Below are 57671 nucleotides of genomic sequence, written 5' to 3'. Positions count from 1 at the left end.
CGCCCGGCGGCGGGCGCCGAGTGGGGTTTCACCACGGTGCTGGACGTCCTGCCGGAAGGGCGGGAGAGCGTCTCGCTCGTGACGTCCCCGGACGGTTCGGCCACCGTCACGTGGGTGAACAGTCTGGGGAGCGGTTCCGCACTGCGCACGGCGACCCTCGGCAAGGGGGCCACATCATGGACCGCGCCGACGGACATCGCGACCGACACCTTGATCGGCGAGGTCGCCTTCGCGGGCAGCCCTTCCGGCAAGAGCGTGGCCGTGTGGCGCAAGAGCGACGGCCGTAACAGCCTGCTCCACGTCTCCGAGCGCTCCGGCCCCGACGGGGGATGGTCGGCGCCGGCTGTACTGGTCGCCGCCGACGCCTTCTGGCCGCAGGCCGTTGTCTCCGCCGACGGCGCTGTCACCGTCGCCTGGGCGCACAGCGTCGAGGCGGGCACCACGGTGAAGACCGTCAGCAAGGCCGCCGATGCCACCGGATGGAGCACCCCTGCGGAGCTCTCCGCGCCTGCCGAAGGCGGTGCACCGTTCCTCTCCCGAGGGGCGGACGGGACCACGGCCGTGGCCTGGGTCCTGCACAAGGAGGGTGCCGAGGGGACCGGTATCGCCTCGGCGGTCAGACCGGCGGGCAACAGTGAGTGGGGTGCGCTCCACACGTCCGCGGTGGGGGACTCGGCCCAGCTCACGGACACGCTCGTCGGACCGAACGGTGACGTCACCCTCGTATGGGTCGACTACACCGACGTATACGGGGTCCGCACCGCCACCAGCACCGCCGCGACCGGTATCTGGTCCGATGTCCGGACGCTGTCCAGCGCGTATGTGCCCGAGCAGTTCGACGCGAACATCGGCGCCGACGGCACCGTCCAGGTGGGCTGGGTGCAGGACGACACGACAGCGGAGAACAGCGGCCGGGTCTTCTTCGCCGCCGCCCGCACCGACGGCGTCTGGACACCGGCCACGGAGCTCAGCAAGGCCCCGTCCGACTACGCGGAAGGAGCGGTCGCCGTCGGTCCCGACGGCGACGCGACGGCCGTCTGGGCACAGGACGACCAGCTGTGGACGGCGGGCACCGGGCTGAAGGCCGCCGCGCCTTTGGCCACACGCAGGGACTACGCCGGCGCGGACGGCTTCCCCGACCTCTACGCCCGGACCTCCGCAGGCGGACTGATCGTCTACAAGGGGAACGCGTCCCACGTCGTCTCCGCCAAGGCCGACGGCGGTACGTGGCCCACCACCTCCACCCTCATCCCGTTCGGTGACCTCGACGCCGACGGATGCAACGACACGCTCGTACGCGACAGTGCAGGGGCGCTGCACCGCTACACACCGGACTGCGCAGACGTCGTCACCCCGGTGTCGCCGTCCGTCCAGGTGGGACGGGCTGGAACGGCTTCGACGGCTTCTCCTACTCCGGAGACCTCGCGGTGACGGGCGCCCCGACCTGATCGCGCGCCAGATCTCGACCGGGGACCTGTACATGTACGCCGGAACCGAGGCGGGGAAGCTCACGCGGGTGGGAAGGATCGGAACCGGCTGGAAGTCCCTGACGATCGTGGGGGCCGGTGATCTCAACAAGGACGGGATCGGTGACCTCCTCGCCCGCACCACCACCGGCGACCTCTACCGCTACGACGGGAACGGCACCGGTGGTGTCCGGTCCGGCGTCAAGATCGGTACCGGATGGAACGGCATGGCCGACATTGTCGGCATCGGAGACCTCACCGCAGACGCTACGGACGACATCGTCGCCCGTACCACGGGCGGCGACCTGTACCGCTACGACGGGAACGGCACCGGTGGTGTCCGGTCCGGCGTCAAGATCGGTACCGGATGGAAGTCCTTCAGCACGGTGAGCTGACCTGGTGGTGGTTCCCGGGGCGGAGCAGGTCCGCCCCGGGAACACCCCGGGTGTGGTCAGCGGGCCGGGCCGGCGGCTCGCAGGCCGTCCCAGAACGAGACGAGGGCTGCCGCCGTCTCCAGCGGCCGGGCCGTGTTGGGGGAGTGCTCGGCTCCCTCGATCACGGTGCGCCGGGCACCAAGCCGCTGCGCCATGCCGTCCAGCAGCGGTACGGGCCAGACGTCGTCGCTCTCGCCCGACACCACGTGCACGGGCAGGGAGAGGGCGGCGAGCTCGGCCACCCGGTCCGGCTCGGCCGAGAGCTGGGCGCCCGTGGCGATCAGCTGCGCGGGATGGTGGCGCATCCAGCGGCGGCGCAGGTCCTCGCTGTCCCCGGTGTTCGCGTCCTCGGGCGGATCGAGGGCGCGCATGGCCTGCCAGACGTCGGCCATGCTCCAGCGGACCAGGGCGTCGCTGAGCAGCTGCGCCTTCTTCTGCTGGGCAGGAACGATCTCGGCCGGCCCGGACGACATCAGGGTCAGTGAACGGAACGGCGAGGCGTCGAGGAGCACCGCGGCACGGGCGATCTGGCCGCCCAGGGAGTGCCCGAGCAGATGGATGCCGCCGGTTGCCGGGGTGCCGTCGGGGCCGTCGAGCGCGGCGGCCTGGGCCAGCACATCGCGGGCCAACTCGGCCTGGGCATAAGACTCCTGACGGTCCGTCCCCTCGGTCTCGAACTGGCCGCGGCCATCGATGGAGACCACCCGGAACCCGGCATCGGCAAGGGGTTCGAGCAGGGCGATGAAGTCCTCCTTGCTGCCGGTGTACCCGGGCAGCAGAAGGGCGGTGGAGTGCGCCCCGTCCGGCGGTGCGGCATCCAGCACGGCGAAGTCCCCGCGCGCGGTACGCAGCATGCGGGCACGGGCACAGGGGGGCGGGGTGAAGGTGGGCGGCCTGCTCATGGGGTGAGGTTATCGCCGGGGGCGGTACGGCGCCCGGGAAAGGCGTACGGCCCCGGTTCCCGCAGTGCGGGAACCGGGGCCGTACGGACGGGCCGAAGTGATCAGCCTTCGGTCGTCGCTGCCTCGGCGACGGCCGTTGTCGCGCGTGCACGACGACGGCGCGGCTTCGCGGGTGCCTCGTCCTCGGACGCGGTACCGCTCACCACGGTCTCGGCGACGGTGGCCTCCGCCTTCACCGCGGCGCGCGGCCGGCGACGGCGCGGCTTCGTCTCCGCGGCGTCCTCGGTGGCGGCCGCAGTCGCGGCCACCGCCTCGGTCTTCGGCTTGGCGGCGGCACGGGGCCGACGACGGGACTTGGTGTCGGACACGGGCTCGGAGACCGGAGCGATCTGGAAGTCGACCTCGTCGACGACCGGCCTGACGACACGGGCGCGGCGGCGCGGCTTGGTCGCCACGGGCTCCGCCACCGGTGCGGCCACGGCCACGGTCTGGAAGTCGACCACGGTCTCGGCGACCGGGGTCACCGACACCGTCTCGGCGACCGGCTTCGCGGCGGTGGCCCGGGTACGGCGGCGGCGCGGCTGCGTGTCGGCCGCCGGCTCCGCCTCGGCCACGGGTGCGGCCTCGACGACAACAGGCGCGGCCGGAGCCTCGGCCACGGCCACCGCGGACTCCCCGACGCCCTCCGGGGCGCCGACGCGGGCACGGCGGCGGCGGCGCGGGGTGCGCGGCTCCGTCTGCTCGTCACCGGCCTCCGTGGACGGCGCGGGCACGGTGACCGTGACGGCGCCTTCCTCGGCGGTGCCGGCCCGGGTGCGACGACGCTGACGCGGAGTGCGCGGGGCACGCTCCTCACGGGGGGCGGGGGCGGAGACGGCCGCGGAGGACTTGCGACCGCGGCCGCCCGTCTCGCCGAGGTCCTCGACCTCTTCGGCCCGCAGACCCGCACGGGTCCGCTCGGTCCGCGGCAGGACACCCTTGGTGCCCGCGGGGATGTCGAGCTCCTCGTACAGGTGCGGCGAGGTGGAGTACGTCTCGGCCGGGTCCGGGAACTTCAGGTCCAGAGCCTTGTTGATCAGCTGCCAGCGCGGGATGTCGTCCCAGTCGACCAGCGTGATCGCGATGCCCTTGGCGCCCGCGCGGCCGGTACGGCCGATGCGGTGGAGGTACGTCTTCTCGTCCTCCGGCGACTGGTAGTTGATGACATGGGTCACACCCTCGACATCGATACCGCGAGCTGCGACGTCGGTGCAGACAAGGACGTCCACCTTGCCGTTGCGGAACGCTCGCAGCGCCTGCTCACGGGCGCCCTGGCCGAGGTCGCCGTGGACCGCGCCGGACGCGAAACCGCGCTTCTCCAGCTGGTCCGCGATGTCGGCGGCGGTGCGCTTCGTACGGCAGAAGACCATGGCCAGTCCGCGCCCGTTGGCCTGGAGGATGCGGGAGAGCATCTCCGGCTTGTCCATGTTGTGCGCACGGTAGACATGCTGCGCCGTGTTCTTGACCGTGGTGCCCTCGTCGTCGGGCGACGTGGCGTTGATGTGCGTCGGCTGCGACATGTAGCGGCGCGCGAGAGAGATGACAGCGCCCGGCATGGTGGCCGAGAACAGCATGGTCTGGCGCTTCGGCGGCAGCATGGTGATGATGCGCTCGACATCGGGCAGGAAGCCCAGGTCGAGCATCTCGTCGGCCTCGTCGAGGACGAGGACGCGGATGTGCGAGAGGTCGAGCTTGCGCTGGCCCGCCAGGTCGAGCAGTCGGCCCGGGGTGCCGACGATCACATCGACGCCCTTCTTGAGGGCCTCGACCTGGGGCTCGTACGCCCGGCCGCCGTAGATCGCGAGAACGCGGACGTTACGGACCTTGCCGGCGGTGAGCAGGTCGTTGGTGACCTGCTGGCACAGCTCGCGGGTGGGGACGACGATGAGAGCCTGCGGCGCGTCGGTGAGCTTCTCGGGCGCCGCCCGGCCCGCCTCGACGTCGGCGGGGACGGTCACGCGCTCCAGGAGCGGCAGACCGAAACCGAGCGTCTTGCCGGTGCCGGTCTTGGCCTGGCCGATGACGTCCGAGCCGGAGAGCGCTACAGGGAGCGTCATCTCCTGGATGGGGAACGGGGACATGATGCCGACAGCCTCAAGGGCTTCGGCCGTCTCGGTAAGGATTCCGAGGTCGCGGAACGTAGTCAGGGTGCTGCCTCTTCTGTGAGACGCGGTCCGAGGCGAACGCTGGGGGTCGTACCGTGCCGGGGTTGGTCATCCGGCCGTGGATGGGCCGGGTGGCGCGGGACCACTGCCGTCGCTCGAGCGCTCGTGCCGCTGAGGGGGCCCCTCATCTGCGGTCGTACGTGTCGCACATACCGCGTGGAGGGCTGTCGGGTCGGAGCCGATCGGGCCACCGACCGGGCATCCTCATTCAAGGGCGCGCTCCTGGCACAGCAAATGCTCAGTAAGCGCAATACCACTGTACCCCGGATTCGCGCATGTGTGTTGGGCGAATTCATCGGAACGGTGTGATGTCTCCGGCTGACCAGGCCCTTCCGTCCTCCCGCGGGCGGGCTATTCTGCGCTCCATGGAGACGCCTGACAACGCCACTGAAGCATCCGAGGAATCCCCCGCACCCACCGGGATCGCCGCCCAGGACTGGGCCACCGCGTCCGCCGACCCGCAGTACCGTGCCGCAGTCGTGGATCTGCTGGGCGCACTCGCCTATGGCGAACTGGCGGCCTTCGAGCGGCTCGCCGAGGATGCCAAACTCGCGCCGACACTCGGCGACAAGGCGGCACTGGCAAAGATGGCGTCCGCCGAATTCCATCATTTCGAGCAGCTGACGGACCGGCTCACCGCGATCGACGAGGAGCCGACGGCGGCCATGGAGCCGTTCGCCAAGGCATTGGACGACTTCCACCGGCAGACCGCACCGTCGGACTGGCTCGAGGGTCTCGTCAAGGCGTACGTCGGAGACTCGATCGCCAGCGACTTCTACCGTGAGATCGCGGCCCGCCTCGACACGGACACCCGCTCCCTCGTGCTCTCCGTGCTCGACGACACGGGACACGGCAATTTTGCGGTCGAGAAGGTGCGCGCCGCCATCGAGGCGGAACCCCGCGTGGGCGGCAGGCTCGCACTCTGGGCCCGGCGGCTGATGGGTGAGGCGCTGTCCCAGGCCCAGCGGGTCGTCGCCGACCGCGATGCCCTGTCGACGATGCTCGTGGGCGGAGTGGCGGGCGGCTTCGACCTGGCCGAGGTCGGCCGGATGTTCTCCAGGATCACCGAGGCCCACACCAAGCGGATGGCCGCACTCGGCCTGGCCGCCTGACGAACGCCCCCTACTGGACCGCCGCGGACCGGACCGGCCGGCTGCCGTGCGGGCGGATGAGCAGCGACAGGGTCACCGCCCCGACCAGCACCGCGCCGACCGGTGTCGCCAGAACATGGCCGGAGCCCAGCGCCGAGTGCGTCAGATACGTCCCGAACAGGGCACCGAGCGCCCCCGTGACGAACACGACACGGTGGGACGGGAGCCGGCCGGGCAGCCGGCGGAGCGCGACCCAGGACAGCGCGAGTCCGAGTACGACGGAGCTGATGGATTCCCAGAGCACAGAGGGTCACCTCGCTTGATTGCGCGGCGGGCAGATCGGTCGTAGGCGGTATTACCCGGGGCCGCGGAATGCAACCCTCCTCCTCCACCCGGGAAACCCCTCCGGGGGGAAACCGGCGGTAAAACCGTCCGGACGGAGGAACACGGGACAGCGGAAGAGGCCCGGCGGACAACATCCGCCGGGCCTCTTCCGCTGTCTTTCGGGTCGCGCGACCTACAGCGCGCCGAACCCCACCCGTCGGGTGCTGGGCTCGCCGATCTCCACGTACGCGATCCGGTCGGCCGGCACCAGAACCTTGCGGCCCTTGTCGTCCGTGAGGCTGAGCAGCTGCGCCTTGCCGCTGAGCGCCTCGCCGACCGCGCTCTCGACCTCTTCGGCGGAAAGCCCGCTCTCCAGAACGATCTCCCGGGGCGTGTGCTGCACCCCGATCTTGACCTCCACGGCTATGTCCCTCCGACGGTCCGTCTCTGCGCGGTGAACCGCGCCGTACGCAGCACACATTAGCCCGGTGAAGGGAGCGACCACGGGTCGACCGGCAACGCCCGCAGCGAACACCGGCGCCTGCCGCGTAGAGGATTCAGTGCTGATCGGTGCCGTGCAGCGGGAATCCCGCGATGCCCCGCCAGGCGAGCGAGGTCAACAGCTGTACCGCGGTGTCACGCGGAATGCCGGAGCGGCTGGAGAGCCAGTAGCGCGCCACCACCTGGGAGACACCGCCCAGGCCGACCGCGAGCAGCATCGACTCGTCCTTGGACAGGCCCGTGTCACCGGCGATCACGTCGGAGATCGCCTCGGCGCACTGCAGCGAGACCCGGTCGACCCGTTCGCGAACCGCCGGCTCATTGGTCAGGTCGGACTCGAAGACCAGACGGAAGGCGCCGCCCTCGTCCTCCACGTACGCGAAGTAGGCGTCCATGGTCGCCGCCACGCGCAGCTTGTTGTCCGTCGTGGAGGCGAGAGCCGTGCGGACCGCCTGGAGCAGCGACTCGCAGTGCTGGTCGAGCAGGGCCAGGTAGAGCTCCAGCTTGCCGGGGAAGTGCTGATAGAGCACCGGCTTGCTGACACCGGCCCGCTCGGCGATGTCGTCCATCGCGGCGGAGTGGTAGCCCTGCGCGACAAAGACCTCCTGCGCAGCGCCCAGCAGCTGATTGCGTCGGGCACGGCGGGGCAGGCGAGTGCCCCGCGGGCGCGCTGCCTCTGTCTGCTCGATGGCTGTCACGCCGCCTCCCAAATTTGTGATCAAGCACAGCCGTTCAGTACACGCTGCGCCGTGCAGCCATCGTACTTTTGAGTAACCCGGGTGCGCGCGGCGCGGACGCAGAATTTCACGGACCGGACTGCTGCGGTAGCCACAGATGTGCCGGGTAATGCCGCAATATGGGGCGTACTAGCGGTAATCGTCCTCATCTTGTGTGACAACGCGGGCCTGCTCGGCCGTATCCGCCTCGTTTGCCGTGTCCCGGTCGATGTCGGTGAGCGGTTCGTCGCGGTCCTGCCGGATGTCGGCGTGCTGTTCGGCGGCGTCGGCTTCGGGGGTTTCCTGGTCCGGTTCGTCGGGCTGGGGGTCCTCGAAGGTCTCCGGGTCGCTCGGGTCGACCGTCATAGTGGCTCCCTTCCTTCCCTTGAAGCCTAGGAGCAACCCTTCGGGGGCGCTATGCGGCCTGTGACGGCGAACACATGAACCAGCGCGTGATCGTCTCGTAACATTGCCGCATGTCTTCGACCGAGCTGCCCGGTATCCGCGCCGCCGCTGCCGCAGTGGCTCCCAAGGTCAGTGCTGTGAGGGTTGCGGAGGGCGAGAAACTCCGCTCCGTCCCGCTGCCCGGCCTCACGCTGACTGTCCGTGCCCGTCCGGGCGCGACGGAGGGGCTCGCTCCCGCTCTCTATGTGCACGGGCTGGGCGGCTCGTCCCAGAACTGGTCGGCCATGATGCCGATGCTGGCCGACGTGGTCGACGGGGAGGCGGTCGATCTGCCCGGCTTCGGGGACTCCCCGCCGCCGGACGACGGCAACTACTCCGTCACCGGACACGCGCGGGCCGTGATCCGGCTGCTGGACGCGGGACGGCGTGGCCCCGTTCACCTTTTCGGTAATTCTCTGGGTGGCGCCGTTGCCACCCGGGTCGCGGCCGTCCGCCCCGATCTGGTGCGCACCCTGACGCTGATTTCGCCCGCCCTGCCCGAGATCCGGGTGCAGCGGCCCGCCGTGCCTACCGGGCTGCTCGCACTCCCGGGCGTCGCTTCCCTGTTCTCCCGTCTCACCCGGAAGTGGACAGCGGAGCAGCGCACCCGCGGTGTCATGGCACTCTGTTACGGCGATCCGGCGCGCATCTCCGAGGAAGCCTTCCGCCATGCGGTGGCCGAGATGGAGAGACGGCTGGAGCTGCCGTACTTCTGGGACGTCATGACGCGTTCGGCGCGGGGCATCGTCGATGCCTACACACTGGGCGGACAGCACGGGCTGTGGCGCCAGGCCGAGCGGGTGCTCGCACCGACCCTGCTCGTGTACGGCGGACGGGACCAGCTCGTCTCGTACCGGATGGCACGCAGAGCGTCCGCGGCCTTCCGCGACTCGCGGCTGCTGACACTGCCCGACGCCGGGCACGTGGCGATGATGGAGTACCCGGAGGCGGTCGCCCAGGCGTTCCGGGAACTGCTCGACGAATGCGGCGGGAGCTGATCCGGGGCGTGGGACGACACAGTCGAAAGGGCCCCGAGGTCAAAGGGCGCGATACCGGGGCCGCTGCCGCGGCCGGCAGTGGCACGGCCCGCTCCGGGTCCGGCGACGGGCGGCGCAGGCGAGACTCGGCCACGCCTTCCGCAGGGGAGGGCCACACGCCGTTCCGTGACGTTCCGCAGGCGCGCAGCGGCCATCCCGAGCAGCGCGAGCCGGGTGGCGGCTGGGGGGCCGGTACGCAGCAGCGGTACGGCGACTGGCAGGGGTCCGGTACCGGTCCGCAGGCCTACGCCCGGCAGGCCGTGGCGCGCCAGGTATCGGCCCAGCAGGCGGCGCAGCGCGCGGCCGAACGGCGCCTGACCACAGGGCCGCAGACCGGTAGTTCTCCGCTGATACCGGGACCGCGCAGGGAGTTCGTCGACGCGTTCGACAGCGCGGACGCGCCCACCGCACCGCCCGCGCAGCCTCTTGGGCTGCCCGATGCGGCCGACGGACCCGACGGATCCGGGGACGCCCCGGGCGGCGGGGGCAAGGGAGGCAAGGGACGCGCCTTCACCGGGATCGCGGCCGCCGCGGTGACCACGGTGCTCGCGGTCGTGGTGGCCGGGCAGGTGGCACAGGACTCCGGGAGCGGCTCCCCGGGCACGTCGAGGGCCGCAGGCGTCGACCGGGAGGGCTCCGAGGACGCCTCCCGCTCCGTGGAGCGCCCGACCCCCCAGACGCAGCCGCAGCGGGTGGGGGCCAAGCCCCTGTCGTACGCGGAGAAGATGGCCAAGCCCTATCCGCTCACCCCGACTCTCAAGGCGTCCGGGAAGTTCGAAGCCGTCCCGGGGCTGGCGAAAGCACCCGGCAAGGGGCACAAGTACCGCTATCGGATTGACGTCGAAAAGGGTCTCGGTCTCGATGCGGCCCTCTTCGCCGAGGCCGTGCAGGAGACGCTCAACGACGACCGCAGTTGGGCGCACGACGGCGCCATGACCTTCGAACGGATCTCCTCCGGGGAGCCCGATTTCGTGATCACCCTCGCCAGTCCGGGCACCACCGCGGTCTGGTGCAGGAAATCAGGTCTGGACACCACGGAGGACAACGTCTCCTGCGATTCCGCTGCGACGGACCGCGTCATGATCAATGCGTACCGGTGGGCCCAAGGTGCCTCGACCTTCGGTCCGGACAGGCTTCTGGCCTACCGTCAGATGCTGATCAATCACGAGGTGGGTCATCGGCTGGGGCACAACCATGTGAGCTGCCGCACGCCCGGCGCCCTGGCTCCCGTGATGCAGCAGCAGACCAAGACGCTGGAGCTGGAAGGCATCAAGTGCCGGCCCAATCCGTGGGTGCATCCCGGCAGCTGAGCCATTGCCGGACCACCAGATCCACATTCTGAGGCGGGCGGCTCGTCCACGGTGACATCCGGGAGGCGCTCGGCGGCTGCCGACGCCGACCTGTGTGCCGTTCGCCGAGGACCCCGAACCGTGGGCCTGGGAACTGCCGCCGCCCCGCGTGTCCCTGGCGCTCACCGAGTCAGCCGGCCGGCTTGTTCGGCCTTCGGGCCCCGCAGCTCCCGCCGCAGGCCGACGGCGCGTCCGCCGCGACACCCGCACCGGTTGTTCCGGCGCCTGCAACAGTGCGCCGCGCCGCGCAAGGAGCTGGCCGCAGCCTGACCCTGCGTAACCGTACGGCACCTTATCGCGACAGAACGCGACCGGGGCGAGAAAGTTACGGTGGTTCACCCCTTTCGGTGGTGCGACGGACAACCGTCCGTCGTACCACCGGCGTATCCGCTTACGGTCGTCCCGCTGCGAGTCGCCGATCAACGGCGGCCGCCCACAAGGGAGATCGGGGGTGTGCTCGTGCGGATCGGACTCCTCACGGACGGTGGTTATCCGTATGCGACCGGTGAGTCCAGACTCTGGTGCGACCGCTTGGTACGCGGTCTTCCCCAGCACGAGTTCGACCTCTTCGCGCTCAGCCGCTCCGCCCATCAGGAGCAACAGGGCTGGGTGAGGCTCCCGGACCGGATCGCGCGGGTGCGGACGGCGTCGCTGTGGACGCACGAGGACGAGACCCGGCGCGGAGTCCGGCCGAGAGGGCTGCCCGGCCGGCTCGCCACCGGTCTGGGGCGCTCGTACGGGCGGAGCGACCGGCGGCGCTTCACGGCGCACGTGACGGCGCTCGTCGACGCGGTCTGTGCGGGGGGCGACGCCGCCGTGGAGCCGGGGGAGGACACCGGGCGAGCGGGTGCGTACGCCGCGCCGGCGGACCGCTTCACCGATGGTCTCTACGGTCTGGCCGAACTGGCCCGGGAGCGCGGTGGCCTGCACGCCGCACTGCGCTCCGAGGCGACCGTACGGATCGTGGAATCGGCGTGCCGTGCCCCGGGTGCCGGACGGACCGTGCACGGCGCGACCGTCCCCGACTACCTCGCTTTCGCCGCCGAGCTGGAGCGCGCCCTGCGCCCCCTCTCCCTCGACTGGTACGACGAGGAGAGCCTCGGCGCGGTCGACCTCTGTCACGCGGCCTCCGGCGGTGCCGCGGCGCTGCCGGGGCTGCTGGCCAAACGCTTCTTCGGAGTGCCGCTGCTCGTCACGGAACACGGCGTACCGCTGCGGACGCACTATCTGGCCGCGCCCGAGGCGCCGTTCGGTGCGCCGGTGCGCGCCCTGCTGGCCAACTTCCACGGGCAGCTGGCCTCCGAGGTGTACCGGCAGGCCACGGTCATCACGCCCGGCAACACCCATGTCCGCCGCTGGCAGGAGCGGTGCGGGGCCGACCGTGCCAAGCTGCGCACGGTCTACCCGGGCATGGAGGCGGAGCGCTTCGGGGCCGTGGGAGAGGGCGACGACGACGGCGGTCCGCACACACTGGTCTGGATCGGACGGATCGAGCCCGCCAAGGATCTGATCGCCCTGCTGCACGCCTTCGCCGAGGTGCGCCGGGCCGAACCGGACGCCCGGCTGCGCATCTTCGGCGCCCCGGCCCAGGGGGACGAGGGGAACACCTACCTCGCGCACTGCAGGGCGCTCGCCGCCCAGCTCTTCCCCGACGAGGCGACGGACGCGCACGCCGTGGGCGACAACCCGGTCACCTTCGAGGAGATCGGCGGCCCCGAGGCACCCGACCTCGCGGAGGCCTATGCCGCGGGCGGTGTCGTCGTCCTGTCCAGCGTTGTCGAGGGCTTCCCCATCAGCCTGGTCGAGGCGATGTTCTGCGGCCGGGCCACCGTCTCGACGGATGTGGGCGCCGTCGTCGAAGTCATCGGCGGTACGGGGCTCGTGGTGCCCCCGCGCAACCCCCGGGCGCTTGCCGACGCCTGCGTCGCGCTGCTGCGCGACCCCGAGCGCCGCGCACGCCTCGGCGCCGCGGCGCGCGCCCGGGCACTCGAACTCTTCACCGTCGAACAGAACCTTGCGGCATTTCGCGGCATTTACCTGGACCTGGTGGCGCACTCCCCGGCCCCATGGGGGGCGGCAACGGGGGCGGAGGACCCCGACGGTCCACCACGCCCCTTCGCCACACCCCCGGAGGCCCATGTGCTGGGCCGCCGGCCATCCGCCCCGGTGACGTCCGGTGGCTCCCGACTGCCGAGCTGGGCCGTCGGGGCCGAGGGTGTGTGCGCGGGCGCACACGGAGCGGGGGACCGCGATGCGTGACGACCTGACCGGCCATGACCACGAAGGACGCCCGATGGGCCGACCGGCCGACGTCCGGGCCGGAGCTGCCGCGATGCCGGAGCGTGCTCCGGAGGCCGCCACGACCGACCCGCTGCCCTCCACGGTCATCGCCGACGCGGAGGCAGGAACATCCGCCGCGGCGGCCGGCGACGCCCCGGAGCCCGGCGGCCCCGGCGCCCGCGCCCCCGAGATCGCCTACCATCCCGCCCGCCGGCCCGCCGGGCGGCGCGGCTCCGCCGACCCCGTGAAGCTGCTCATGCACCGGCACCGCGAACTCTGCGAGCGGGCCGTCGATCCCCTGGAGATCGCCGCCGGTCTGGAGGCGCACGGGCTCACCGACCGTACCGCCGCCCGCTACCGGCACCGTGACGTCTTCTCGCTCGCGGAGGAGCTCTATGCCCGCGTACCGGGCGCTGCGCGGCCCACGCCCTTCGGCCCCCCGCAACCGGGGCCCGACACCGAGGCGCGGGCCGGCTGGACGCTGCTCGCACTGCTGCCCGGTGCCGCGTGCCTCGCGACCGTCGGGGTGCTCAGGGGCACCGAAGGGGTACTCGACGGGGGAGCGCGGTTCGCGTTGACGTCCGTCGGGGCGCTGCTCGTCTTCCTCGGGCTCCGGCTCTGCCTGCGGTCCGGCCCCCTGCGCGCCCCGGACAGCGCCGGTGGCACCACGCTGTACGTCTGCTGGCTCCTCGGATACGTGGTCTACGGCGACGACCTGCTCAGGCAGGTCATCAGCGGTGGCCCCGACGGGCACTGGACGGCCGTGCCCGCACCTCTGCTCGGTCTGGCGCTGGCCGTGGCCCCCGCCGCCTGGTGCACGCACCTGTTCGCCGTGCACGCCCGTCACCGACTCGTCGGCAGCCACGGACTGGCGGAGTTCGGCGACGGTGTACGCCCCCTGCTCCTCGGTCTCGTCGCCCTCTTCCTGTGCGCGCTGGCCGTTCTGCTGGTCCTGGCCGATCTCGGCTACGGAGGCGGCGGCGCCCTCGTCGCCCCTGCCGCCCTCGGCGTCCTGCTCTTCCTGGCCCGCCTGCTGATCGCCCACGGCTTTCCCGAACCCGCCGCCACCGGACTTGCCTTCGCCTGCGCCGTCGAAGTGGCCGCTCCCTTCCTGATCCTGGCCGGGCGACTGCCCGGTCTCGACCTCCTCGCCCGGCCCGTCGAGGCCCTCGTCATGGCGGCCGGCACCGGAGGCGTACCCACCCTGGCCTGCGGCTTCGCCGCACTCGGCCTGCTGATCCATGCCTCGGTCGCGCTCTCCCGGGCCTCCGCCCACGCCACGGCGTAACCAGAGACCGCCCACCCGCGGAGCCGACGCCGCGGAACTCCCCTACCGCACACCCCTTCCTCAAGGAGACACCGGACATGACCCCCCAATCCCTCGCACCGGCAGCCCGCCGTCGGCACTCAGGGGGCGCGCGATGAGGGTTCTGCTGCTCGGAGCCAACGGATTCCTCGGCCGCTTCGTCGCCGACCGCCTGCTCGCCGACCCCGCCGTGCACCTCACGGCGCTCGGCCGCGGCGACGACGCCGACGTACGGTTCGATCTCGCCGGCGGCAGCCCCGGAGCGCTCACCCGCTTCCTGGACGCAGTTCACCCCGGAGTCGTCGTCAACTGCGCGGGCGCCACCCGTGGCGGCGCACGCGACCTCACCCGTCACAACACCGTCGCCGTCGCCACCGTCTGCGAGGCCATGCGCCGCAGCGGCTGCAGTGCCCGGCTCGTCCAGGTCGGCTGCGCCTCCGAGTACGGGCCCTCGCAGCCCGGTTCGTCCACCCCCGAGGACGCCGTGCCCCGCCCCGGAGGCCCGTACGGTGTCAGCAAACTCGCCGCCACCGAACTCGTCCTCGGCTCCGGCCTGGACGCGGTGGTCCTGCGGGTCTTCTCACCGGTCGGGCCCGGAACCCCGGCGGGCTCCCCGCTCGGGAGGCTCGCCGAGACGATGCGCCGCGCCATGCAGTCCGGCGACTCCGAGCTCAAGCTCAGCGGCCTCGGAGTGCAGCGCGACTTCGTCGACGTACGGGACGTGGCACGCGCCGTGCACGCCGCCTCGCTGTCCGCCGCCCAGGGCGTCGTCAACATCGGCACCGGCAGGGCCGTGCGGCTGCGTGACGCGGCTGCGGTTCTCGCCAGGGTCGCCGGATACGCGGGCGCCCTCCATGAGCTCGACACGCCTCCTGCCCGGCTCCCGATCGGCGCCCCCCGGGCCTCCGCGGAGTCCGTCGTCGAGCATCTCGCGGCGACCCCGTCGCCCTATCCGGACGGCTGCGGCGCATGGCAGCAGGCCGATGTGCGCACCGCCAGGGACCGGCTCGGCTGGCGCCCCCGGATCAACCTGGAGGAGTCCCTGGCCGACATCTGGATGGAGGCGGCATGCCGTATCTGACCAGCAACGGCGCGACCCTGCGGACCAGCGGCGCCGAACAGCTCGGTGTCGGTGTCCCCGGCTACGCCCACCCGCTGCTCGCACCCACCGAGTGGGCGGAGCTCAATCGCCCCGGCACGCCGCTGCACTGGGCGGTCCTCAACATCGACAACGGGCCGGGTGCGAGACCCGACCCGCACTGTCTGGAGGCGGCCGGACGCCTCCGTAACGCCCGGGAACGGGCCCTGCACGGCGAGGCTCCCGACGATGCCGTCCGGGCCTCGGGCGGGCGGCTGCTCGGCCACCTCGATCTGGCCTTCGGCAGCCGCCCCTTCGGGGAACTGGTCGCCGACGCCCAGTCCTTCCTCGACTGGTACCGGGTCGGCGGCTTCTACCTCGACCACTGCCCCGCCGAGCGAGCCGGCCTCCCGGCGGTCCGCCGGCTCACCAGCACCCTGGCCGCGCTCCTGGAGGACAGCGACAGTGCGGACGGGGGAGGCAGGCTAGTCCTGGGGCACGGCACCCACCCGTATCCGGGCTACGCCGAGGCCGCCGACCAGCTGGTCACCTTCCGCGGGCCGTGGACCGACTACCGCTGGTCGCAGGTGGCCGAGTGGACCGCGGTATACGAGCCGGGCCGCTTCGCCCACTTCGTGCACGGGGTTCCGCGTACCCACCTGGAAGAGGCCATGCGCGTCGCCCGCTGGCAGGGCGCGGGCACGGTCTTCTTCACGGACCGTGACGGCCGGAGGGGACAAACGGATCCATTTGCGGCACTGCCCAGCTACTGGGACGAATTCGTCTCGCGGATCGGACCCGGTATCTCGGAATGAGGAGCGGCGTGGCAGTGTTACGGGAGAACAACCGTACGTAGATGAAGTACGTAGAAACCGACCACCTGCATTGTTGAGGTTCCTGTGTCGCTGCCACCCTTGGTCGAGCCAGCTGCTGAGCTCACCGTCGACGAGGTCCGCAGGTACTCCCGCCACCTGATCATCCCGGATGTCGGGATGGACGGACAGAAGCGGCTGAAGAACGCGAAGGTGCTCTGTGTCGGCGCCGGCGGCCTCGGCTCGCCGGCCCTGATGTATCTGGCCGCGGCCGGTGTCGGCACGCTCGGCATCGTGGAGTTCGACGAGGTCGACGAGTCGAACCTGCAGCGCCAGATCATCCACAGCCAGGCCGACATCGGCCGGTCCAAGGCCCAGTCGGCCAGGGACTCGGTGCTGGGTATCAACCCGCTGGTGACCGTCGTCCTTCACGAGGAGCGGCTCGAAGCCGACAACGTGATGGACATCTTCGCCCAGTACGACCTGATCGTGGACGGCACGGACAACTTCGCCACCCGCTATCTCGTCAACGATGCCGCGGTCCTGCTGAACAAGCCGTACGTCTGGGGCTCGATCTACCGTTTCGACGGCCAGGCGTCCGTCTTCTGGTCCGAGCACGGTCCCTGCTACCGCTGCCTCTACCCGGAGCCGCCGCCCCCCGGCATGGTCCCGTCCTGCGCCGAGGGCGGTGTCCTGGGCGTGCTCTGCGCGTCCATCGGCTCCATCCAGGTCAACGAGGCCATCAAGCTGCTCGCCGGTATCGGTGACCCGCTGGTCGGCCGGCTGATGATCTACGACGCCCTGGAGATGCAGTACCGCCAGGTCAAGGTCCGCAAGGACCCGGACTGCGCGGTCTGCGGCGAGAACCCCACCGTCACCGAGCTCATCGACTACGAGGCCTTCTGCGGCGTCGTGTCCGAGGAGGCCCAGGAGGCGGCGGCCGGCTCCACGATCACTCCCAAGCAGCTCAAGGAGTGGATCGACGGGGACGAGAAGATCGAGATCATCGACGTCCGCGAGCCGAACGAGTACGAGATCGTCTCGATCCCGGGCGCCAAGCTGATCCCGAAGAACGAGTTCCTGATGGGCAACGCGCTGCAGGACCTGCCGCAGGACAGGCGCATCGTCCTGCACTGCAAGACGGGTGTCCGCAGCGCCGAGGTCCTCGCGGTCCTCAAGTCGGCGGGCTTCGCCGACGCGGTGCACGTCGGCGGCGGCGTGATCGGCTGGGTCCACCAGATCGAGCCCGAGAAGCCGGTCTACTAGGACCGCAGCAATACGCACGACGTACGAAGGGGTCGGCTCCGCACCGGAGCCGGCCCCTTCGCACGGTGCCGTCAGCTGCAGGTCCGGCCGTCCGCCGGGATCTTCCCGTCCAGGAAGTAGGCGTCGACGAGCGAGGTCACGCATCTGCTCTCGCCGTACGAGCCGTGCCCCTCACCTTTGTTGGTCAGCATCACGCCGACCCCCGCGCCCAGCTCGTCCGCCATCTTCCTTGCGCCCTCGTATGGTGTCGCCGGGTCGCCGGTCGTGCCGATGACGAGCATCGGCGCGGCGCCCGGAGCACTCGCCTCCGGTGTGTCGTGCTCTCCGTCGACCGGCCACCGGGCGCACCATCCCGCCGTGTCCCACGCCAGGAACGGGCCGAAGACCGGCGACAGCGCGCGGAATTCGGGCAGCAGTGCCCGCGTCTCGGACACCGTCGGCCTGGCCTTGGTGTCGGCGCAGGAGATCGCCCGCTGCGAGTGGGTCTGGGTGCCGTAGTGCCCGCTCTCGTCACGGCCGTTGTACGAATCGGCCAGCTGGAGCAGCCCGTCGCCCGTGCCGCTGTTCTCGGCCTCGTCGAGCGCGTCCGTCAGGGAGGGCCAGCTGCTCTTCGAATAGAGCGGGGTCACGATGCCTGTGATGGCCAGCGTCTCGTTGAGCTTGCGGCCCGAGGCGGTCGGCAGGGGGTCGGCGTCGATCCGCCGCAGCAGTGCCGCTATTCGCTGTGTGCCCGCCTCCGGGTCCTGGCCGCGGTCCTTGAGGTAGTTCTCCAGCGCCCGCTGGAAGCCCGTGGCCTGGTTGCGTGCGTGGCCCACCGTGTCCGCCGTCGGGTCCACTACTGCGTCGAGCACGACCCGTCCCACGCTCTGCGGGAAGAGATGGGCGTAGGTCCCGCCGAGCTCCGTACCGTACGAAATGCCGAAGTAGGAAAGCTTTCCGTCGCCGAGCGCCCTACGGATCACGTCCATGTCCCGGGCTGCGTTCGTCGTGCCGACATGGGGGAGCACCCTGCCGGAGCGGCGCTCGCAGCCTGCGCCGAAGTCCGCACCGTCCTTGACGAACGCGGTCTCCTCCGCAGCCGTGTCCGGTGTCATGTCGACCTCGCGGTACGCCCTTTCCTGCTCCTCGTCACTGCGGCAGTGGACCCCGGCGCTGCCCGCGACGCCTCGGGGGTCGAAGCCGACGAGGTCGTAACGGGTGTTGAGCTTTCCGTACGAACCGGCGGCGCGCGGCAGGATGTCGACCCCCGAGCCGCCGGGGCCGCCGAAGTTGAAGAGCATCGAGCCGATCCGCCGGCTCTTCTCCGTGGCCTTCTTGCGGATCAGCGCGATGGCGATCGTGTCGCCGTCCGGGCGGGCGTAGTCCAGCGGCACGTCGACGGTGGCGCACCGCCAGTCGGGACCGGGCGCTTGGCCGCCCTCCGGGGCTTCGCAGCGCTTCCAGGCCGACACCTGGGGTGCGGACGAGGTGGATTGCGGGGAGCCGGGCTGCTCGGACGCCGTTTTCGGGGATGTGGGCCGCGGGGACGGGGAGCTGTCGCATCCCGCGAGTACCCCTGCCGTCATCAGGGCCGATCCGGCCAGGGCAGCAGCCTTCCGGGCTCGTCCGCGTACACGCATGTGCGTTCCCTCCCCGTTGCCCGAAGGCCGAATACCGCGAAGGCGGTGGGGCGCACGCCGGGCGTTACAGATGCCCGGTCATGCTAAGGGCTGTCACTCGCAGACCGTGCCCGAGGCCGGCACTTTCCCGTTCAGCAGATAGCCGTCCACTGCTCTCTGCACACAGACGCTGCCGCCGTTGTACGCACCGTGTCCCTCGCCCTTGTAGGTGAGCTCGATCCCGACCCCCTTGCCGAGCTCGGCTGCCATCGCCTTGGCGCCCGCGTACGGCGTCGCCGGGTCGCCGGTGTTGCCGATGACCAGGATGGGTGCCGCACCCGGGGCGCTGACGTCGGGAGTCTCCCAGGCGCCTGCGACGGGCCAGCCGGTGCAGGACAGGAGTCCCCAGCCGAGGTAGTCGCCGAAGACCGGGGAGGCCTCGCGGAACGCGGGCAGCGCCGCCCTGGTCTGCTCCAGGGTGAACCGCTCCTTGGAGTCCGCGCAGTTGATGGCCGCGTTGGCGGCGTTCGAGTTGTCGTAGCGGCCGTCCTCGGCGCGGCCGTTCAGCGAGTCGGCGAGCGCGAGCAACAGCCCGCCGTTGTCACCGTCCGCCTCGTCGAGACCCTGTTCGAGCAGTGGCCAGGTCTCCTTGGAGTAGAGGGCCGACGCGATGCCGGTGGTGGCCTGGGTCTGCGTCAGTTCGCGTTCGCCCAGCCCCGGGACGGGCTCCTTCTCCAGTTGAGCGAGGAGTGCGGCGATCCAGTCCTGGACCTCCTGTGCGGTGGAACCGGGGAGCCTGCAGTCATCGCGTTCGGCGCAGTCGGCGGCGAAGTTGTCCAGGGCGAGCTGGAAGCCCCTGGCCTGGCCGAGCGAGGACTGCTTGGAGTTCTCCGTCGGGTCGACGACGGCATCCAGGACCATGCGGCCGACCTTCCCCGGGAACTGGTGGGCGTAGACACCGCCCAGTTCGGTTCCGTAGGAGATCCCGAAGTAGTACAGCTTGTCGTCGCCGAGCACTTCGCGGAGCAGGTCCATGTCCCGGGCCGCGTTCGTCGTACCGACGTAGGGCAGCACCTCGCCGGAGTTGTCCTTGCAGTCCGCGATGTAGGACTCCTGGTCCTCGACGAAGGCCTTCTCCTCGGCACTGTTGTCCGGAGTGCCGTCCATCTCGTAACGCGCGTCGAGGGCCTCGTCGTCCGAGCAGACGACGCCCTCGCTGCGGCCCACCCCACGCGGGTCGAAGCTCACCAGGTCGTAGCGGGTACGGAGCGCGTCGTACGCCGTTCCGAAGGACGGCAGGGTGGCGACACCGGAGGCGCCCGGTCCGCCGAAGTTGAAGACGAGGGAGCCGATCCTGCGGTCCTGGTTCCTGGCCCTGGCGCGGACGAGCGCCATTTCGATGGTCCTGCCGTCCGGCTCCGCGTAGCTGAGCGGTACGTCCATGAAGGAGCACTCCCAGACCGTCCCTCCCGGGAGGGGGGAGGGCGAGGCCCCACTGCCCTGGGCCTCGTTCGGGGCCGGACAGGGCTGCCAGTCGAGCTTCTGGGAAGACAGCTTCTCCGCTGTCGCCGTGGGTGAAGCGGTCGATGCCGCAGAGGGCTTCGCCCGGTCCGTACTCCCGCTGTCGTCGCCGTCGGAACATGCGGCCAGCGGCAGCAGGACGGCGGCGGTGGCAGCGAGGGCAGCGGCGCGCAGGGCGGGAGAGGTCCTCATGACCCCATCGTGCGGCGGGGTGCGGGGGAACGCGCGGGGCACGGTCCATGCGAGTGGTGCGGCGCCCGGTCCGTGCCCCTGGGCTAGAGCTCGCCCTTCCGGGTCAGCTGGTTGAAGCAGATCCAGCCGGGAAGCACCGGCAGCCACAGCGTCATCACGCGGTACAGCAGCACCGCCGGCGCCGCGACCTCCTTCGGCAGGCCCACCGCGATGAGCCCCAGGGTCAGCGCACCCTCGACCGCTCCCATACCGCCGGGGGTGGGTGCCGCGGACCCCAGGGCGTTGCCGGCGAGGAAGACCACCGCGATGCTGGCGTAGCTGAGCTGCGGGACGTCGGGACCGCTGAACGCTCGGATCGACGCGTCCAGGCAGAGCACGAACAGGCCGGTCAGCAGCAGCATGCCGCCGATGCCGGTGACCAGCTTCTGCGGGCGCTGCACGACGTCGAGCATGCGTGGTACGACTCCGGCGAACAGCGACCGCACCCGCGTCACGACGAACTTCCGCAGGAAGGGGATCGCGGTCACGACCAGCACGAGCACCGCGACGGTGAGCAGCCCCGCGATGACCGTTCTCGACGGGGTGAGCGAGTCCGGCGTCTTCTCCGTACCCGTCAGATATCCGAACAGGGCGAGCAGCAGGATGTGGCAGCCGAGGCCGAACAGCTGGGAGGCGCCGACACTCGCGACGGCGAGCCCCGGGCGTACTCCGGCACGCTGCAGGAAGCGTGTGTTCAGCGCCACGCCCCCGACCGCCGCCGGCGCGACGATCTTCACGAACGACCCGGCCACCTGCGCCAGCACGGTCTTGCCGAACGGCACCCGCTCCGGCACGAAGCCCAGCAGGCTCATGGCCGCGGCGATGTAGCTGAGGGCGGAGAAGCCCAGAGCCGCCGCCACCCAGCCCCACTCCGCCTGCTCGACGACCGTCCCGAAGTCGGCCTCGGTGACCTGTGAGATCAGGAAGTACGCGGCGATCGAACCTGCGATGAAACTGAACAGGGTGCGCGGCTTGATGCGTTCGAGCCGCACCGGTTCGACCGGCGCCTGCGGCCGGATCAGCAGCACCTGCCGACGGATCTGGGCGAGCAGATCCTCCTCGCGTGCCTCGTCCAGGGCATCGTCAATCGCCCGCTTCTCGGCCTGCTTCTCGGTGCGCAGCGACTTGCGGGCCGTCTTGCGGTCGCCGGCAGCCGCCTCGTCCTGCCCGTCCGTCCTGGCCTGCTTGGCCGTCTGCGAGGCCTCGAGCACGGCCTCACGCTCGCGCTGCGAGCGCTCGCGGGCGATCCTGCGCAGCGTCGCCCGGGTGGAGCGGCTGAGAGCGATCGGCTGGAGCAGCGGCAGACTGTCGGCGACGGCGTCGGGACCGAGTACGGCGAGCGCCCCGGCCACCGCCCGTTCGGCGCCCACCCGCAGCCCCGTGGTGGTGAGCAGCTGGGCGACGTCCATGCGCAGGATCAGGTCGCCGGCCGCGATCTCACCGCCGCGGAGATCGGTGACGAACACCGTGCCGGAAAGATCCACCAGAATCGCGTCACCGGTGAGCCTGCGGTGCGCGATCCGCCGCGACTGGAGCGCTTTCACCTGCCGCCAGGCGCCGCGCACCAGGTCGTCGGTGATCTCCTCGTCCTCCATCGAATCCAGCGAGCGCCCGCCGATGTGTTCGTACACCAGCATCACGGCATCGGGACCGAGCTCGGAGGTCGCGATCAGCTTGGGTGCGTTGGCCCCGGCGGCGATCGCCGCGTACGCGAGCAGTGCCTCCTGCTCCAGGGCCTGGCGCAGGGACTGGATGGAACGGCGCTGGGTGATGCTGCGCAGGGTGAGCCTGCGCCACACCCGGTAGAAGAAGCCCTGGGCCTGCTGTTCACGGTCGACGACCGTCACATCCAGCGGTGGCCCGTTCTCCAGGGTGACCAGATAGCGGCGGCCACGGTCGCTCTGGTCGATGTTTTCGGGGGCGTCCTCGGTGCGCATCGCGGCGACCGGGCGGAAACCGACATGGCGCAGACCGGCCATCAGGTGCTGGCCGGTCGGACGGACGTTCGGCGAGCCGACCGCGTACAGCGTGCCGTACGCCACGGTCCAGCCGATCAGCACGGTGAGGATGATGGAGAACGGTGTGGTGTACCCCCCGACCAGCATCGCGAAGGCGTCCAGGAGCAGCACCACCCACAGCACGACCCGCCAGCGCGGTCTGCGTGCCATGCCGACCGCCGTCATGTAGGCGATGACGGGGGCCAGGTAACCGTGCACGGGATCAGTGAGCGCGTCACCGGGCTGCGGCTGGGTCAGAGCGTCCCGGATGGTCCCCGATGCCGACCTCGCGACCCAGAGATCGGTGGCCAGCGTCACCCCGTGGGCCAGTACGGCGGCGAGCACGCCGTCCGCGATGCGCAGCCCGTCACGTTTGACCAGTCGCTCGATCGCGAAGGCGACCGGTACGAGCAGTACAGCGATGCTGGACACCAGTCCGGCGAGCTTGATCAGCAGGTCGGGCGCCTGGTCGGTGCCCTTGGAGATGTCGTCCTCGAGGCCGGTGGTGGTGCCCTGGGCGAAAGCGGCGATGGAGAAGAGAAGGACGATCGCGAGGACACCGATGAGGAGCCGCAGCAGATCGGAGGGGCGGTGCACACGGGCGGGCAGCAGCGGCTCGTCACCCGATACGCGGTCGGTCAGCCCGGCGTCGGCCGAGGCGAGGGTCGAGCCCGCGAGGTGCTCCCCGGAAGGTTCGGGGGCGTTCTGTGCGTCCGCGGCGGTGTTCCGGGCATCCGGGGTGTCGGGCGCGTCGGGGCGCGGCTCGGCATCAGAGGCGTCGGCCGCCTTCGGTGGCTGCACGCCCTGCTCCTTCGTCGCCTCTGATTGGTCTTCGTGTTCTCGTATCACCGGTCACCGCCCGCATGATGGTGGCACGGCCTGCAGACAGAGGGGGGCATCAGGGTGCATTGCACGGGCGCGCGATGCGCAACATACGCTCCTTTGCCCTTGCGCGCACGCTGTGTGATCAGGGCGACACCGAACCCGCACCACTGTCGGTGGCGTACGGCAGGATGTGGCGGATGAGCGAAGACCGGACGAGCGGCGGCGCTGCGGGTGGGGCGCCGTCGGCCCCCACGGGCGCCGAGCTGCCCGAGTACGCGGAGCGGGTCCTGGACGTCGCCGACCTGATCCCGGCAGGCCACGTCATGACGTACGGCGATGTGGCGGAGTGGCTCGGCGACGGCGGACCGAGACAGGTCGGCCGGGTGATGGCGCTGTACGGCTCCGCAGTGCCGTGGTGGCGTGTCGTGCGGGCCGACGGGGCACTGCTCCCGGGTCATGAGCTGCGGGCACTGGACCACTACCGTGACGAGGGCACGCCGCTGCGCGAAGCCTCGCGCAGTGCGGAGGGGCACCTCCCGCGCCTCGATATGAAACGCGCCAGGTGGGACGGCGCCACGGACGCGGCAGGCCGTCCCGGAAGCGGTCCGGACCACGGTCCGGACGGGGGCGAGGAAGCTCACATCTGACAGCTTCGGCCATCGTGCGCCCCGGAGACATGCGCCGGGCCGGTACGGGACTCGCGCCGGGCCCGCAGGGCGCACACGTGACGAGGGACGCAGCCCAGTCGCTGCGCCGCGGCCCGCCGCTGGCGTAGCGTCGTCCACGCGCGGCGCGCTCCGCTCCTTCGTCCTCAGCGCACCCAGGCCACCCGAGCAGACCGAGTACACCCACCAGGACCGGCGACCCACGTGAGCTCCTCCTTCACCACCCGGAACAGTCCGTACCGTCAGACACGGCGGCGGACCCCGGGCGCCTACCGGCTGGTGCGCACCCCGCCGGGTTCCGTTGCCCCACCTCTCCTGGACGCAGGGCAACGCGCGGTGGTTGATCACCGGACCGGCCCGCTGCTGGTCCTCGCCGGACCGGGTACGGGCAAGACCACCACGCTCGTCGAGGCCGTCGCCGCCCGAGTGGCCGCGGGGACCGACCCGGCCCGCATCCTCGTCCTCACCTTCAGCCGCAAGGCAGCAGTGGAGCTGCGCGACCGGATGGCGTCCAGGCTCGGTGGCACCCGCGGTCCGCAGGCCACCACCTTCCACTCGTACTGCTACGCCCTGGTCCGCGCACACCAGGACGCCGACCTGTTCGCCGATCCGCTGCGCCTGCTCTCCGGACCCGAGCAGGACGTCACTGTCCGTGAGCTCCTCGCGGGCCAGCTCGGCCTGGAACAGGCAGGACTCACCCATGTCCGCTGGCCCGACGAGCTGCGGGCCTGCCTGACCACGCGCGGCTTCGCCGACGAGGTACGCGCGGTGCTGGCACGCAGCCGCGAACTCGGCCTCGGCCCGGACGCCCTTGCCGCATTCGCGCGCCGCACCGGCCGTCCGGACTGGAGCGCCGCCGCGCAGTTCCTCGCCGAATACCTGGATGTCCTCGACGCACAGGGGGTCCTGGACTACGCGGAACTGGTCCACCGGGCCGTCCTTCTCGCCGAGCGGCCCGAGGTCGGCGCGCTGCTGGCCCGGAGTTACGACGCGGTCTTCGTCGACGAGTACCAGGACACGGACCCGGCCCAGGTGCGGCTGCTCCATGCGCTGGCGGGGAACCGGGGGAGCGCCCCGGGTACCGGGGGAGGCCGGACGCTGATCGCCTTCGGGGACCCGGACCAGTCGATCTACGCCTTCCGGGGCGCCGATGTGAACGGCATCCTCGACTTCCCGGACACCTTCCGCCGCGCCGACGGCGCGCCCGCCCCCGTCGGAGTCCTCACCACCTCGCGCCGCTCCGGTGCGCAGCTGCTCGCCGCCACCCGGCTGCTCACCCGCCGGATGCCACTCACCCGCCTGCCGTCGGACAAGGTCCGTGCCCACCGCGAGCTGTCCGCCGTGCGCGGGGGCGGCCGGGTCGAGACGTACACCTATCCGACCGCTTCCACCGAGCTGGAGAACATCGCCGACCTGCTGCGGCGCGCGCACCTGGAGGAGGGCGTGCCGTGGAAGGACATGGCGGTCCTCGTGCGTGCCGGAGGCCGTTCGATTCCTGCCGTGCGCAGGGCGCTCACGTCCGCCGGCGTGCCTCTGGAGGTGGACGGCGACGACCTCCCGCTGCGTCATGAGCCGGCGGTCGCGCCGCTGCTGACCGCGCTGCGGACGGTAGCCACGGCGGCGGTGGGCCGTGCCGTGCCCGAGCCGCACGAGGACACCGGCAGCGACAGCCACGCCGGCAGCGGCAGCGACGCCGGCAGCGACGCCGACGCCGGCAGCGACGCCGACGCCGGCAGCGACGCCGACGCCGGCAGCGACGCCGACGCCGACAGCGACGGCGCCGATACGGATACGGATGCCGATACGGATACGGACCGGCTCGACACCGAGGCGGAGGGCGATCCCAAGCGGCACGACACCGGGGCCGATCCCGAGCTGTCCGGTGCCCCGGCCGGCGCGGAGAGGCTCGACACCGAGACAGCCCTCACGCTCCTCACGTCCCCGCTCGGCTCCATGGACGCCGCCGATCTGCGGCGCCTGGGCCGTGCCCTGCGCGACGAGGAGCGGGCCGCCGGCAACCGTGTGCCGCCGCCGTCCGGCGAGCTGCTGGCCAGAGCCCTCGCCGAGCCCGAGCGTCTTGTGGCGCACGACCCGGCGTACGCCCGCGGTGCCCAGCGCCTCGGTGCGCTCCTGCGCAAGGCCCGCGAACTCCTGGAGGGCGGCGGCACGGCCGAAGAGGCCCTGTGGACCCTGTGGGACGGCACCCCCTGGCCGGGCAGGCTCGAGCGGGCCGCACTGCGCGGCGGCGCGGGCGGCCGGAACGCCGACCGGGACCTCGACGCCGTGTGCGCCCTCTTCGAAACAGCGGCCCGCGCGGAGGAGCGCACCGGAGGACGAGGTGCGCTCAACTTCCTGGAAGAGGTCGACGCCCAGGACATCGCCGCCGACACACTCTCCCGGCGTGCTGTTCGCCCCGATGCCGTACGGCTGATGACCGCGCACCGTTCCAAGGGCCTGGAGTGGCGTCTGGTCGTCGTCGCCGGGGTGCAGGAAGGGCTCTGGCCCGACCTGCGCCGCCGCGGTTCACTCCTCGAGGCGGACCGGATCGGCCGTGACGGCCTGGCCGAACCCCTCACCCCGGGGGCGCTCCTGGCCGAGGAACGCCGCCTCTTCTACGTCGCCGCCACCCGCGCCCGGGAACGTCTCGTCGTCACGGCGGTCAAGGCCCCTGCCGACGACGGTGACCAGCCGTCCCGCTTCCTCACCGAGCTCGGGGTCGAACCACGCGACATCACAGGCCGGCCCCGCCGCCCGCTCGCGGTCGCCTCGCTCGTCGCCGAACTCCGGGCGACGACCGTCGACCCCGCCGCGTCGGCCGCCCTGCGCGACGCCGCTGCCCACCGGCTCGCCCGGCTCGCCGCGCTGACCGATGACGAGGGCCAGCCGCTCGTGCCCGCGGCCCATCCGTACCGCTGGTGGGGGCTGAACGAGACGACCCGCTCCGAGGTCCCGCTGCGCGACCGGGACCATCCCGTCGCGCTGTCCGGAAGCGCGCTCGACCAGCTCGCCAACACCTGCGCCCTGCAGTGGTTCCTGGGCCGCGAGGTGAAGGCCGATGCCCCGGCAACGGCCGCACAGGGCTTCGGCAACGTGGTCCACGTCCTCGCCGACGAAGTGGCCTCGGGCCGTACCGCCGCTGACCTGGACGTCCTGATGGAGCGCCTGGACTCCGTCTGGAACGGCCTGGTCTTCGACGCACCGTGGAAGTCCCAGCAGGAGAAGGACCAGGCGCGTGCCGCCCTGGAGCGCTTCCTGCGCTGGCACGTCATGGACCGCACCGGTCGCACCCCCGCCGCCAGCGAACACGACTTCGACGTGACGCTCGAAGCGGGGGAGTACGCGGTGCGCATCCGGGGCTCCATGGACCGGGTCGAACAGGACACCGAGGGCCGGGCGTACGTCGTCGACTTCAAGACCGGAAAGGGGGCACCGACCAAGGACGAGGTGGCCGCTCACCCCCAGCTCGCCGTGTACCAGCTGGCGGTCAGGGAAGGCGCCGTCGATGACGTCTTCGAGGGCCGCCGCCCCGATCCCGGCGGCGCCGAACTCGTACAGCTGCGCCAGCCGGCCCCGAAGAAGGAGGGCGGCGACGCCCTTCCCAAGGTGCAGGCCCAGGAACCCCTCTCCGGGGAGTGGGTCTCCGACCTGCTGGCCACGGCGGCCGGCCGCGTCCTGGACGAACGCTTCACGCCCACGACCGGCCAGCACTGCACCCACTGCACCTTCCGGGCCTCGTGCAGCGCACAGCCCGAAGGCCGTCAGATCATCGAGTGACGTCCCGGGCGAGCCACCGTGTGTGGTCCCGGGCGATGTCAGGGCGGGACAGCTTTGTCGGTGCCTGCGGTTAGCCTCTCTGGAGTGTCCTCGCGTATCACCGACCCCGAGCAGCTCAAGGAGCTCCTCGGGATCCCCTTCACCCCGGAGCAGACGGCCTGCATCACTGCGCCGCCCGCCCCGCAGGTGATCGTGGCCGGAGCCGGCTCGGGGAAGACCACGGTGATGGCGGCCCGCGTGGTGTGGCTCGTCGGGACCGGGCAGGTCGCCCCGGAGCAGGTCCTCGGCCTGACCTTCACGAACAAGGCCGCGGGCGAGCTCGCCGAGCGGGTCCGCAAAGCCCTTGTCGCAGCAGGGGTCACCGACCCGGACGTCATCGATCCGGACAACCCCCCGGGCGAGCCCAGCATCTCCACGTACCACGCCTTCGCCGGCCGGCTGCTCACCGATCACGGCCTGCGGATCGGTCTCGAACCCACCACCCGCCTCCTCGCCGACGCCACCCGCTACCAGCTCGCCGCCCGGGTGCTGCGCGAGGCACCCGGCCCCTTCCCGGCGCTGACCAGGTCCTTTCCCACACTGGTCAGCGACCTGCTGGCCCTGGACGCCGAGCTCGCCGAACACCTGGTACGCCCCGAACAGCTCGCGGAGTACGACACCGAACTGCTCCGGACACTCGGAACGGCCAGGCTCACCAACGCCGAGCTGCGCAAGATCCCCGAGACGGCCGAGGCCCGCCGCGAGCTCCTCGAGCTGACCCGGCGCTACCGGGCGGCCAAACGCAGCCGGGATCTCCTCGACTTCGGCGACCAGATCGCGCTCTCCGCCGAGCTGGCCCTCACCCGGCCCGAGGTCGGCGCCATCCTGCGCGACGAATTCAGGGTCGTCCTGCTCGACGAGTACCAGGACACCTCCGTGGCCCAGCGCCTCCTGCTCGCCGGCCTCTTCGGCGGGTCGGGCGAAGCCGCGGCCGGCCACGCCGTCACCGCCGTCGGAGACCCGTGCCAGGCGATCTACGGCTGGCGCGGTGCCTCCGTCGCCAACCTCGACGACTTCCCGCACCACTTCCCGCACGCCGACGGCACCCCCGCCACCCGCTACTCCCTCAGCGAGAACCGCCGCAGCGGCGGCCGCCTCCTCCACCTCGCCAACGGCCTCGCCGACCCCCTGCGCGCCATGCACGAGGGCGTGGAGGCACTGCGGCCCGCGCCCGGTGCCGAGCGGGACGGCATGGTGCGGTGCGCCCTGCTCCGTACCCACGCCGAAGAGATCGACTGGCTCGGCGACTCCCTCGCCCACCTCGTACGGACCGGCACCGCACCCGGGGAGATCGCCGTCCTGTGCCGGACCGCGGGAGACTTCCCCCTGATCCAGGCCGCCCTCGTCGCCCGGGACATCCCGGTCGAGGTCGTCGGCCTGTCCGGGCTGCTGCACCTCCCGGAGGTCGCGGATCTCGTCGGCGTCTGCGAAGTCCTCCAGGACCCCGGGGCCAACGCCTCGCTGGTCCGGCTGCTCATCGGGCCGCGCTGGCGGATCGGCGCCCGGGACCTCGCACTGCTCGGCCGCCGCGCCCGACTCCTCGTCCACCGCACCTCCCACGGCGGGGACGACGACTTCGACCCCGACCGCCGTCTCGCCGAAGCGGTCGAAGGCATCGACCCCGCCGAGGTGATCTCGCTCGCGGACGCCCTGGACACCTTCCTGGAGTCGGGAGGGGCCGAGGACGACGGACTGCCGTTCTCGACGGAGGCACGCATCCGTTTCGCCCGCCTCGCCACCGAGCTGCGCGACCTGCGCCGCTCACTCGCCGACCCCCTCATGGACGTTCTGCACCGCGTCCTCGCCACGACCGGCCTGGAAGTGGAGCTCTCCGCGTCGCCGCACGCCCTCGCCGCCCGCCGACGCGAGACCCTCGCCAACTTCCTGGACGTCGCCGCAGGCTTTGCCGCGGTCGACGGGGAAGCCTCCCTGCTCGCCTTCCTCGGCTTCCTGCGCACGGCGGCGCAGTACGAAAAGGGCCTGGACAACGCACTGCCCGGTGGGGAGAACACCGTCAAGGTCCTCACCGCGCACAAGTCCAAGGGCCTGGAGTGGGATGTCGTCGCCGTGCCGGGGCTGGTGACCGGCCAGTTCCCGAGTGGTCAGTCCCGGGATGCCTGGACCTCGCAGTCCAAGGTCCTGCCGCACTCACTGCGCGGCGATGCTGCCACCCTCCCGGTCGTCCACTCCTGGGACGCCAAGGGCCTCAAAGCCTTCAAGGAGGAGATGAAGGAGCATCAGAACACCGAGGAGCTCCGCCTCGGCTATGTCACCTTCACCCGTCCTCGCAGCCTGCTCCTCGGCTCCGGCCACTGGTGGGGCCCGTCCCAGAAGAAGACACGCGGCCCGTCCGCCTTTCTCGAGGCGCTGTACGAGCACTGCGCGGCCGGGTACGGCGAGATCGAGGCCTGGGCCGACGAGCCCGGGGAGGACGAGGAGAACCCGGCACTCCAGGAGAGGGACACCGATCAGGCCTGGCCGCTTCCCCTGGACGCCACAGCCATGGCCCGCCGCCGTGCCGCCAGGGACACGGTGCTGGCCCACCTGGAGGCGCTGGCAGCCACCCCCGTACCGGATGTGTACGACGAGGAGCCCCCGTACGACGAGGGAGAGCCCCCGTTCGACAACGGGGAGGCCTTCTACGGCGACAACGGGGAGGCGCTGTACGACGAGGCCGACGCACCGTACGACGACCCGTCCCCCGACGGTGCGCCCTCTCACAGCGACGCAGTGGCCCCATCGCAGGACCCGGGCCCGCCCGCCCCCAGGGTTCCCGCTGCCCGCACCCCCGCGGACGCGGAGCTCACCCCGGAGGAATCGCGCACCCTCGCCTCCTGGGACCGCGATCTCGACGCCCTCGCGGGTGAGCTGCGCCGTGCCCGCGCATCCGTGCGGGACGTTCTCGTACCCGCCTCGCTCTCCGCCACCCAGCTGCTGCACCTTGCCGACGACCCCGAAGGCTTCGCACGGGAACTGGCCCGCCCCATGCCCAGGCCCCCACAGGCCGCGGCCCGCCGGGGGACCCGCTTCCATGCCTGGGTGGAGTCCAGGTTCGAGGAACTGCCGCTGCCCATGCTCGGCCCCGACGAGCTCCCCGGGGGCGACGACAACGACACGGAGATCGCCGACGAACAGGATCTCGCCGCGCTCAAGGAAGCCTTCGAGCGCAGCGTGTACGCCCGGCGCACCCCGTACCGCGTCGAGACCCCGTTCCAGATCACCCTCGCCGGCCGGGTGATCCGGGGCCGGATCGACGCGGTCTACCGCACGGGGGACACCTACGAAATCGTCGACTGGAAGACCGGCAGGCACCGCACGGCCGACCCCCTCCAGCTCGCCGTCTACCGCCTGGCCTGGGCCGAACTGCACGACCTTCCGCCGGAAGCGGTCGCAGCGACGTTCCTGTACGTACGCACCGGGGAGACCGTCAGCCCTGCCCGGCTGCCGGGCAGGGCGGAACTGGAGCAGCTTCTGCTGGACGAGTCACCTCCGCAGGGCCGATAGGCTCAAGACCATGAGCGACACCCCGGACAGTGCCGTCCGTATGTACACCGAGCAGCACCGCACAGCCTTCCTCGACGACCTGGCCGAGTGGCTGCGCATCCCGTCCGTATCCGCCCAGCCGGAGCACGACGGGGACGTACGGCGCAGTGCCGAGTGGCTCACGCACAAGCTCGCCGAGACCGGGTTCCCCGTCACCGAGATCTGGGAGACGCCCGGCGCCCCGGCCGTCTTCGCCGAGTGGCCGTCCGACGACCCGGACGCACCGGTCGTCCTCGTCTACGGCCACCACGACGTACAGCCCGCAGCCCGCGAGGACGGCTGGCACACCGAGCCGTTCGAACCGGTGATCCGCGACGGCAGGCTCTACGGGCGCGGCGCGGCCGACGACAAGGGCCAGGTGTTCTTCCACACACTCGGCGTCCGGGCCCACCTCGCGGCAACCGGCCGCACCACCCCCGCCGTGCACCTCAAGCTCCTCGTCGAGGGCGAGGAGGAGTCCGGCTCCCCGCACTTCCGCGCCCTGGCCGAAGAGCGTGCCGACCGCCTTGCGGCCGACGTCGTGATCGTCTCCGACACCGGCATGTGGGACGAGAACACCCCGACCGTCTGTACCGGAATGCGCGGTCTCGCCGAGTGCGAGATCGAGCTGTACGGCCCGGGCCAGGACATCCATTCCGGATCGTTCGGCGGCGCCGTACCCAACCCCGCGACCGCTCTGGCCCGCCTCGTCGCCGCGCTCCACGACCCGCAGGGCCGGGTCGCGGTACCCGGGTTCTACGACGGCGTGGCCGAACTCACCGACACCGAGCGGGCCCTCTTCGCCGAGCTGCCCTTCGACGAGGCCACCTGGCTGCGCACCGCAGCTTCACAGGCCACCGCGGGCGAGGCCGGGTACTCCACCCTGGAGCGCGTCTGGGCGCGCCCCACCGCCGAGGTCAATGGCATCGGCGGCGGCTACCAAGGGGCGGGCAGCAAGACGGTCATCCCCTCGTCCGCCCTGGTGAAGCTGAGCTTCCGGCTGGTCGCAGGCCAGGACCCGGACCGCATCCAGCAGATGGTCGTCAAGTGGGCCGAGGAACAGATCCCGGCCGGCGTCCGTCACCGGATCACCTTCGCCCCCGCCACCCGGCCGTGCCTGACCCCGCTGGACCACCCCGCCCTGCAGGCGGTGACCCGCGCCATGGGACGGGCCTTCGGGAAGAAGATCCTCTTCACCCGCGAAGGAGGCTCGGGCCCCGCAGCAGACCTGCAGGACGTGCTCGGCGCACCCGTCCTCTTCCTGGGCATCTCCGTACCGTCCGACGGCTGGCACGGCCCCGACGAGAAGGTCGAGATCGACCTCCTCCTCAAGGGCGTGGAGACCGCCGCCCATCTGTGGGGCGAACTGGCCGCGGCACCCCGCTGAATTCTCTGAACACCCGATCCATCCCCGGGGGAGTAGGAAGCACCTGTGAGCACCTTCGACAACGCCACCGCTGACCGTCCGATCGGTCTCACCGCGCCCAGCGGCATCGACCGCTCCGCGCACCACCGGCTCGACGAGGCCTGGCTCGCCGCAGCCTGGAGCCACCCGACGACCAGAGTCTTCGTCGTGTCCGGCGGACAGGCGCTGATCGACGACACCCCGGACGGCGGCACCGAGCTCGTCATGACCCCGTCCTTCGAGGCGCCGCTCACCGAGACCCACCGCTACTTCCTCGGCACCGACGAGGAGGGGGTGCGCTACTTCGCCCTCCAGAAGGACTCGCTGCCGGGCCGTATGGACCAGTCCGCGCGCCCTGCGGGCCTGCGCGAGGCGGGGCTGCTCCTCGGCGCGCGTGATGCAGGGCTCATGGTGCACGCGGTGGCCCTGGAGAACTGGCAGCGACTGCACCGCTTCTGCTCACGCTGTGGCGAGCGCACCGTCATCGCGGCGGCCGGCCACATCCGCCGCTGCCAGGCCTGCGGCGCGGAGCACTACCCGCGGACCGACCCTGCGGTGATCATGCTGGTCACCGACGACCAGGACCGTGCCCTGCTGGGCCGCCAGGTGCACTGGCCCGAGGGACGCTTCTCGACGCTCGCGGGATTTGTCGAGCCGGGTGAGTCGATCGAGCAGTCCGTGGCCCGCGAGGTGTTCGAGGAAGCGGGCGTCACCGTCGGCGAGGTCGAGTACATCGCCAGCCAGCCCTGGCCGTTCCCGTCCAGCCTGATGCTCGGCTTCATGGCTCGGGCCACCTCCTCGGAGATCAACGTGGACGGCGAGGAGATCGAGGAGGCCCGCTGGTTCTCCCGCGAGGACCTGACGGCGTCCTTCGAATCGGGTGAGGTCCTGCCCCCGTTCGGCATCTCGATCGCGGCGCGCCTGATCGAGCTCTGGTACGGCAAGCCGCTCCCGAGGCCGGGCAACGCCGGCTGACGGTACGGGCGGGGCGGGGCCGGTGCAGCGGGACACCCTGGCGTGCCCGTGCGCCGGGACGCCTCGGTAGGGTCCCGGCCATGCCCGAATCGAGCGTCCGTCACGACGCGATCATCAATGCCATCATGGCCAACGTCGGCCGCTCGACGCTGGCCTTCGAGGAAGTGCACGCGGACCGGCAGCACGGAACGGCCTTCTGGTTCAACGACCTCGTCGACTCCACGTCCGACGCGGAGGTCATCAGGCAGTACCTCGTGACGGCTGCGGAGGTTACGCGCTACGACGTGGGCGAGCTGACGCTGCGACCCGAGTTGTGTGAACCCGCGATGAGCGCGGAGAAGCTTCTCATGACGGACTTCGCCGCCGGGTGGACCGTCCTCGGTGAGCTGGGCGTCGCCGTGATGTCCACGGCCGGACTGCATGCCCACGGCGCTCGCAAGGGCTGGAGCTGGGCGACCGACGAGATCACCGACGGTCTGGCCGCGAACGACGAGGACATTGCCCGGATCGGTGCCGAGCCTCAGCCCGCCTACATTCTGGGCCATGACGTGGGGGAGACGGACGGAGAGAGGCTGCAGGCCGTCGTCGTGGGCCAGGTGGCACGGGGGGACGACAGCCACGTCCACTGGGACTCCGCCCTGCCCGTGGGGTGCGCCGGTGCTCCGGTCTTCGTGGGGAACCCGCTCGGTGGCGGCAGGATCAAGCTGGTCTGTGTCGGAGTCGTCCTGCCCGGTGAGAAGCAGAACCGGATAGCGACCTTCGACCGCATCAGGACCGCCCTGCGGGAGCTGGCAGCGGATCCGGGCCGGGAGCCGGTGCCGGGCCCGGAGCCGGTGCAGGGCCCGGACCGGGAAGCGGAACGACGGCCGAGCTGGTGGCGAAAGCGTCCCCGTAATCGCTGATGCCGGCCCGACCCGCCCGGCCCGCTCGCAGTGCGCCAGGCATGGCGACGGCCCCGGAGCTTCAGCTCGGGGCCGTCGCCGTTCGTAACTGCGTCAGGCGCCGACCTTCTGCTTGACCTGGGCCAGCGAGGGGTTCGTCAGCGTCGAACCGTCAGGGAAGAGCACGGTCGGAACCGTCTGGTTTCCGCCATTCGCCTTCTCGACAAAAGCTGCCGAATCCGGGTCCTGCTCGATGTTGACCTCGGTGTACGCGATGCCTTCGCGGTCCATCTGGCCCTTGAGCCGACGGCAGTAGCCGCACCACGTGGTGCTGTACATCGTCACAGTGCCCGGCATGTCGCTGGTGCTCCCTTGTCTCGTCCGTCTCGCTGGAAGGCGGGAAGAACACGTTCCCGTACCTTCCCGCATGCAGGCAACGTACGGGACCCGGCCGCCATTCCCGCGACCGCATCCGTATCAGTTATCAGTACGACGAACGCCACCCCCTGTGGACAACTTCCGCACCGGCCCCCTGCGACCTGGCAGCATGGCGGGGTGACAGCAGCAACGCATTCCACTCTTTTCCCGCAGGTTCCCGAGTCCGCGGACGCCGTGCTCGACGGGCTCGACCCGGAGCAGCGCGAGGTCGCGCTGGCCCTCGCCGGACCCGTGTGCGTGCTGGCCGGAGCCGGTACGGGCAAGACGCGAGCCATCACGCATCGCATCGCCTACGGGGTGAGGGCCGGGATCATCCAGCCGACGACCGTGCTCGCCGTCACCTTCACCAACCGCGCTGCCGGCGAGATGCGGGGCAGGCTCCGTCAGCTCGGCGCCACCGGCGTGCAGGCGCGGACGTTCCACTCGGCTGCGCTGCGTCAGCTCCAGTACTTCTGGCCGAAAGCAGTCGGTGGTGCGCTGCCGCGGCTGGTGGAGCGCAAGGTCCAGCTGGTCGCCGAGGCGGCGTCCCGCTGCGGGATCCGGCTCGACCGCAACGAGCTGCGGGACACCACGAGCGAGATCGAGTGGGCCAAGGTCACCCAGACCGTGCCCGCCGACTACCCGGCCGCGGTCGCCAAGACCCAGCGCGACGCCCCGCGTGATCCTGCCGAGCTGTCACAGATCTATGCGATGTACGAGCAGCTCAAGCGTGAGCGGTCGGTGATCGACTTCGAGGATGTGCTGCTTCTCACCGTCGGCATCCTTCAGGACCGGCACGACATCGCCGAGCACGTGCGCGGCCAGTACCAGCACTTCGTCGTCGACGAGTACCAGGACGTCAGCCCGCTCCAGCAGCGGCTCCTCGACCTCTGGCTCGGCGACCGGGACAACCTGTGCGTCGTCGGTGACGCAAGCCAGACGATCTACTCCTTCACCGGGGCGACCCCCGACCATCTGCTGAACTTCCGCACCCGCCACCCGAACGCGACGGTGGTCAAACTGGTGCGGGACTACCGCTCCACGCCCCAGGTCGTCCACCTGGCCAACGGACTGCTGAGCCAGGCCCGGGGCAGGGCGGCCGAGCACCGGCTGGAGCTGGTCTCGCAGCGCGAGAAGGGCCCCGAACCCGCCTACACGGAGTATGCGGACGAGCCCGCGGAGGCCGAGGGCACCGCCCGGCGGATCCGTGATCTGATCGCCGCAGGTGTCCCGGCCGGCGAGATCGCCGTGCTGTACCGGGTCAATTCCCAGTCCGAGGTCTACGAGCAGGCCCTCGCGGACGCGGGTGTGCCCTACCAGCTGCGCGGAGCGGAGCGTTTTTTCGACCGTGCGGAGGTACGGGAGGCGGGCGTCGCCCTGCGCGGCGCCGCCCGCGCCGGGGGCAACGACTCCTTGCTCGACGGCGCCGAGAACCTGCCCTCCGAGGTGCGGGCGGTGCTCTCCACCAAGGGGTGGACCTCCAAGCCGCCCAACGGCTCCGGTGCGGTCCGGGACCGCTGGGAGTCGCTGGCCGCTCTGGTGCGTCTGGCCGAGGACTTCGAACAGGCCAGGCCGGGCGCCACGCTCTCCGACCTCGTGGCGGAGCTCGACGAACGGGCAGCAGCCCAGCACGCCCCCACGGTCCAGGGCGTCACGCTGGCTTCGCTGCACTCGGCGAAGGGGCTGGAATGGGATGCAGCCTTCCTGGTCGGGCTCACCGAGGGCATGATGCCGATCGCCTACGCCAAGACCGACGAACAGGTCGAAGAGGAACGCCGGCTGCTGTACGTCGGTGTCACCCGGGCCCGCTTCCACCTCTCGCTGTCCTGGGCCCTGTCCCGCTCACCCGGCGGACGCGGTGGCCGTCGGCCGACCCGCTTCCTGAACGGGCTGCGACCCGGCTCGACCGCCTTCGGGGTGCGGGGCGGCGCGGGGGGAGGCGGCGGCATCGACCGCGGCTCGGGTACGGGCACGGGTGCAAGCAGCGGCGGTTTTGAGAAGCCTGCCCGGCCCAGGCGTCGTGGGCCGGTGCTGTGCCGGGTCTGCGGCAAGACCCTCACCGAAGCCGGTGAGATCAAGCTGATGCGCTGTGAGGACTGCCCGTCGGACATGGACGAGGGGCTGTACGAGCGACTGAGGCAGTGGCGAGCGGACCGGGCGAAGGAGATCGGCCAGCCCGCGTACTGCGTGTTCACCGACAAGACGCTGATGGCGATCGCCGAGGCGGTGCCGGACACCGAGGGCGAGCTGGTCGTCATCGGCGGCGTCGGCAACCGGAAGCTGACCCGCTTCGGAGCCGATGTGCTCGACATCTGTGCAGGTCGGACGCTGGAACGGGAGTCAGGAGAGGGCGACGACGACGTGTGAGAAAAACTCGTCGAAAAAATAGTTTGCGCCCGCAGCAGTCATCACCATAGGTTCTTAACCATCGGGAACAGCGACTTCTCTGAAGCCCTGATTCCGTGCTGTACTTATCCGAATACGCAGGACCGGCCCCGGCCGGTCCCCCGAGACGCCGAGAGGAGGCGATTCCTGTGATCAGCATCATCAAGACCACCAAAACGACCGATCCCTCGGTCGTCTCCGCCTGCTCGCTCGGCCTCGGCTGCTCTTCGGAACTTTCGCTTCGTGGCACCGGTGTGTCCGGCATTTCCGCCGGCAGCCCTCTGTCCCTGGCGAGCCTGCCCGTGCGGGAGCGCAATGAGCGACCGACCGAGGCACCGGCAGCAGCAGTAGCGAAGGGACAGGCTCGCGCCTATGCCTTTGCGGCCGTCGGTGCCGGAGCCAAGAAGCAGACGACACAGCACCACACGATGTGGGCCTTCCGTGGGCCTGAACCCTGGAGTGATCCAGCCTGATCCAGAATCAGGCCGGCGCCTTCAGGGCCGCGGAACCCCACTCGGGATCCGCGGCCCTTTTGTTTTGTCCGAACGGATGAGACGAGACGAAGGAGCCTCGGACAAGCAGGACCTGGTACCAGCCGCCAACCGGCCAACAGGCCGGCACGACCAGACGAGGACAACACCGCCGTGCAAATCGAGACGCACGCCCCGTCCGTACCGCCTTCCGACACGATCTCCCCGCCCGGCCTCACGGAGGACTCCACCTTGATCCCCCTCACCGCGCTCACCGCGCTCGACGACGCCATCGAGAACCTCGGCGTGCCCGTCCCCTGCCGTTCGTACGACCCGGAGGTCTTCTTCGCCGAGACGCCGGCCGACGTCGAGTACGCCAAGTCCCTCTGCCGGACCTGTCCGCTCGTCGAGGCCTGTCTCGCCGGCGCCAAGGAGCGTCGCGAGCCGTGGGGCGTCTGGGGCGGCGAGCTCTTCGTCCAGGGCGTTGTCGTCGCCCGCAAGCGTCCGCGTGGCCGTCCGCGCAAGAACCCGGTCGCGGCATGACCGCCGGCCTGGGGGTCATGTCCCCCACACGAACGAAGCGCATCGGAACCATCGACCGTCCCCAGACCCATGACCCCCGAAATCAGGCACCAATGATCACCCCCACGAGGGAGCCCGTCGGCTCCGCGACCCCGGACGTCACCATCATCGGCGCGAACGACTCGCGTCAGAACAGGACCCGCGAGATGCAACTCATCCCAGAAGCCTTGGCCCGTGCGCATATGCACGACCGCCTGAGGGAAGCCGAGGTGGACCGCCAGGCCGTGCGCCTGGTGGCCGCCCGGCGGATGCAGCGCCGGGCGGAGCGTGCCTCGATGCGCGCCCGCCGTGCGCTCGCCATGGCGGTCATGCAGTAACAGCCCCACCAGCAGCACGATGCGGCCGGCGCGACACGGCGGCACGGCTGCCGGGGCAACCGCTCTGCCCCTCGCGCAGCCACCCCACCCCTTCCGCGGGGCCGGTCCGAACAGGCCGGCCCCGCGGTGCGTTGTGCCGAGCCCGCCGGGCCGACGGAGATATCGTCGCGAGGTGGACGAGGACACTCATCGCCCGGCGCGGCCGGGCGCCGGGCATGTGTCATGTGCCCGGTGCGGCGTCATGGCCGACGGCGACACGGCACCCCCGACCTGGATCTGCTCCGTGGAGAACGGCAGACGCCAGTACGTCTGCGAGGACTGCGCCCGCACTCATATCCGGGCGATCGAGAGCCGGCTGGACCCGGACTGGTGGTGACGGGGAGCCCGCAGCCGTCATGAAAGGCTCCGGGCCTCGACCACGGCGCCCTCCTGGCCGTCCTCGCTCTCCTCGGCCGGCTCGCATTCCAGGAGGAATCCCGGTAGCCACGACTCCAGTTCGTCCCGCAGGCGCACCGTGGCACCGAGCTGGCACAACACACCGATGGTGCTCAGCGTGACGCGGTGTATCAGCAGATAGGACGGCGGAAGGTTCAGCTGCTTGCCCAGTTGGTGGGCGGGGGAGCGCGGGTCAGCGATGCGGGCGGCCTGACTCCGTAGCCAGGAGCGGGTGAAGGTGAACTCCTCCACCTGCGCCGGTTCGATGATCGGCAGGAGATAGTCGAGCACGGCGTCCGGCGCGAGTTCGATCGAGTCCTTGACGAAGCCCTCCTCACGGAGCATCCGGTACACAGCCTCGGCATCACCGTCCAACGTCATACGCAGCGAGTCGCCGATGGTCCGCGGCAGTCCGCCCGGCAACCGGTCCACCGTTCCGAAGTCCAGAACGCCCAGCCTCCACCGGGCCGCATCTGCGCCGATGCTGTCCGCCTCCTCAACCTCCTCGGCGTCCGCGCCCACCGGAGGCAGCAGCCGGAAGTTGCCCGGATGGGGGTCGGCGTGGAGCAGACCCGTGCGTGCCGGTCCCGAGAAAAGGAAGCGCGCGAGCAGCTGACCAGCGCGGTCCCTCTGGTCCGGCGTGCCGTCGGCGATCACTTCCGACAGAGGTATTCCGTCGATCCACTCGGTCACCAGCACCTGTTCGGACTGGTGCACCACCCCGGGGATCACCACATCGGGATCGTCCTCGAACTCCGCCGCGTGCTCCTGCTGGGCCTGAGCCTCCAACGCGTAGTCCAGCTCCTCCGAGACGCGGTCCCGCAGTTCCGTGATGAGCGGCTTGATGTCCATGCCGGGAATCAGCGGGCCGAACAGCCTTGCGAAGCGGCTGAGCTGGGTCAGATCCGAGAGCAGTGCCTCACCCGCGCCCGGATACTGCACCTTCACGGCGACGTCGCGTCCGTCGTGCCACACGGCGCGGTGAACCTGCCCGATCGACGCGGCGGCAGACGGCTGGTCCTCGAATTCGAGGAACAGTTCCCGCCAGTCCTCACCGAGCCGCTCAGCCAGCACCCCGTGGACGGTACGGGTCGGCATGGGCGGAGCCGCCTCCTGCAGTTTGGTCAGTGCCGCCCTGTACGGGCCCGCGACATCTTCGGGCAGCGCCGACTCGAAGACGGACAGCGCCTGCCCGAGCTTCATCGCACCGCCCTTCAACTCGCCGAGCACCTTGAAGAGTTGATCCGCCGTGCGCTGCTGGACCTCGCGGGCCACGATTTCCGCGGACTTCCCGCCGATCCGCTTGCCCAGGCCCCACGTGGCACGGCCGGCGAAGCCGAGCGGCAGCGCGGCCAGCTTCGCGGTACGGGTGACCGCTTTCCGGGGAAGATCAGACATGTGCCCCTCCAGTTCCCAGACTGCCGTGCCGCGTGAGTATTCGGCCCTGCTCCGTCGGCGGCGGTCACCCCGCCATTGTGTCCTGTGCCGCGCCGGCCACGGAGGTGAGCTCGCCCTCAGTCTGCCCGGCAGCACCACAGGAGCAGTCGAGGTGCGAACCCAGCCGTTCGGCTCGCCACTCCAGCAGAGGCAGCGCGGCCTCCCACCGGGTACCTGTGCTGGCGGGCAGTTCCCCGTCGAGAAAGGACAGCGCGTGGGCCGCCGCGAGACCGGCCACCGCCGTCGCCAGCCCCAGATCGCAGGCGGGCACTGTGCTGCGCCGCCCGGACTTCCACTGCGCCAGCATCCGCGGCCACTGCGGATCCCGCTCCGCACGGTGCAGCGCCAGGCAGCCCGCACAACCGGTGCCGCCGGGCAGCACCAGAGGCCCGACCACCCCGGTGGCTTCGATCACTCCCGCGTAGAGATGCGGCGTACCCGAGGCGATCCACGGTGCTGCGGTATCCGGATCGGGGGCGTAGACGGAGAGGCCGTCCCGTGGGGCCACCACGATCAGGGACAGTGCGGGCTCGCCGCTCGCCGGAGCTCCTGCCGTCTCCGCCGCCCGGGGAGTTCCCCCGGGCGCGGACCGGCGGACCAGCTGCCGGGCCGCCGAATCCCGCCGCTCCCCGACTGCTGCCGCCGGAAGTCCGCCGGGCGCGATGTCCCACGGTTCGGTGCGGCCACCGTCGAGGACCTCGACCCGGCCCACTCCGGACCCGGACAACACCGCGGCGATCGCCGCGCCGACCCTGCCCGCGCCCCGCACCTGGACCCGCATCGCGCGCCGGGCCGCGAGCCTGCGCAGCCCGCTCCCGGGATCCGGATGGACAACGGAAAGTGACGCGGCGTCGGGGCGCTGCCGCTCCATGGTCTCGGCCCGTCGGCGTAATGCATCGGCTTCCGGGCCGCCCGCACTCAAGTCGTCGAGCAGCCCTGCCTCCGTCAGGCGCGCTACCAGAAGGTCCACATGACGGTCCGACAGATCCAGCGCCCTGGCCTCTTCGCGCAGCAGCGGGAGTCCGCGCGTTCCGTCGAGCAGTTCGAGGAAAGTTCCGGTAGCGATATCCATCGGACCCAGCGTCACCGCGTGCGCGGGCGTCACACCGAATTGCACGGTGTTCCGTCCGCGCCAGGCCCGGCGCAGCGCAGGTTTCAACATCGGATGCATGACTTCTCCCCGGTCGGTGTCCGTCTGCGCCGGTCGGTATCGGTCGGCGTCGGGATCCGTTGTCAGAATGCAACGCGGAGGCGAATCGTGCGGAAAGTTATCCACAGGCTGGGGCATTAGTCGTTCAAATGGTGCATGCCGCGAAGTGGATCAACGCCGAACCGTCCGGGGGGCGGGACTTCCCGCGCCGGCAGCGGGTAACGTCATGGCGTGCCCGCCGATTCCTCACCCGGCCTCGCCGGGGAGTCCCCCGTGCGCAGCGCCGGACGACTTCAGCGCAGCGCGGCCATCCATCAGCCCCGCGCATCGGTGACGAGCGCGGTCGAGGTCCGCAGAAGTGCCCGGCGCAGCAGAACGGTCTCCGCGTACCGGGAGGGCGACCGCACCATCGTGCTCATCCCCGCCCGGATGTCGGAGGCGGAGGAGCAGCGCTGGGTCGGCGTGATGCTCGACAAGCTCGCCGCCCAGGAGAGCAAGCGTCTGATCGGCGACAGTGAGCTCGCCGAGCATGCCGAGCGGCTCTCCGCCCAGTACTTCGAAGGCCGGGCGCGCCCCGCCTCGGTGCGATGGGTGACCAACCAGAACACCCGCTGGGGCTCCTGCACCCCGGCCGAGGGAAGTATCCGTCTCTCGCACCGGCTGCAGGGCATGCCGGAGTACGTCGTCGACTACGTCCTCCTTCATGAACTGGCCCATCTCCTGGTTCCCGGCCACGGCCCGGGCTTCTGGCGCCTGTTGGAGGCGTATCCGCGTACCGAGCGGGCGCGCGGCTATCTCGAGGGAGTAGTGGCGGCCGACCGGCTCCCGCATCTGCCCACCGCGCGGGAAGAGTGACGTTCGGTGATTCTGTACCGGGTCTGTACCGACTTAGCTCAATGTCGTGGTTTGCGGTTAGCCTGACGCGACGCATTCACATTCGGGATGGGGGACGGTCGTTACGCATGGCCAGGGAATTCCAACGCGGCCACAAGGCCAAGATCAGTGATCTCACGCCAGGGACGGATCTGTACGTAGGTGTGCAGATCGCCGGCCCGGGCCTGACGTTCGACATCAGCTGCTTCGGTCTCGATGCCAATGAGCAGCTCTCGGACGACCGGTATTTCATCTTCTTCAATCAGCCGAAATCACCCGAGGAGTCCATTCAGCTGCTGGGCGCCCAGGCCGGCGACACCGAGTCCTTCCGCGTCACCCTCGACCGTATTCCGGCGAACATCCACAAGCTTTCGTTCACCGCGACACTCGACGGTGCGGGGCAGATGTCGCAGGTCGGCCCCGGGTACATCCGGATCGTCGCCGGCGGCGAGGAAGTGGTGAAGTACGCCTTCACCGGTTCGGAGTTCACCACCGAGCGCGCGGTCATGCTGGGCGACTTCTACCTCAAGGACGTCTGGCGGTTCGCCGCAGTCGGCCAGGGCTTCGACGGCGGCCTCGACGCGCTGCTCAAGAACTTCGGCGGCGAGGTCGCCGAGGAGGCTCCGGCAGCACCGCAGCCACAGGGTGCCGCGCCCTCGTTCGCCCCGCCCGCCCAGGCATCCGCGCCCCCGGCATTCGGCGCCCCGGCAGCACCCCAGGCTCCGCAGCCCGCACCGTCGTTCGGTGCGCCCGCCGCGCCGGCTCCCGCGCCGCAGCAGCCGGTTCACACCGCGCCGACGATCGCGGCGCCCCTGGCGCCCACTCCGTACGGGCAACCGCCTCAGCAGCCGCAGTTCGGCCAGGTCCCGGGCCAGGCTGCGCCACCCGCCCCGCCGTACGGTCAACAGCCGCCGCCCGCCCCGCCGTACGGTCAACAGCCCCCACCCGCCCCGCCGTACGGGCAGCAGCCGCCGGCCCCGTACGGGCAGCAGCCCCCGGGAATGCACCCCGGCGCGCCCCAGGGAGTGGTGCCCCAGGGCGTCCCGCAGGCCGGTGCAGGGCTGCAGGCCGCCCTGCAGCCGTACAAGGAGACGGCCACCGGGCAGCGCTGGACCTCGCAGAACCAGCAGCTCATGCGCGTGGACCTGACCATGGGAGGAACACCTGTGCTCGCCCGCCAGGGCAGCATGGTGATGTACCAGGGGAAGGTCGACTTCGGCTACAAGGGTGCCGGTTTCGCGGGCCGCATGGTCGGTAACGCGACAGGCCAGGAAATGCAGTTGATGCGCTGTACCGGCCGCGGGCAGGTCTTCCTCGCCGAGGAGGGATCTCACCTGCACCCCATCGAGCTGCAGGGTGACGGCCTCTGCGTCTCGGCGGAGAGCGTCCTCGCCTTCGACGAGTCGCTGCAGTACGAGGTCCGCAGGATCGAAGGGCACGGGATTCCCGGCGGCGCGCTGTTCACCATGCAGTTCCAGGGCACCGGCACCGTCGTCGTCAAGACACACGGTGTTCCGGTCGTCCTGCCGGTCACCCCGACCACGTTCGCCGACTGCAACGCGGTGGTGGCCTGGTCGTCCACGTCCCAGGTGATCGTCTCCAGCCAGGTCCGACTGCGCCGCAACGCGTATCCGGGCCACAGCGGGGAGACCGTGAACCTCCAGTTCCGGGGAGCTCCCGGGAACTTCATCGTCGTCCAGCCCTACGAGGTCTGAGGGAGCCCGTCATGAATCAGCAACTCGCGGGCTTCGCCCCGACCCCCGTCACGGCCCGGATGGAGAACCACGGCCGCACGATGCTCAAGGTCGCCATGGCCTCCGGGCAGGACCTCTACGCACGTACCGGCTCGATGGTGGCCTACGAGGGCTTCATCCAGTACGAGCCCAACCCGCCCGCCGTCCGCCAGATCGCCTCGCAGTGGATCACCGGCGAGGGCGCACCTCTGATGAAGTGCGCCGGAGACGGGCTGCTCTACCTCGCCGACTACGGCGCCGATGTGGTTGTCATCAATCTCAACAACGACTCGCTGTCGGTCAACGGCACCAACCTCCTCGCCTTCGACAGCCACCTCACCTGGGGTGTGGAGCGGGTCAAGGGCCTGGCCAAATTCACCGGACAGGGCCTGTGGAACGTCGGCGTCCAGGGCACGGGATGGGTCGCCATCACCTCGCGCGGCACACCGATCGTCGTCGACTGCGGCCGGGGCGAGGACGAGACGTACGTCGACCCCGACGCTCTCGTGGCGTGGTCCCCGAACCTGAAGGTCAAGGGCAAGCGCAGCTTCAAGGCGGCCTCGCTCATCGGGCGGGGCAGTGGAGAGGCGTACCAGATGGCCTTCTCGGGTCAGGGCATCGTCGTCGTCCAGCCGAGCGAGGACAGTACCGACCGCCTGCGGATCCGGAACTGAGCGGGGGGAACACATCATGCAGAGTCCGCTTTTCAGCTACACCGAACAGCAGTCGCAGGACCGGTACACCGTGCAGAACCCGCAGCTTCTGCGCGTCTCGCTGACCGGTCATGACGACGTCCTCGCCCGCAAGGGAGCCATGGTCGCCTATCAGGGGCTCATGGAATTCGACGGTGAGTACCAGTCGCAGGGACAGCGCAGCGCCCGCAGGAACACGGGCGAGGGCCTCGACCTGATGCGCTGCTCGGGCCAGGGAACGGTCTATCTGGCCAATCTCGCCCAGTACATCCACGTGGTCGATGTCGACCGCGAGGGCATGACGGTCGACAGCGCGTATGTCCTTGCCCTCGACTCGTCGCTGCACACCGAGGTCATCGCGGTGGACAGCCAGTACGGGATCTCAGGCACCGGCAAGTACCAGCTCAACATCTCCGGCAGTGGCAAGGTCGCGCTGATGACCTCGGGCCAGCCGTTGATGATGCAGGTCACGCCCGACAAGTACGTGAATGCCGATGCCGACGCGATCGTTGCCTGGTCGAGCGGGCTGAGGGTACAGATGCAGGCTCAGACGCACTCCTCCGGCGTTTTCCGGCGCCGCGGCAACACCGGGGAGGGCTGGGAGCTCAGCTTCCTGGGCCAGGGATTCGCTCTCGTCCAGCCGAGTGAGGTGCTGCCTCCGCAGCACGCACAGATCGGCCAGGGCGCGGCCGCCCAGTTCGGCGTGGGCCAGAACGGCGCCCGCAGCCAGAACCAGAACAACGCCTGGAACTGATTCACCCGGATCGGGCATGGGTGAGGGGCGGCCTCCGAGAGGCCGCCCCTCACCCATGCCCGCCGCGCGTGGTTAGCGGCCGTGCTCCAGCCGTGCCCGGGTGCCTTCCACCAGTCGCACGACCGAGGCGTCCGCCACCCCGGCCACCTCGTCGTACGGGAACCAGCGCAGGTCGAGGGATTCCTCGCTGATCAGTTCCGTCGCGCCGGCGGGAGCCGTCGCCGCGTACTGCACGTCGAGATGCCAGTGGCAGGGCGCAGGGATGGGGTGCCGGTCCAACCGGACCGGCCCGCCGGGCAGCAGGGTGAGTCCCGCGATCCCGGACTCCTCCCCGGCCTCGCGCAGAGCGGCGGCGGCCAGGGTGGAATCCTGAGGTTCGCAGTGGCCTCCCATCTGGAGCCACATCCGCAGCTTCCTGTGCAGCGTCAGCAGCACCCGGCCCTGCTCCGGATCGATCACCAGTGCGCTGGCCGTGAGGTGCCCGGACCCACAGGCCTTCCACATGCCGTCCGGGTGCTCGGCCAGATGGTCCAGATACGTCTGACGCAGCTCCCTCTGGTCCCCCTGGTCCGTGTCGTAGCCCTTGAGTACGAGAACGGCGTCGTCGTGCAGGCTCACTTGTCGGTGTCGTCCTTGCCGTCGCTCTTCGTGTCGTCCGAGTCATCGGCCTTCGTGTCGTCCGAGTCCTCGGCCGCAGGCTTCTGCGGGCCCTTCGCGGCCTCGCCGAGCATCTTGTCCAGCTCGGAGAAGTCCAGATGCTCGTGGTGCACAAAACCGTCCGGGTCGTCCAGGTCCTGGGCCGTCGGCAGCATGTCAGGGTGCTCCCACAGGCCGTCACGGCCGTCGACGCCCCGGGCGTCCGTGAGCGAGGCCCACAGCCGCGAAGCGTCCCGCAGTCGGCGCGGACGCAGCTGGAGACCGATGAGTGTGGCGAAGGTCTGCTCGGCGGGACCGCCGGACGCACGGCGCCTGCGCATCGTCTCGCGCAGGGCGTCCGCCGAGGTCAGCCGGGACTTCGCGGCCTCGTGCACCACGGCGTCCACCCAGCCCTCGACGAGGGCGAGCGCTGTCTCCAGGCGGGCGAGCGACGCCTTCTGCTCAGGTGTGTCCTCCGGCTGGAACATGCCCTGCTGGAGCGCATCCTGCAGCTGCTCGGGCTGCGACGGGTCGAACTGGCCGACGACGTCCTCGAGCTTGCTGGTGTCGACCTTGATGCCGCGCGCGTACGCCTCGACCGCACCGAACAGATGCGAGCGCAGCCATGGAACGTGGGCGAAGAGCCTCTGGTGGGCGGCCTCACGCAGTGCGAGATACAGCCGCACCTCGTCCTGCGCAACGCTCAGGTCCTTACCGAACCGCTCGATGTTCAGCGGAAGCAGCGCGGCCTTTCCGGCCGGACCCAGAGGGAGTCCGATGTCCGTCGACCCGACGACTTCGCCGGCGAGCACGCCGACCGCCTGCCCGATCTGCTGACCGAACATGGCTCCGCCCATGGAACGCATCATCCCGATCAGCGGGCCGGCCATGGCCTGCATCTCCTCGGGCAGGACGTCGCCCATGGCCAGACCGACCCGCTCGGCCACCGGGTCCACCAGCTGCTGCCAGGCAGGGAGGGACGCCTCGACCCACTCCGCACGGCTCCACGCCACCGTCGAGACCGAACCGGAGGGCAGCGACGTCACGCCGTCCAACCAGAGATCCGCCAGACGCAGTGCCTCGTCGACCGCCGACTGATCCGACGGGCCGACGCTCGCGTCCTTACTGCCGTCCGGGGTGCCCTGCGAAACCGTCTGGCGGGCGATCTGCTTGGCCATGTCCCAGTTGACGGGGCCGCCCTCGAAGCTCAGCATCTGGCCGAGCTGCTGGAAGGCCGCTCCCAGGTCGTTCGGGTTCATCGTGCCGAACATCGCAGCGAACGGGTTGTCCCCGCCCGCGCCCGGCCCGATGCCGAACGGGTTCGCAGGCCCGCCCGGACCCTGCCCACCTCCGGTGGGGTCCTTCTTCTTGCCCTCGTCGCCGTTTTCCGGCTCCTCCGGCGGAAGGCCGAATCCGAATGGGGTGTCACTCACGGGTTTCCTCGGCTCGTAGGGCCGCCGGATCGAACCGACGGCGACTGCCCGACATCACCATCCAGCGTAGACACCAAAGGCCGCTTAGGGCCTCAGTGCTCCGCCGGCTCCCGGCCTGCGGCAGGATGGACGCCACCTGGTACGTACGCGTCATTCGGGTACGTACTGAAGACAACCGCTGGAGACGCCCGGTGAGTTCCCCAGATCCGCAGGTTCGCGCAGCGCGAAACCTGGCCGACCCCTCGCCCGAAAACAAGCCCACGAAGAATCGCTCCAGAAGCCGGGGACCCGTCGTCGCGGTCACCGGTGCCGCGACCGGCGTCGGTGAACTGCTCACCGCGCATCTCGCCGCATCCGACGAGATCAAGCAGGTCATCGCCATCGATGAGCGCCGGGGGGAGGTGTCCGAGGCCACATGGCACATCCTGGACGTGCGGGACCCCGCCATCGCGGAGAAGCTGCGTGGGGCGGATGTCGTCGTGCACCTGGCACTGGATCTCGACCTGGAGACCGACCCCGCGGCCCGTACGGCGTACAACGTACGCGGTACCCAGACCGTACTGACGGCCGCAGCGGCCGTCGGGGTCCACCGGGTCGTGCTGTGCACCTCGGCGATGGTCTACGGCGCACTGCCCGACAATGACATCCCGCTGTCCGAGGACGCCGAACTGCGCGCCACGGCGGAGGCCACCGGCGTCGGTGACCTCCTGGAGATCGAACGGCTCGGGCGCCGCGCGCCCCGTGCCCACCCCGGACTCAATGTCACGGTGGTGCGCCCGACCGTCCTGGTCGGCGGCACCGACACCGCGCTGACCCGCTATTTCGAGTCGCCGAGGCTCCTGGTCGTCGCCGGATCACGCCCCGCCTGGCAGTTCTGCCATGTCGAAGACCTGGTGAGCGCCCTGGAGTACGCCGCACTGGAGAAGATCGACGGGGAGTTCGCGGTCGGCTGCGACGGGTGGCTGGAGCAGGAGGAAGTCGAGGAGCTCTCCGGCGTACGCCGTATGGAACTGCCGTCCGCCGTTGCTCTCGGGGCGGCGGCCCGCCTGCACCGGATCGGCCTCACCCCGTCCCCGGCGGGTGACCTCGCCTACACCATGCACCCCTGGGTGGTCAGCGTGAGCCGTCTCCACGACGTCGGCTGGCGGCCCCGGTGGACCAATGAGGAGGTCCTCGGAGCACTTCTGGAAGAGGTGGAGGGGCGCCACACGGTCGCCGGACGCCGCCTCGGCCGCAAGGACGCAACCGCCGCGGGCGCCGCAGGAGCCACGGTCGCCCTCCTCGGCACGGCAGCACTGGTCCGGCGCGCCCGCAAGGCGCGCCGTCGCTTCTAGCGCGCGCTTCGTCACCCCAGGCGCGGACCGGGCGCTCCCGGGGGAGACCTGGAGGAGGCTCCAAGCGGGCCGGTCGGTCTGCTGGTCGAAAACGCTATTCCGCGATGTCGGTGGCGTGCGGCACGATGGGTCCTATGGCACGCACCCACGACCACCCCGGTGAGCAGGCAGCCCAGTACCCCATCCGGCTGCTGGAGATCCGGGAGACGCCGCTCTCCGTCGACGAGATCTTCCGTGCGGTCGGCGACGACGCCGCCGGTGGCATCGCGCTCTTCGTCGGCACCGTGCGCAATCACGACGACGGACAGGACGTCGGCACGCTCGGATACTCCTGCCATCCGAGCGCCCAGGACGAGCTGCGCCGAGTGGCGGAGAAGGTCGTCGCGCAGTTCCCGGTCCGGGCGCTGGCCGCTGTCCACCGGGTGGGTGAACTGGGCGTGGGCGATCTGGCGGTGGTCGTCGCCGTCTCCTGCGCCCATCGGGGGGAGGCCTTCGAGGCCTGCCGCAAGCTGATCGACGACCTCAAGCACGAGGTTCCGATCTGGAAGCACCAGCGCTTCTCGGACGGCACGGAGGAGTGGGTCGGCGCCTGCTGAGCGCAAACCGCCCCGGGGGTGTTCAGCCCCGATTTGCGTAACCGCACCCCTGCCATGAGCGTTGGTCCTGCAGGTGGTTAATCTTCTGATCGTCAGTTGCGGTCGCTCATGGGGTAGGGAGGTCGTGATGGCAGCACTCGCTTGGCTTTTGATTCCGCTTTTCGCTGCTCTTGGCGCGGCGATATGGGGAGGGTGGGCAGCCCGCAATCGAACGACCGGCGATGTCACCGAACTCGCCGGATACGCCAGGTTCCGTGAAGCGATGGAGAAATCGCACTCCGGTTCCGAGGCTGTCTGAGACAGCGGAAGCTGTACGCAGTTGCCAATCGCGCATCGCAGCCACCCTCCTCTTCCGCGGGTTCCCCGCGCGGTGAGCGGACCGGCAGTGCCGCTCGCCGAGCCCCGTGCCACTTGGCCCCTGCGCCGCGTACGGACCGGCCCCGGCGGTGCACTGACAGGCCCTTCCCGTACTGTCGTTCCATGCCACGCCGCACCGCGACGATGCTCGCATCCACGCTCATCCTGATCGCGCTGCTCTGCGTAGGCGTGCTGATCCCCGTGCCGTATGCGGAGATGTCTCCCGGCCCGACGGTGAACACGCTCGGCGACGCCCGTGGCGAACCCGTTCTGCACATCACCGGCCGCAAGACCTATCCGACATCCGGGAACCTCAACATGACGACGGTCCGCGTCACCGGCGCGGACTACGACATGAACATCGTCGAGGCCGTCTACGGCTGGCTGGCCCACGACAGCGTGATCGTGCCCCACGACACCCTCTATCCGGACGGCAAGACGGAAGAGGAGTCGACGCAGGAGAACGCCGAGGAGTTCAGTCAGTCCCAGGAGAGCGCCAAGGTCGCGGCCCTCGAGGAGCTGAAGATTCCCGTCACCTCACGGGTCGTGGTCTCCACAGTCGTCAAGGACAGCCCCGCCCAGGGCAAGCTGCACGCGGGCGATGTGATCGAAGCCGTCGACGGGACGGCGGTCAGCCGGCCCGAGGACGTCGCGAAGTTCGTCACCAAGCACAAGCCCGGTGAGGACGTCGTGTTCACGATCATTCCCGCCAAGGCGGCGGCCGCCGCCGAGAAGGCCGGCAAGAAGCCGCAGGGCACACGGGAGATCACCCTCACCACGCGGAAGGCTCCTTCGGAGAACCGTGCGATCGTCGGCATCCAGGCCGGGACGGACCACACGTTCCCGTTCGAGATCGACATCAAGCTCGCCGACGTCGGCGGCCCGAGCGCCGGGCTGATGTTCTCGCTCGGCATCATCGACAAGCTCACGCCCGGCAAGCTGACGGGCGGAAAGTTCATCGCCGGCACCGGCACCATCGACGACAGCGGCAAGGTCGGGCCGATCGGTGGCATCAACATGAAGCTGGTCGGTGCGCGTGATGCCGGCGCCCGGTACTTCCTCACCCCGGACGACAACTGCTCCGCCGCGGCGGCCGACACCCCGAGCGGTCTCACCCTGGTGAGGGTCAAGACCCTCGACGACGCGAAGAAGTCGCTGGAAAAGATCCGCGCAGGGGACCCGGCCGGCCTGCCGAGCTGCTCGGCAGGCTGAGGCCGGTCCCCGCGGGACGGTAGGCGGCCGGGACCGCGGGACGGTATCAGGCCCGCGGAACCGAAGGCATCAGGCCTCGAAGGTGGCCGCGAGCGCCTCGGCCAGTCCCGGGACCAGGCCCGCACCGGTCAGGACCTCGGTCGGGGAGTCCTTCTCCCGCAACCGCACAGCCGAGTCCCGCGCCCCGTCCCGCAGAACTGCCACGGTCATCCGGACCTCCTGCCGGTCCGGGTGCTTGGCGACCCACTGGGTCAGCTGGGTGTCGCTCAGGCCTTCCGGCACGGAGGCCTCGGCGGACGGCGGCAGCATCAGCCGCTCCACCGTCATGGCGCAGCCGACCACGGCGTCGGGCCAGGCGATCGTGGCGAGGAATTCGTCCAGCGCGGTGCCGGCGGGAAGCTCCTCCTGTTCGATAGGGGTGAAGGCGGCGGTGGTCGACGCCGTGTCGTCGAGGCCGAGCTGGGCTGCGAGCCCGGGCTCACTGGCCCGCAACTTGGCGGTGTCGACGAGGGCGAACAGCCGGGCGGGCTGATCCCAGCCGAGACCTGAGGCGTAGGCGTCGATTTCGAGTACGGCGACGGTGAGGGGGCTCGCGGCCATCGGAGGGCCTGAGGGGGAAACGTTGGGCATGGTCAATATCCTGCCTCCTTCCGCCCCGGGAACGGGAACTAGGTAAAGCCTCAGTAAGTTGCATAGGTGGGCTCTACGATCGCTGGGCCTGCTTCACACGACCGCGAACTTCGAGGTGCGCACGTTGGCTTTCCAGATGCCGGACCGCGGCGGAGGCCCGACCGGGCCACGGATCAGAGTCGGCCGCCCGTCCCGGCGCGTCCGTACCCTGCTCATGACACTGGGTGTCCTGGCGGTTCTCGCCATGGCCTTTGTCATGTTCGCCGGGTTCTGGACGGACTGGCTCTGGTACAGGTCGGTCGCGTATTCATCCGTCTTCACCACCACCCTGTGGACCAAGATCGGCTTGTTCCTCGTCTTCGGACTGCTGATGGCCCTCGCCATCGGTGTGAACATCTGGCTCGCGCACCGGCTCAGGCCGCCGTTGAGCGCGATGTCGCTGGAGCAGCAGAGCCTGGACCGCTACCGGATGAGCGTCGCCCCGTACAAGAAGTGGGTGCTGCTCGCGATCACCGCCCTCGTCGGGCTGATCGCCGGAGCGTCCGCGTCGGGCCAGTGGCGTACGTGGCTGATGTATGTCAACGGCGTGTCGTTCGGGCAGAAGGACCCCCAGTTCAAGCTGGATGTGTCCTTCTACGCCTTCGACCTGCCGTGGTACCGCTTCATGCTCGGCTTCGGCTTCGCCGCGGCCGTGCTGTCGCTGATCGCCGCCGCGCTGACCCACTACCTGTACGGCGGGCTGCGGATCACCAGCCCCGGCGCGCGGGCCACGGCTGCGGCCACCGGCCACCTCTCCGTGCTGCTCGGCATCTTCGTCTCGCTGAAGGCCGTGGCGTACTGGCTCGACCGGTACGGCCTGGCCGTGAAGTCGAGTGACTTCAAGGCCACGGACAACTGGACGGGCCTGCGGTATGTCGACGCCAACGCCTACCTTCCGGCGAAGACGATCCTGTTCTGCATCGCTGTCATCTGTGCCGTGCTGTTCTTCGCGACGCTCTGGCGGCGCACCTGGCAGCTGCCGGTGATCGGCTTCGGCCTCATGGTGCTCTCCGCGATCCTGATCGGCGGGCTCTACCCGGCGATCGTGCAGAAGTTCCAGGTCCAGCCGAACGAGCAGGCCAAGGAAGCGCCGTTCATCCGGAAGAACATCGACGCCACCCGCGATGCCTACGACATCGACGACGCGAAGGTGGACGACTACTCGGGCAAGAGCACGACCACGGACGATGCGAAGCTCCGGGCCGGTGCGGACGCCGCGGCCAGCTATCGGGTGATGGATCCGAACGTCGTCTCTCCGGCCTTCCAGCAGCTCCAGCAGAAGAGGAACTACTACCAGTTCCCCAAGACGCTGGACGTCGACCGCTACAAGGGGGAGGACGGCAAGGAGCAGGACACCGTCATCGGCCTGCGCGAGCTGAACCTCGACGGCCTCCCCAAGCGGAACTGGATCAACGACCACTTCACGTACACCCACGGCTACGGTGCCATCGCGGCCCGGGGCACCACGACGGGCACCAACCCGGCGGGCTCCCCGGACTTCACCGAGTCGGGCCTGCCGACCACTGGTGAGCTGCCGAAGTACGAGCAGCGGATCTACTACGGCGAGAAGACCGAGCAGTACTCCATCGTCGGAGGGCCCCAGAAGGAGCTCGACTACGAGGAGGACGGCGAGAAGACCACCAGCTACAAGGGCAACAGCGGGGTCAGTCTCTCCAGCGCCTTCAACCGCGCCGCTTACGCGGTGTCGTTCAGCGAGCCGCAGATACTGTATTCGGGAGCCATCGGCGACGGTTCGCGGATTCTGTACAACCGCACCCCCAAGGAACGGGTCGAGGCGGTGGCGCCCTGGCTCACGATCGACGGCGACGCCTATCCGGCGGTCGTGGGCGGCCGGATCCAGTGGGTCGTCGACGCCTACACCACGACCAACGGCTATCCGTACGCCTCGCGTACGACGCTCGGTGACACCACAGCGGACTCGCTGACCACCAACCAGCGCGCGGTCGTCGCCCAGCAGAACCAGGTCAACTACATCCGCAACTCGGTGAAGGCCACCGTCGACGCGTACGACGGCAAGGTCAAGCTCTACGAGTGGGACACCAAGGACCCGGTGCTCAAGACCTGGCGCAAGGCGTTCCCCGGGACCGTGAAGTCGCGGGGGGACATCCCGAAGGACCTGATGGACCACCTGCGCTATCCGCAGGACCTGTTCAAGGTCCAGCGGGAGCTGCTCACGCGCTATCACGTCCAGGATCCCGCGCAGTTCTACAGCGGCAGCGATGCCTGGCAGGTGCCGGACGACCCCACCAACAAGGAGCCCGGGGCCGTTCCGCCGTACTACCTGAGCATGAAGATGCCGGATCAGGACGAGCAGAGGTTCTCCCTGACCACGACGTTCACACCGAAGGGGCGACCCGACCTCGGGGCGTTCATGGCGGTGGACGCGGACGCGGCCGGCGAGGACTACGGCACCATAAGGCTGTTGAGAGTCACCACCACGGTGAAGGGCCCGGGCCAGGTACAGAGTGAGCTCAACGGCAACGACGACGTAGCCGAGTTCGTGAGGAACCTCAAGGGCACCGACTCGGACATCGAGTACGGCAATCTGCTGACCGTGCCGCTGGACGGGGGCTTCCTCTACATCGAGCCGGTGTACACGCGCGGTGGCACGCAGAACTATCCGCTGCTGCGCAAGGTAGCCGCCTCGTACGGGTCGAAGATCGTCTTCGAGAACAGCCTCGGGGAGGCGCTCAACGCCGTCTTCGGGGTGGAGAACCCCGATACGACGACCCCGCCGGAGCCCACCGAGCCACCGGGTGACACCACCGAGCCTCCTGCCACCGGGGAGGCCGCTCTGAAGCAGGCCATCGCGGATGCGCAGAAGGCGTACGCGGCGGGTGAGGCGGCCCTGAAGAAGAACGACTGGACCGCCTACGGCAAGGCGCAGGCGGACCTGGAGGATGCCCTCAGGAAGGCGGCAGCCGCCCAGTCCAAGCCTGCCGGCGGTGCCGACGCGGCAGACACGGCGGCCAAGCCCGACTCGGCTGACAAGGCCGATGAGAAGGGCGACGACCAGGGCAGCTGAGAAAGTCCCACCCCGCGTCGTGGTACGGTTTGAACACAACGACGCGGGGTGGAGCAGCTCGGTAGCTCGCTGGGCTCATAACCCAGAGGTCGCAGGTTCAAATCCTGTCCCCGCTACTGAAGACTGAGGCCCGGATCCTGAAAAGGATCCGGGCCTTCGTCATGCCGTCGATTGTCGCCCTGGGTACTTTCTCAAGTTGTTGGTGCGAAGTGCGGTTCGCGGAGCACGAGTTGGGCTTGAACGTGTTTGACTTGTCTCTCTGTGGGCATGTCGACAAAACGCTGAAGTGACCTCACTGGCCGCGGTATACCAGGTGTACGCGGGTTGCAGGTGGTGCGACGATGGTATTTATGGGGGACAGGGCAACTCTGTTGGAGACAGGGCGGTTTGTGCAGCGACACGTCCGGAAGACGGAAAACGTGGCGGATGCGGTATTTGCCGCTGCCCTCGCCGAGGCTGCTGACACCACCGACGACACCTGTGCCGAGGACGCCGCCTACGCCACGGACACCACTGATACCACGGACCATGCCGAGACAGAGGCGCGACACCGTCGTGCCGCGGACGCCGGTGACGCCGCGTCGATGAGCGTCCTAGGCGCGCTTCTGCTGCGCCGCGGCGACCTTGACGGTGCCGAGTCCTACCTGCGTGCCGCCACCGCCGAGGGCGACCGGGCCGCAGCCAACAACCTGGGTGTCCTCCTCCACCAGCGCGGGTACGCGGACGAGGCCGCCGGGTGGTGGCGCATCGCCGCCGTCGCAGGGTCCGCTGCGGCCGCGCACGCGCTCGGGCGCCACTTCCGGGAGTGCGGTGACGAGCCCGGGGCCGAGTACTGGCTGCGCCAGTCCGCCGAGCAGGGCCATGCGCTGGGCGCGTACGCCCTGGCCGACCTGCTCGAGCACCGTGGCGACGTCGGAGCCGAGCGCTGGCTGCGGGCTGCCGCCGAACAGGGCCACCGGGAGGCCGCCTACCGCCTCGCACGCATCCTGGAACGCAACGCAGTCGAGGAGCCGCAGGACGCCTTCGGTATGGGGCGGAGCGCCGGAGCGGGCGCGCGGAGTGTTCTGGACGGCCGTGCGGCGGGGAAGAGCGACAGCCCCGTCGCGGGCCTCGAGGACGGCCGGGTCGGTGAGGCCGAGCAGTGGTACCGGCAGTCTGCCGCGCGTGGTCATCGCCGTGCCGCCCTGCACCTCGGCGCCATCCTGGAGCAGCGCGGTGAGCTGAAGGAAGCGGGCCGCTGGTATCTCACCGCAGCCAAGGACGGTGAACCGCGCGCTGCCTGCGCCCTCGGCTTCCTGCTGCGCGACGCAGGCGACGAGGAGAGCGCTGCCGTGTGGTGGCTGCGCGCAGCCCAGGACGGCGACGGCAACGCCGCCAACGCCCTGGGAGCACTCCACGCGGCCCGCGGTGAGCAGCAGACCGCCGAGCGCTGGTACCGCGCCGCGATGGACGCGGGCGACGTCAACGGTGCGTACAACCTCGGTCTGCTCTGCGCAGCCCAGGATCGAACTCCTCAGGCCGAGCAGTGGTACCGCCGTGCCGCCTACGCAGGGCACCGTGAGGCCGCCAACGCGCTGGCCGTGCTGCTGCTCCAGGCGGGGGACGGCACCGGCGCCGAGCCGTGGTTCTCCAAGGCGGCCGAAGCGGGCAGCGTGGATGCCGCGTTCAACCTCGGCATCCTGCATGCCGGACGCGACGAGGACCGTACGGCACTGGGCTGGTACAAGCGGGCGGCCGCTGCCGGGCACACCGACGCCGCCCTGCAGGTCGGTATGGCGCTGTTGCGCGACGGTGAGGAGCAGGAGGCCGAGCGTCATCTGCGCTGCGCCGCCGGTGGCGGCAGCGCCGAGGCGGCCTTCCGGCTGGCCGGCGTACTCGACCTGCGCCAGCCGCCGCCCGGACCGCCAGGGCTGGGCGAGCCGATGCCGGAGAAGACCGAGTGCGAGGAGTGGTACGAGCGCGCGGCCGAGCAGGGGCACCGCCGCGCCCAGGTCCGGGCCGGGATGCTCGCCGCTGCCCGTGGCGACCTGGAGAGCGCTGCCCGCTGGTACCGCGAGGCCGCCGAGTCGGGCAGCCGCAACGGGGCGTTCAATCTCGGCCTGCTGCTCGCCCGTGAGGGCAGCGAGCGCGAAGCGGCCCTGTGGTGGGGCCGCGCAGCCAACGACGGGCACGGCCGGGCCGCCCTGCGCCTCGCACTGCTCGCCGCCCGCCGGGGTGAGCTCACGGAGGGGCAGCGCTGGTGTGCCCGTGCCGTCGAGCTGGGACCGGCGGAGGTGGCCGAGCGGGCCGCCCGGCTGCTGGAGGCGCTCCACCAGGAGCTCACCGCGTAGCGGCGTGCTTCCTGGGCGCACGGGTGTCCGCGGAATGAATTTGCGCTGGTTGGCGGGGTGCCGTAATGTTGCAATCACAACGACGCGGGGTGGAGCAGCTCGGTAGCTCGCTGGGCTCATAACCCAGAGGTCGCAGGTTCAAATCCTGTCCCCGCTACTGAAGACTGAGG

At 70.5% G+C, this 57671-nt stretch carries 46 protein-coding genes and 2 tRNA genes (1 of these 48 cut by a window edge); 33 read left to right on the top strand and 15 right to left on the bottom strand.

The features are described from left to right. Positions 1 to 1431, top strand: the 3' portion of a protein-coding gene (locus ACFWBQ_RS31185; protein ID WP_385503828.1) for a hypothetical protein. 273 nt of this gene lie to the left of the window's left edge; the window shows 1431 of its 1704 coding nt (coding positions 274-1704); the start codon falls outside the window, past its left edge; the stop codon is at positions 1429 to 1431. 49 nt (positions 1432 to 1480) lie between these two features. After that, positions 1481 to 1861 (top strand): FG-GAP repeat domain-containing protein, encoded by a 381-nt coding sequence (locus ACFWBQ_RS31180; RefSeq protein ID WP_385503823.1) that lies wholly within the window; start codon positions 1481 to 1483, stop codon positions 1859 to 1861. Positions 1862 to 1917: 56 nt separating this feature from the next. Here ACFWBQ_RS31180 and ACFWBQ_RS31175 read toward each other — a convergent pair whose 3' ends face one another. Both ACFWBQ_RS31175 and ACFWBQ_RS31170 read right to left on the bottom strand, forming a co-directional pair. Further along, entirely contained in the window at positions 1918 to 2802 is an 885-nt protein-coding gene (locus tag ACFWBQ_RS31175) for an alpha/beta fold hydrolase (RefSeq protein ID WP_385503815.1), read from the bottom strand. A 101-nt stretch (positions 2803 to 2903) separates the two neighbouring features. Further along, the gene (locus ACFWBQ_RS31170; RefSeq protein WP_385503810.1) at positions 2904 to 4898 is read right to left on the bottom strand and encodes a DEAD/DEAH box helicase; all 1995 of its coding nucleotides are present in this window, start codon (positions 4896 to 4898) and stop codon (positions 2904 to 2906) included. A 473-nt stretch (positions 4899 to 5371) separates the two neighbouring features. Between ACFWBQ_RS31170 and ACFWBQ_RS31165 the strand changes: the two genes are divergently transcribed. Continuing rightward, positions 5372 to 6118: a ferritin-like fold-containing protein gene (locus tag ACFWBQ_RS31165; RefSeq protein WP_385503806.1), complete on the top strand. Its 747-nt coding sequence runs from the start codon at positions 5372 to 5374 to the stop codon at positions 6116 to 6118. A gap of 10 nt (positions 6119 to 6128) precedes the next feature. On the opposite strand, the gene ACFWBQ_RS31160 is transcribed toward ACFWBQ_RS31165, so the two are convergent. From ACFWBQ_RS31160 to ACFWBQ_RS31145, 4 genes are all read right to left on the bottom strand, one after another. Then, positions 6129 to 6401, bottom strand: a complete 273-nt coding sequence (locus ACFWBQ_RS31160; RefSeq protein WP_385503803.1) for a hypothetical protein — start codon at positions 6399 to 6401, stop codon at positions 6129 to 6131. A 213-nt stretch (positions 6402 to 6614) separates the two neighbouring features. Further along, a complete protein-coding gene (locus ACFWBQ_RS31155) occupies positions 6615 to 6842 on the bottom strand; it encodes a DUF3107 domain-containing protein (RefSeq protein WP_056793994.1) in 228 nt (75 codons plus the stop codon). 136 nt (positions 6843 to 6978) lie between these two features. Beyond that, complete coding sequence (locus tag ACFWBQ_RS31150) at positions 6979 to 7620, bottom strand: TetR/AcrR family transcriptional regulator (protein WP_385503799.1); 642 nt, start codon at positions 7618 to 7620, stop codon at positions 6979 to 6981. A 168-nt stretch (positions 7621 to 7788) separates the two neighbouring features. Then, complete coding sequence (locus tag ACFWBQ_RS31145) at positions 7789 to 8004, bottom strand: hypothetical protein (protein ID WP_385503796.1); 216 nt, start codon at positions 8002 to 8004, stop codon at positions 7789 to 7791. 110 nt (positions 8005 to 8114) lie between these two features. Between ACFWBQ_RS31145 and ACFWBQ_RS31140 the strand changes: the two genes are divergently transcribed. The 7 genes from ACFWBQ_RS31140 to moeZ all read left to right on the top strand — a co-directional run bounded on the left by ACFWBQ_RS31140 (position 8115) and on the right by moeZ (position 17210). After that, positions 8115 to 9080 (top strand): alpha/beta fold hydrolase, encoded by a 966-nt coding sequence (locus tag ACFWBQ_RS31140; RefSeq protein ID WP_385503792.1) that lies wholly within the window; start codon positions 8115 to 8117, stop codon positions 9078 to 9080. An 8-nt stretch (positions 9081 to 9088) separates the two neighbouring features. Continuing rightward, positions 9089 to 10429 (top strand): DUF3152 domain-containing protein, encoded by a 1341-nt coding sequence (locus ACFWBQ_RS31135; protein ID WP_385503789.1) that lies wholly within the window; start codon positions 9089 to 9091, stop codon positions 10427 to 10429. Between the two features lie 498 nt (positions 10430 to 10927). After that, complete coding sequence (locus ACFWBQ_RS31130) at positions 10928 to 12727, top strand: DUF3492 domain-containing protein (protein ID WP_385503910.1); 1800 nt, start codon at positions 10928 to 10930, stop codon at positions 12725 to 12727. Beyond that, positions 12720 to 14036 (top strand): hypothetical protein, encoded by a 1317-nt coding sequence (locus tag ACFWBQ_RS31125; RefSeq protein ID WP_385503787.1) that lies wholly within the window; start codon positions 12720 to 12722, stop codon positions 14034 to 14036. The genes ACFWBQ_RS31130 and ACFWBQ_RS31125 overlap by 8 nt, the downstream gene beginning before the upstream one ends. A 133-nt stretch (positions 14037 to 14169) precedes the next feature. After that, the gene (locus ACFWBQ_RS31120; protein WP_385503782.1) at positions 14170 to 15135 is read left to right on the top strand and encodes an NAD-dependent epimerase/dehydratase family protein; all 966 of its coding nucleotides are present in this window, start codon (positions 14170 to 14172) and stop codon (positions 15133 to 15135) included. Further along, a complete protein-coding gene (locus ACFWBQ_RS31115) occupies positions 15123 to 15947 on the top strand; it encodes a spherulation-specific family 4 protein (protein ID WP_385503779.1) in 825 nt (274 codons plus the stop codon). The genes ACFWBQ_RS31120 and ACFWBQ_RS31115 overlap by 13 nt, the downstream gene beginning before the upstream one ends. Before the next feature lie 84 nt (positions 15948 to 16031). Next, positions 16032 to 17210 carry an adenylyltransferase/sulfurtransferase MoeZ gene (gene moeZ, locus ACFWBQ_RS31110; RefSeq protein ID WP_385503776.1) on the top strand — a complete coding sequence of 393 codons (1179 nt, stop codon included), beginning with the start codon at positions 16032 to 16034 and terminating at the stop codon, positions 17208 to 17210. Positions 17211 to 17281: 71 nt separating this feature from the next. On the opposite strand, the gene ACFWBQ_RS31105 is transcribed toward moeZ, so the two are convergent. The 3 genes from ACFWBQ_RS31105 to ACFWBQ_RS31095 form a co-directional block, all read right to left on the bottom strand. Then, positions 17282 to 18829, bottom strand: coding sequence for an alpha/beta hydrolase (locus ACFWBQ_RS31105; RefSeq protein WP_385503772.1), 1548 nt, complete (start codon positions 18827 to 18829; stop codon positions 17282 to 17284). A 93-nt stretch (positions 18830 to 18922) separates the two neighbouring features. Continuing rightward, complete coding sequence (locus ACFWBQ_RS31100; protein WP_385503768.1) at positions 18923 to 20521, bottom strand: alpha/beta fold hydrolase; 1599 nt, start codon at positions 20519 to 20521, stop codon at positions 18923 to 18925. Positions 20522 to 20604: 83 nt separating this feature from the next. Next, on the bottom strand, positions 20605 to 23358 hold the full coding sequence (locus ACFWBQ_RS31095) for a lysylphosphatidylglycerol synthase domain-containing protein (protein ID WP_385503762.1): 2754 nt from the start codon (positions 23356 to 23358) through the stop codon (positions 20605 to 20607). Positions 23359 to 23579: 221 nt separating this feature from the next. Here ACFWBQ_RS31095 and ACFWBQ_RS31090 point away from each other — a divergent pair, with 221 nt between their 5' ends. The 6 genes from ACFWBQ_RS31090 to ACFWBQ_RS31065 all read left to right on the top strand — a co-directional run bounded on the left by ACFWBQ_RS31090 (position 23580) and on the right by ACFWBQ_RS31065 (position 34664). Further along, on the top strand, positions 23580 to 24029 hold the full coding sequence (locus ACFWBQ_RS31090; RefSeq protein WP_385503753.1) for an MGMT family protein: 450 nt from the start codon (positions 23580 to 23582) through the stop codon (positions 24027 to 24029). A 222-nt stretch (positions 24030 to 24251) separates the two neighbouring features. After that, entirely contained in the window at positions 24252 to 27821 is a 3570-nt protein-coding gene (locus tag ACFWBQ_RS31085; protein WP_385503750.1) for an ATP-dependent helicase, read from the top strand. Between the two features lie 84 nt (positions 27822 to 27905). Next, positions 27906 to 31364, top strand: coding sequence for a UvrD-helicase domain-containing protein (locus ACFWBQ_RS31080; RefSeq protein ID WP_385503745.1), 3459 nt, complete (start codon positions 27906 to 27908; stop codon positions 31362 to 31364). Positions 31365 to 31374: 10 nt separating this feature from the next. Next, on the top strand, positions 31375 to 32769 hold the full coding sequence (locus ACFWBQ_RS31075) for a dipeptidase (RefSeq protein WP_385503740.1): 1395 nt from the start codon (positions 31375 to 31377) through the stop codon (positions 32767 to 32769). 45 nt (positions 32770 to 32814) lie between these two features. Then, a complete protein-coding gene (nudC, locus tag ACFWBQ_RS31070; RefSeq protein ID WP_385503737.1) occupies positions 32815 to 33762 on the top strand; it encodes an NAD(+) diphosphatase in 948 nt (315 codons plus the stop codon). Positions 33763 to 33842: 80 nt separating this feature from the next. Then, positions 33843 to 34664: a hypothetical protein gene (locus ACFWBQ_RS31065; protein ID WP_385503732.1), complete on the top strand. Its 822-nt coding sequence runs from the start codon at positions 33843 to 33845 to the stop codon at positions 34662 to 34664. Positions 34665 to 34757: 93 nt separating this feature from the next. Here ACFWBQ_RS31065 and ACFWBQ_RS31060 read toward each other — a convergent pair whose 3' ends face one another. Next, entirely contained in the window at positions 34758 to 35000 is a 243-nt protein-coding gene (locus ACFWBQ_RS31060) for a mycoredoxin (RefSeq protein WP_385503728.1), read from the bottom strand. A 198-nt stretch (positions 35001 to 35198) separates the two neighbouring features. Between ACFWBQ_RS31060 and ACFWBQ_RS31055 the strand changes: the two genes are divergently transcribed. The 5 genes from ACFWBQ_RS31055 (at position 35199) to ACFWBQ_RS31035 (ending at position 39190) form a co-directional block, all read left to right on the top strand. Continuing rightward, the gene (locus ACFWBQ_RS31055; RefSeq protein ID WP_385503725.1) at positions 35199 to 37427 is read left to right on the top strand and encodes an ATP-dependent DNA helicase UvrD2; all 2229 of its coding nucleotides are present in this window, start codon (positions 35199 to 35201) and stop codon (positions 37425 to 37427) included. A gap of 167 nt (positions 37428 to 37594) precedes the next feature. Then, positions 37595 to 37918 (top strand): hypothetical protein, encoded by a 324-nt coding sequence (locus tag ACFWBQ_RS31050; protein ID WP_385503722.1) that lies wholly within the window; start codon positions 37595 to 37597, stop codon positions 37916 to 37918. A 171-nt stretch (positions 37919 to 38089) separates the two neighbouring features. Then, a complete protein-coding gene (locus tag ACFWBQ_RS31045; protein WP_385503718.1) occupies positions 38090 to 38458 on the top strand; it encodes a WhiB family transcriptional regulator in 369 nt (122 codons plus the stop codon). Continuing rightward, complete coding sequence (locus tag ACFWBQ_RS31040) at positions 38455 to 38814, top strand: hypothetical protein (protein ID WP_385503715.1); 360 nt, start codon at positions 38455 to 38457, stop codon at positions 38812 to 38814. Before ACFWBQ_RS31045 ends, ACFWBQ_RS31040 begins: the two co-directional genes overlap by 4 nt. A 172-nt stretch (positions 38815 to 38986) precedes the next feature. After that, entirely contained in the window at positions 38987 to 39190 is a 204-nt protein-coding gene (locus ACFWBQ_RS31035; RefSeq protein WP_385503710.1) for a hypothetical protein, read from the top strand. A gap of 17 nt (positions 39191 to 39207) precedes the next feature. Here the strand turns inward: ACFWBQ_RS31035 and ACFWBQ_RS31030 are convergent, their stop codons facing one another. Further along, a complete protein-coding gene (locus ACFWBQ_RS31030) occupies positions 39208 to 40647 on the bottom strand; it encodes an ABC1 kinase family protein (protein ID WP_385503706.1) in 1440 nt (479 codons plus the stop codon). Positions 40648 to 40711: 64 nt separating this feature from the next. Then, positions 40712 to 41857, bottom strand: coding sequence for a ThiF family adenylyltransferase (locus ACFWBQ_RS31025; RefSeq protein ID WP_385503700.1), 1146 nt, complete (start codon positions 41855 to 41857; stop codon positions 40712 to 40714). Positions 41858 to 42067: 210 nt separating this feature from the next. Between ACFWBQ_RS31025 and ACFWBQ_RS31020 the strand changes: the two genes are divergently transcribed. The 4 genes from ACFWBQ_RS31020 (at position 42068) to ACFWBQ_RS31005 (ending at position 45888) form a co-directional block, all read left to right on the top strand. Next, complete coding sequence (locus ACFWBQ_RS31020; RefSeq protein WP_385503694.1) at positions 42068 to 42691, top strand: M48 family metallopeptidase; 624 nt, start codon at positions 42068 to 42070, stop codon at positions 42689 to 42691. A gap of 107 nt (positions 42692 to 42798) precedes the next feature. Continuing rightward, positions 42799 to 44424, top strand: a complete 1626-nt coding sequence (locus ACFWBQ_RS31015) for a TerD family protein (RefSeq protein ID WP_385503689.1) — start codon at positions 42799 to 42801, stop codon at positions 44422 to 44424. 11 nt (positions 44425 to 44435) lie between these two features. Next, complete coding sequence (locus ACFWBQ_RS31010) at positions 44436 to 45116, top strand: AIM24 family protein (protein ID WP_385503685.1); 681 nt, start codon at positions 44436 to 44438, stop codon at positions 45114 to 45116. Positions 45117 to 45132: 16 nt separating this feature from the next. Next, positions 45133 to 45888 (top strand): AIM24 family protein, encoded by a 756-nt coding sequence (locus ACFWBQ_RS31005; protein WP_385503682.1) that lies wholly within the window; start codon positions 45133 to 45135, stop codon positions 45886 to 45888. Between the two features lie 72 nt (positions 45889 to 45960). On the opposite strand, the gene ACFWBQ_RS31000 is transcribed toward ACFWBQ_RS31005, so the two are convergent. Beyond that, positions 45961 to 46506 (bottom strand): NUDIX hydrolase, encoded by a 546-nt coding sequence (locus ACFWBQ_RS31000; RefSeq protein ID WP_385503676.1) that lies wholly within the window; start codon positions 46504 to 46506, stop codon positions 45961 to 45963. After that, positions 46503 to 47957 (bottom strand): zinc-dependent metalloprotease, encoded by a 1455-nt coding sequence (locus ACFWBQ_RS30995; RefSeq protein ID WP_385503672.1) that lies wholly within the window; start codon positions 47955 to 47957, stop codon positions 46503 to 46505. Before ACFWBQ_RS30995 ends, ACFWBQ_RS31000 begins: the two co-directional genes overlap by 4 nt. Positions 47958 to 48148: 191 nt before the next feature. Between ACFWBQ_RS30995 and ACFWBQ_RS30990 the strand changes: the two genes are divergently transcribed. The 4 genes from ACFWBQ_RS30990 to ACFWBQ_RS30975 all read left to right on the top strand — a co-directional run bounded on the left by ACFWBQ_RS30990 (position 48149) and on the right by ACFWBQ_RS30975 (position 51456). Next, positions 48149 to 49291, top strand: a complete 1143-nt coding sequence (locus ACFWBQ_RS30990) for an SDR family oxidoreductase (protein ID WP_385503667.1) — start codon at positions 48149 to 48151, stop codon at positions 49289 to 49291. 134 nt (positions 49292 to 49425) lie between these two features. Continuing rightward, entirely contained in the window at positions 49426 to 49887 is a 462-nt protein-coding gene (locus ACFWBQ_RS30985; RefSeq protein ID WP_385503663.1) for a molybdenum cofactor biosynthesis protein MoaE, read from the top strand. A gap of 127 nt (positions 49888 to 50014) precedes the next feature. Next, complete coding sequence (locus ACFWBQ_RS30980) at positions 50015 to 50185, top strand: hypothetical protein (RefSeq protein ID WP_199814627.1); 171 nt, start codon at positions 50015 to 50017, stop codon at positions 50183 to 50185. Between the two features lie 182 nt (positions 50186 to 50367). Then, positions 50368 to 51456: a PDZ domain-containing protein gene (locus tag ACFWBQ_RS30975; RefSeq protein WP_385503657.1), complete on the top strand. Its 1089-nt coding sequence runs from the start codon at positions 50368 to 50370 to the stop codon at positions 51454 to 51456. A 69-nt stretch (positions 51457 to 51525) separates the two neighbouring features. Here ACFWBQ_RS30975 and ACFWBQ_RS30970 read toward each other — a convergent pair whose 3' ends face one another. Further along, positions 51526 to 52086 (bottom strand): PPA1309 family protein, encoded by a 561-nt coding sequence (locus ACFWBQ_RS30970; RefSeq protein WP_385503655.1) that lies wholly within the window; start codon positions 52084 to 52086, stop codon positions 51526 to 51528. A gap of 136 nt (positions 52087 to 52222) precedes the next feature. Here ACFWBQ_RS30970 and ACFWBQ_RS30965 point away from each other — a divergent pair, with 136 nt between their 5' ends. From ACFWBQ_RS30965 to ACFWBQ_RS30950, 4 genes are all read left to right on the top strand, one after another. Then, a complete protein-coding gene (locus tag ACFWBQ_RS30965; protein WP_385503907.1) occupies positions 52223 to 55171 on the top strand; it encodes a UPF0182 family protein in 2949 nt (982 codons plus the stop codon). A gap of 42 nt (positions 55172 to 55213) precedes the next feature. After that, a tRNA-Met gene (locus ACFWBQ_RS30960) sits at positions 55214 to 55287 on the top strand. 225 nt (positions 55288 to 55512) lie between these two features. Beyond that, positions 55513 to 57501 carry a tetratricopeptide repeat protein gene (locus tag ACFWBQ_RS30955; RefSeq protein WP_385503651.1) on the top strand — a complete coding sequence of 663 codons (1989 nt, stop codon included), beginning with the start codon at positions 55513 to 55515 and terminating at the stop codon, positions 57499 to 57501. 83 nt (positions 57502 to 57584) lie between these two features. Further along, a tRNA-Met gene (locus ACFWBQ_RS30950) sits at positions 57585 to 57658 on the top strand. Positions 57659 to 57671: the final 13 nt, after the last annotated feature.

The organism is Streptomyces sp. NPDC060035, from assembly GCF_042736635.1.
Taxonomy (GTDB): Bacteria; Actinomycetota; Actinomycetes; order Streptomycetales; family Streptomycetaceae; genus Streptomyces.
The sequence above is the reverse complement of the archived record's forward strand: the minus strand, read 5'-3'. Positions and strand labels throughout refer to the sequence as shown.

Coding starts and splice junctions, on each gene's coding strand:
- ACFWBQ_RS31180 (WP_385503823.1), top strand. CDS start 1,481: ATGTACGCCGGAACCGAGGCGGGGAAGCTCACGCGGGTGGGAAGGATC.
- ACFWBQ_RS31175 (WP_385503815.1), bottom strand. CDS start 2,802: ATGAGCAGGCCGCCCACCTTCACCCCGCCCCCCTGTGCCCGTGCCCGC.
- ACFWBQ_RS31170 (WP_385503810.1), bottom strand. CDS start 4,898: ATGACGCTCCCTGTAGCGCTCTCCGGCTCGGACGTCATCGGCCAGGCC.
- ACFWBQ_RS31165 (WP_385503806.1), top strand. CDS start 5,372: ATGGAGACGCCTGACAACGCCACTGAAGCATCCGAGGAATCCCCCGCA.
- ACFWBQ_RS31145 (WP_385503796.1), bottom strand. CDS start 8,004: ATGACGGTCGACCCGAGCGACCCGGAGACCTTCGAGGACCCCCAGCCC.
- ACFWBQ_RS31140 (WP_385503792.1), top strand. CDS start 8,115: ATGTCTTCGACCGAGCTGCCCGGTATCCGCGCCGCCGCTGCCGCAGTG.
- ACFWBQ_RS31125 (WP_385503787.1), top strand. CDS start 12,720: ATGCGTGACGACCTGACCGGCCATGACCACGAAGGACGCCCGATGGGC.
- ACFWBQ_RS31120 (WP_385503782.1), top strand. CDS start 14,170: ATGAGGGTTCTGCTGCTCGGAGCCAACGGATTCCTCGGCCGCTTCGTC.
- ACFWBQ_RS31115 (WP_385503779.1), top strand. CDS start 15,123: ATGCCGTATCTGACCAGCAACGGCGCGACCCTGCGGACCAGCGGCGCC.
- ACFWBQ_RS31105 (WP_385503772.1), bottom strand. CDS start 18,829: ATGCGTGTACGCGGACGAGCCCGGAAGGCTGCTGCCCTGGCCGGATCG.
- ACFWBQ_RS31100 (WP_385503768.1), bottom strand. CDS start 20,521: ATGAGGACCTCTCCCGCCCTGCGCGCCGCTGCCCTCGCTGCCACCGCC.
- ACFWBQ_RS31090 (WP_385503753.1), top strand. CDS start 23,580: ATGAGCGAAGACCGGACGAGCGGCGGCGCTGCGGGTGGGGCGCCGTCG.
- ACFWBQ_RS31075 (WP_385503740.1), top strand. CDS start 31,375: ATGAGCGACACCCCGGACAGTGCCGTCCGTATGTACACCGAGCAGCAC.
- ACFWBQ_RS31065 (WP_385503732.1), top strand. CDS start 33,843: ATGCCCGAATCGAGCGTCCGTCACGACGCGATCATCAATGCCATCATG.
- ACFWBQ_RS31060 (WP_385503728.1), bottom strand. CDS start 35,000: ATGCCGGGCACTGTGACGATGTACAGCACCACGTGGTGCGGCTACTGC.
- ACFWBQ_RS31040 (WP_385503715.1), top strand. CDS start 38,455: ATGACCGCCGGCCTGGGGGTCATGTCCCCCACACGAACGAAGCGCATC.
- ACFWBQ_RS31030 (WP_385503706.1), bottom strand. CDS start 40,647: ATGTCTGATCTTCCCCGGAAAGCGGTCACCCGTACCGCGAAGCTGGCC.
- ACFWBQ_RS31025 (WP_385503700.1), bottom strand. CDS start 41,857: ATGCATCCGATGTTGAAACCTGCGCTGCGCCGGGCCTGGCGCGGACGG.
- ACFWBQ_RS31015 (WP_385503689.1), top strand. CDS start 42,799: ATGGCCAGGGAATTCCAACGCGGCCACAAGGCCAAGATCAGTGATCTC.
- ACFWBQ_RS31010 (WP_385503685.1), top strand. CDS start 44,436: ATGAATCAGCAACTCGCGGGCTTCGCCCCGACCCCCGTCACGGCCCGG.
- ACFWBQ_RS31005 (WP_385503682.1), top strand. CDS start 45,133: ATGCAGAGTCCGCTTTTCAGCTACACCGAACAGCAGTCGCAGGACCGG.
- ACFWBQ_RS30985 (WP_385503663.1), top strand. CDS start 49,426: ATGGCACGCACCCACGACCACCCCGGTGAGCAGGCAGCCCAGTACCCC.
- ACFWBQ_RS30980 (WP_199814627.1), top strand. CDS start 50,015: ATGGCAGCACTCGCTTGGCTTTTGATTCCGCTTTTCGCTGCTCTTGGC.
- ACFWBQ_RS30975 (WP_385503657.1), top strand. CDS start 50,368: ATGCCACGCCGCACCGCGACGATGCTCGCATCCACGCTCATCCTGATC.
- ACFWBQ_RS30970 (WP_385503655.1), bottom strand. CDS start 52,086: ATGCCCAACGTTTCCCCCTCAGGCCCTCCGATGGCCGCGAGCCCCCTC.
- ACFWBQ_RS30965 (WP_385503907.1), top strand. CDS start 52,223: ATGCCGGACCGCGGCGGAGGCCCGACCGGGCCACGGATCAGAGTCGGC.
- ACFWBQ_RS30955 (WP_385503651.1), top strand. CDS start 55,513: ATGGTATTTATGGGGGACAGGGCAACTCTGTTGGAGACAGGGCGGTTT.